This window comes from Microbacterium sp. CFBP 8801, assembly GCF_014839455.1.
Taxonomy (GTDB): Bacteria; Actinomycetota; Actinomycetes; order Actinomycetales; family Microbacteriaceae; genus Microbacterium.
In genome coordinates this window covers 396,305-453,975 of record NZ_JACYNU010000001.1, presented here as the reverse complement: position 1 = coordinate 453,975, position 57,671 = coordinate 396,305, and the positions used below count along the sequence as shown (strand labels likewise).

Here is a 57,671-nt window from a genome sequence, read left to right as displayed (position 1 = left end):
CAGGACGAAATCGCGCTGCTTGTCCATCGTCATCCCTCGTTTCGGTAAGGCTGTCAGGCCTTGACGCCGTCGGAGCCCCAGTCCGCGTCGCGGGCGTCGTCGTCATCCCACTTCTCGGAGCGCTGGCGCAGGATCTCGGGCGCACGTTCGGCTTCTTCGGCGGTGTCGAAGGGGCCGGCGCGGTCGGCCATCGGAGAGGCGAAGCCCTGCTCGACCTGCTTGGTCTCGAGGTTGTACCAGTACTTGTTGCTCTCGTCGCTCACGATGGCTCCTTCGGTGGGTCTCGCGTCTCGGCGCAGAACCGCCGGTGCTCCCCCGATCCTACTGATCCCGACCGTGCGCCTGGATAGGCTGGGGGGTATGGCAACGAATGCATCGCGTGCGGTCGGAGTGGACATCGGCGGAACCGGCATCAAGGCGGGGATCGTCGACCTCGATGCCGGCGAACTCGTCAGCGATCGGGTGAAGGTCGCCACCCCCGCGGGGGCGGAACCCGCCGACGTGCTGGCCGCGGTGCGTCAGGTGCTCGACACCCTCGAAGCCCCGGCCGATCTGCCCCTCGGCGTCGCCTTCCCGGCGATCGTGAAGAGCGGCAAGACGCTGTCGGCCGCCAACGTGTCGCCGTCGTGGATCGGCTTCGAGGCCGAGAAGTTCTTCGAGGACGGGCTGTCGCGCGGCATCCACTTCGCCAACGACGCCGACGTGGCCGGTATCGCCGAGGTGCGCTACGGCGCGGCGAAGGGCGTCGACGGTCTCGTCATCCTCACCACCCTCGGCACGGGCATCGGCTCGGCCATGATCTACGACGGCGTGCTCGTGCCCAACAGCGAGCTGGGCCACCTGCAGCGCGCCGGACACAAGAAAGACGCGGAGCACTTCGCCGCCTACTCGGCGATGGAGCGCGAAGAGCTGTCGTGGGACAAGTGGGCGAAGCGTCTGCAGTGGTACTACGACTACGTCGAGTTCCTCTTCAGCCCCGACCTGCTCGTCGTCGGCGGTGGGGTCTCGAAGCACTCCGAGAACTTCCTGCCGCTGCTGAAGCTGCGCGCCCCGATCGTGCCCGCGAAGCACCGCAACAATGCCGGCATCATCGGTGCGGCCTCGCTCGCGGTGGCCGTGCCCGAGGCGCTGCCCGCCATCAAGTAACCGTCCCGAGGCTGAGCTCGACGCCGGGTCGAGCTCCCAGGCGAATGTCAGGGTCGATAGAGTGACGGCATGAAGCGCCCCCTCGCCCTTGCCGCCGTCTCCTTCGCTCTCGTGTTCCTCGCGGGCTGTACCAGCGAGACGACGTCGGAGACGATCACCATCACCCCCGGCCAGTCGGGAACGTTCACCAACGGGGATTCCACCATCGTCGTCGGTGGAGACGCGACCGACGCCCCGCGGGACGAGGCCGCGTACCTGAGCGAGATCCGAGACGGCGGCGTGGCCGGCAGCGTCCTCCTCTCCGCCACCGACGCCGACCTGCTCGCCGCCGGACAGGCCGCCTGCGACCAGCTCGCCCAGGGCACCGACGACGACGACATCGCTCTCTCGCTGGCGGGGCGGACGGTGAAGGCGGGCAGCGACGACGCCACCGCCATCGTCGACGCGGCCTCCATCGCTCTCTGCGGGTGACGGCGGCCCGGGCCGCGGGCGCTCGCGTCGGCAGTACGCGGCTGTCGCGAGGCCACATTCGCGCTCTCCGACGAGCGGCACGAATCTCCCTCCGCGGCTGAGACCAGGGTTCGCGCCCGTTCGAGTGGCGGCCCGGTTCGACACGGTGATTCACGCCGCTCCCGAGCGGGACATCGATTGGGCGCAGTGTGGGGTGCGAATGGGCCGGCCTGTACGCCGGGTTCTGTCCGGGGGCCGAAGCCCCGTGGACGGTCATCTCTCTCGGCGACACGTTGCCGTGCCACTCCAGCGGCCTACCCGGGGACTCGGCGAGCCGCGTCAACATCCCCTGTCTGGCCTTGCTCCGGACGAGGTTTACCTCGCGGATCGTGTCACCACGACCCCGGTGGTCTCTTACACCACCCTTTCACCCTTACCCGCTCCCACGACGAGCGTGGTGCGGGCGGTCTACTCTCTGTGGCACTGTCTCGCGGATTGCTCCGGGTGGGCGTTACCCACCGTCCTGCCCTGTGGAGCCCGGACGTTCCTCGGCACGGGCGAACCCGTGACGCGACCGTCCAGCCGACCCATTCGCGTCATCGAGTCTACCGGCGGGTCCGCCGTCGCCCCGCCGCCGCCTCGGTCGGGCCGACCCCGGGCGATCCGGGCTATGGCTCAGCCCTTCTCGGCCGTCTCCGAGATGCGCAGATCGAGCGGGAAGTCGATCGGGAACGCGCCGAAGAGCAGGCGCCCCGCCGACGCGGCGGAGGCACGGACGGCGTCGGCGACCGCGTCGGCGTGCACCGCGGGGGTGTGGACGACGATCTCGTCGTGCAGGAAGAACGCCAGGTGCGGCACCCGATCGAACACCGGTCCCGACGCGGGCGCCGCGTCGGCGGCATCCACCGCGGGGATCGTCGCCAGGCGCGCGCGCAGGTCGGCGAGCCAGGCCAATGCCCACTCCGCCGCGGTGCCCTGCACGACGAAGTTGCGAGTGAAGCGTCCGCGGTCCCGAGCGGAGCGCCGGGCCCGCGTCTCGTCGACCCCCGATGCCTCGGCATCGCTCGCGCGGGACTGCACCGCTCGCCAGTCCTCGCCCGCCGTGGGTGACGTGCGCCCGAGCCAGGTGTGCACGAGCCCGCCGTCTTCTCCCGTGCGCGCGGCGTCGTCGACGAGGCGCATGGCGCGGGGGAAGGTGCGCCGCAGGCGCGGCAGCAGGCGACCGCTCTCGCCCGTGGTCGCGCCGTACATCGCCCCCAGCATCGCGAGTTTGGCCTCGGGGCGGCTGGCCACAGCCCCGGTGTCGACGATGCCGGCGTACAGGTCGCGACCGGATGCCGCCTCGGCCAGCGCCGTGTCGCGCGCCATGGCCGCGAGCACCCGCGGTTCGAGCTGCGCGACGTCGGCCGTCACGAGCGTCCAGCCGGGGTCCGCCCGCACGGCGGTGCGCAACTGCCGGGGGATCTGCAGAGCGCCGCCGCCCGACGACGCCCACCGCCCGGTCACGACGCCACCGGGCACGTAGACGGGGCGGAAACGGCCGTCCCGCACCCACTCGGCCAACCAGGCCCAGCCGTTCGCCGTGTAGAGCCGCATCTGCTTCTTGTAGGCGATGAGCGGGGCGACCACCGGATGATCGTGCTCGCTCAGCTCCCACCGGCTTGTCGACTCGACGAGCAGACCGGCGCGGTGCAGCGACCGCAGCAGACGCGGATGGGAGTCCAGCGACACCGAGGGATCGCCGAGGGCCGTGCGCACCGCCGCCGCGGTCTGCTCGATGCGGGCGGGCAGGCCGCCACCGTGTCGGGGGCCGAGCTCGTCGTGCAGGATCCGCTCGTGCGCCTCGACGCTCCACGGCACACCGACGGCGTGCAACTCGACGGCGATGAGCGCTCCGGCGGATTCGGCGGCGCAGAGCAGCCGGAGCGACCCCGCCCCCGGCGAGCCGTCGAGGGCCGCGCGCTGACGCCGGTACTCCGCCAGCGCTTCGACGGCGGTGTCGGGCAGACCGGATGCCGCGTCACCGAGGTCGAAGAGCGTGTCACCGCTCTCGGGGGCCGCGGCCGCGGCATCCCAGTGACGCGCATCGCGCAGGCCGTGGTCGGCGTCGATCTCCGCGGCGTCGCGGAGGAGGACGTGTACGAGCCGAAGATCCCACGCGCGTGCGACCCGCACTCCCCCGGTCAGGAGCGGTCCGTACCAGGTGGGCGTGTCGGACCAGATCCACCGGATGTCGCCGGCCGCCTCACGCGCGGCGATGGTGGCGGCCAGCGCGTCTCGGGCGACCTCGGTCGTGCGGACCGGTGCCGCTTCGGCATCGAGGTCGATCAGGGCGATCTTGCCCGAGACCGCGCGTCCGACGACGACCGTGTCAGACGCCACGGACGTCGGCGGGGGTCACCGCGATTCTTCGGTGCGGACGAGGATGGCGCCGCACTCGGGGCAGAACACGACGTCGTCGGTCTGCGCGCGCCGGATCGTCGCGATGTCGCTCGGCGGGATCACCATGCGGCAGGCTTCGCAGGCGCCGGCGCGGAGCAGGCCCGCGCCGTTGCCGCGCGAGGCGAGGCGTTCGTAGAGCGCGAGGAGCGCGGCGGGGACCGAGGCCGCTACGGCGTCACGGTCACGGCGAGCACCTTCGAGACGCGTCGTGGCGTCGGCGACGACGGTCTTGGCCTCGGCACTGAGCTCGGCGCCGAGGGCGTTGGTCTCGGCGATCACGGTCTCTTGCTCGGCGATCGCGGCATCGGCCGTCTCGAGGCGCTCCATGAGCGCGATCTCCATGTCTTCGAGATCGCCCTTACGGCGGTTGAGGGAGGTGAGCTCGCTCTCGAAGCCCTGCGCCTGCTTGGGGTTGGTCGCGGCGGCGAGACGCTGGGTGTCGCGGGCGATGCGGGCGTCGACCACGGCGACGTCGGACTCGAGCCGCGCGATCTCTGCGGTGATGTCGTCACGCGCGTTGGCCCGCGCCGACAGCTCTTGCGAAAGCGTCGCGCGCTGGGCCAGGAGCTCCCGCACGCGCGGCGCTTGCGGAGGGTTCGCCGACAGGTGCTGATCACGGAGGATGCGGGCATCGAGATCGGCGAGATCGAGCAGTTTGCGCTGGTCGGCGGGGTCGGCATTCACAGGACCCACGCTACCCCGGGGGTCCGACATCCGTAGCCGCGGCCGCCGCCGATGCACATCCGATGCGCGAAGACTCGTAGACTCATGGCATCCCGGGCCTTTAGCTCAGCTGGTAGAGCGCCACGTTTACACCGTGGATGTCGTCGGTTCGATCCCGGCAGGGCCCACTAGAAAACACTGAGGAGTACGGCACTCCCCCGCCCTCAGGTTTCGCTTCACGTCCCCCCGTGTCCCCCCCGCTTTACGGTCACGAGACCATCGTTTTTGGAAGAGGTCTGGCTACTCGTTGAGTAGGCGGCGCGCTGAGTGGGGCGCGATGGGTACCTTGCAATAACTTCTGAACATGCCGCCCGAACAGGACTTGCCAATACGTCACGACAACCATGCGCGTTCTTCCTGGTCGACTCGTGCGTTCGAGGCGGTGCTGCCGCGTGAGTGGGTGGTCCACTCCCTCGCGGAGGATTACGGCATCGACCGACGTGTGGAGGTCTTCGAGAACGGCCGGACGACCGGGGTTTTCTTCAATGTCCAGCTGAAGTCGACAGATTCGGGCAGTGGTCATGAGCCAGCCGCGTCGATCAAACGGTCCACCCTGAACTACTGGGCCCAGACACCTGATGCGACCTTGGTTGTGATCGCGCACGATTCGACAGAGACGCTGTGGTACCGGTGGGCGCATCTGCTTCCCTACGACGAGAACCCCGACACCAAGAGTCGTCAGGTGCGTTGCGAGAATGTTCTCGCTTCGAACACGGCAGCGAGCCTTGCCGAGGAGGCGCGGGCGTGGCGTCTGGCGCGGGAAGTGTCTAGGCATCTGCCAATCGACGTCTACCTCACCGGAAATATCTTTTACGGCGAAAGCGCTAGTCCGCTCAAGAAGGCAATCGCACAAAAGTTGTCTTCGCTGTCATCATTCGTCCGGGTCGTCCACAGCAACCCACGCCTCCCTTACCTTCAAGTTTCCATTGAAGACAGCAAGATACAGGCCGGGATGCGTGGTGACCGTCCGCGCCAGATGACTTACACGTTCAACGGGGCGCGAGACTACCGTGCGCTCGGTTCTGACGTGATTGCTGCCTTGGCATTCTCGCTCGCCTCAGCCGGCGCTGAGGACTTATGCGTGCGGCTACTCAAGATCGCTGCATCCGAGTCGTCCGCCCTGCTCGAGTCGGAGGGTCTCGGCTCTGCGGTGGCACTACTCACCCGACACGACGAGAGCGAAACAGTGCTCCGGCTGATTAGGCGGACCGCTGCTCGTGAAGAGCATCCGGCTCGGGACATCGCGCTAGCTGCGGTTATGTCATCCGGTGCGACCGCCGAACTGCGACGGGCAGTGTCGCATGAGATTTCGCGTGCTGCTCGGTCATGGTCCCGACCGGCCATGGGACTGTACAACGCCGCCAGTGCCTTGACTCACGAAGATGGAGAGGATGCGCTGCACCTCTATGAGGAGGCCGCGCAAGCTGACCTTTTGTACCGCGAACGTGGCTACTGGTGGCGAGAACAAGGCACGGTGCACTGGTCGCTAAATCACGTCGAGAAGGCGGAGGAATTTTATCTCAAAGCGATCGAATACGGCGATACGAGAGCAGCGCCTCTCCTCGCGGACGTACTGATGAGAACCGGTAGGTACCGGGAGGCGCGGCAAGCATTCGAGGACGCCGACATCTGGTCGTCTCCTGATGCGGGTGCGCAGTGGCGGCTGTCGCGTGAAGCTACTGAGTTCATCGTCGAAGACCTGAAGATCGACTCTCAAGTCAGACCCACTTCCGCCGTACCGGAGTACTCCCCGCCAGACACGGATGACCTTACCGTCCTAGAGGAGGCTGCGCTCGCGGCTATCAACGCCGACGCCCTCGACGGCAGGGCGCTGTCGACACTTGCGTACGTCTATGAGACTCAAGGTAAGCAGGCGATTTTCGCAGCCATTGCTGCTGCTGTGTCGACCAACGTCGATCCGTACCTGTGGTTAGAGCTGCTGCGTGTCACACTCGCAGACAGATCGCTCGAACAGAAGACGCGTGCGGCACTAGCACAGGACGCCATGATGTGCGCCTGGAAGTATTTTGGTTCATCATTCGCGGAGTTCATTCTGGACGAGGAACGAATCCAAGACGATGGCCTTCGCGAGGCAGTGCTCGACTTGTTCGAGACGGTGCGGCCGTCTTCCCCACCTTTCGAGATGCGGCACCATTCAGGCGACGGTTCGGGTTACGAGTCGTTTTTCATCTCGACGGATCCCCGCACCCCGGAAGTGAACTAGATCCTCGACTCAAAATTAGCCACTGTCTAGACACGCTGCGACGTTGCCGGAGATTGTCCTCGAAAAATCGAATGGCGCCGCCAACTCGTCTCCCTGCCCTGTGGCGCGCTTGCGGGCACGAAAGGCTGCGACCCTACCGGCGGGGATCGCGTACTCAACATCTGCGAGGAAAGCGACTTCGCAACGGTGGAGAAGGTCGCGGTACGGCTCAACGTCGAATGGTTTCTTCTTTCCCATGGTCTACTTATCGCGCATTCGAGCCTCGGCTCGCGCGGTGAGGTTCCGCCCGTCTGGTGCGCGTAATTCCATCGAGCCTCCTGGCGGCAGGAGGCTCGGATAGGGCCGCTACCGAGGCGATGGGGACGCTACGACCGCGCAGAGGTTCCGCGTGGCAGGAGGAAGCCGAGTTCGCGCTGCCAGACGGCGAGCACGTTGATTAGTTCCAACCAAATAGGTTGATCAGACCGGCGGCGGCGACCGCGACGAAGATCGCTCCCACTCCACCTCCAATTTGGACCAGGGGTCGCTTCCACCACGGTCGACGGCTCGGAGCCGCGTTCGGCGACGGCCAGACGATCATCTCGACACGTGGTTTCTTGTCACTCGCCACGGAATCGAGATACCTCCGCGCCGCCGCGCGCAGTCCTTCCACGCGGACGCGATCTGGACCTCGAAGACTGACCATCACGCGCCGGTCGTTCCGCCACACGAAGACTGTTATCGAGTCGCGCGGTGCACCTTCGAGATTCTGAAATGCGTAGTCGAAGCCGAGTCCCATGGTCGCCAGTTCGGCGGAGGCGCTTTCAAGTGACTCGCGTTGCAGGGTGGTGCTACCGTCATCGGCTTTCGCCCAGACTCGATCTACACCTAGTGGAAACTCCGTGTGGCGGCTCGCGTCCACCAGAGCACGTGTGACTGCGTGAAATGCATCGAGCGGGTCTACGTGATCGGCTATGCGGACGTCCGCGTCACCCCAAAAATTGTCCACGTCGAGACGGTAGTGGATGCCGTTCGCGCGTGGACTTCGTATGCCCGCGAGTTCTCGCATCCGCACATCTATCTATGCCACCTGCGGCACTCGCCCCCGTATCCCCGAGGTGTCCCCGAAAAGTGATCACACGGCCGTTCTCGGCATCCGAGGCAACCTCTGCGAACGGAGAAAACGCCGCTCTCCTCTGTTCGTGCAGATTTACACCGTGGATGTCGTCGGTTCGATCCCGGCAGGGCCCACCGCACTCAGTTCAGGATGTTCACGCTGCGCGAGATCACCAGCGCGAGCAGGATGAAGCCCGAGATGGCCTGCACCATCATGAACACCTTCGCGCGGCTGCTCAGCGGCATGACATCGGTGGGGCTGAAGGCCATGGCGTTGGACGCCGAGAAGTAGAGGTAGTCCACGTAGCCGGGGGCCCAGTCCTCGACGTCGGACGAGCGGCGGGCCACCTCGCTGACCGCGTCGCGGTCGGAGTCCTGCGGGAACTGGAAGTCCGCCGCGGGCAGGGCGTCGCGGGCGTCGCGGCGCCGGGCGATGGGACCGCCGCGATCCATCTCCCAGTAGACGACCGCGTAGCCGATGACGTTGATCGCCCAGACCTGCGCCGCGCCGAGCAGGGTGGTCGCCCCGCTCCCCTCTCCGCGCAGCAGCTGCTGGACGAGCAGGAGGAGCGCCACCTGGTTCGCGAGAAGCAGCACCGCGGTGAAGGCGAGGGCGAAGCCGCGCCCCACGCGTGATTCCCGGGTGAGCCGCGCCGGGTTGGTCACCACCATGGGGATCGCGCACAGCACGCCCGCGATCACCACTACGTAGCGCAGGATGCCGGAGGCGTCGCTCGGGAGGACGGCGTAGAGCCCCGTGCCCACCCCCAGGGCGATCAGCACGGGCCACCGGTGCTCGGGGCGCGTGCGGAATCCCGCGTGATCGTGCGTGTTCACGCGCTCAGGGTATTCCTCTGCCCGATGACGGATGCTCGACATCGAGGCATCCGAGCACCCGGGAGAGTCGGCTCGGCCTTCATGAACAGCCGATGTCGTCGGGACTCGCTAGGCTGGACGCTGGTTGATTGTGCGGAGCGAACAAGGGTTGCCGCACTTTTATGGCGATTCTCTGGCATGACCTGCCAGACGACGAAAGGTCTTCCGTGACTGTTCACGACCAGGATCCGTATTCGCAGGGGCCGCAGGACAGCGACCCGGAAGAGACCGGGGAGTGGCAGGAATCCCTGCGACAGCTCGTCCAGGCGAAGGGTCCGGCTCGCGCCCGCGAGATCATGCTGAGCCTGCTCAAGGGCTCCAAAGAACTGCACCTCAATGTGCCGATGGTTCCGACCACCGACTACATCAACACCATCGCGCTCAAGAACGAGCCCGAGTTCCCCGGTGATGAGGAGCTCGAGCGCCGCTACCGCAAGTGGATCCGCTGGAACGCCGCGGTCACCGTGCACCGCGCGCAGCGCCCCGGCATCGGTGTCGGCGGCCACATCTCGACCTACGCCTCGTCGGCCGCACTCTACGAAGTCGGTTTCAACCACTTTTTCCGTGGCCAGGACGACGCCTCGGGCGGCGACCAGATCTTCATCCAGGGCCACGCCTCGCCCGGCGCCTACGCCCGCGCCTACCTCGAGGGCCGCCTCACCGAGGCGCAGCTCGACGGCTTCCGCCAGGAGAAGTCGCAGGCCCCCAACGGCATCCCCTCGTACCCGCACCCCCGCCTCATGCCAGAGTTCTGGCAGTTCCCGACGGTGTCGATGGGTCTCGGTCCGATCAACGCCATCTACCAGGCGATGTCGAACAAGTACCTCGCCAACCGCGGCATCAAAGACGTCGGCGACTCGCAGGTCTGGGCCTACCTCGGCGATGGCGAGATGGACGAGGTCGAGAGCCGTGGTCAGCTGCAGGTCGCGGCCAACGAGGGCCTCGACAACCTGAACTTCATCATCAACTGCAACCTCCAGCGCCTCGACGGACCCGTCCGCGGCAACGGCAAGATCATCCAGGAGCTCGAGAGCTTCTTCCGCGGTGCCGGCTGGAACGTCATCAAGGTCGTCTGGGGCCGCGAGTGGGACGACCTGCTCGCCCGCGACACCGAGGGCGCGCTGCTCAACCTGATGAACACCACCCCCGACGGCGACTACCAGACGTACAAGGCCGAGAACGGCGCCTACGTCCGTGAGAACTTCTTCGGTCGCGACCCGCGCGCGCTCGAGCTCGTCAAGGACTTCACCGACGACCAGGTCTGGAACCTCAAGCGCGGTGGCCACGACTACCGCAAGGTGTTCGCCGCGTTCAAGGCGGCCAAGGAGCACAAGGGCCAGCCGACGGTCATCCTCGCGAAGACCATCAAGGGCTACGGCCTCGGACCCCACTTCGAGGGCCGCAACGCCACGCACCAGATGAAGAAGCTGACGCTCGACGACCTCAAGTCGTTCCGCGACGCGATGGACATCCCGGTCACCGACGCGCAGCTCGAAGAGAACCCGTACCAGCCGCCGTACTACACCCCCGGTGAGCAGGACGAGACGATCCAGTACATGCTCGAGCGTCGTCGTGCGCTCGGCGGCTTCCTGCCCGAGCGTCGCACGACGCACGTCGGTCTGGAACTGCCCGGCGATGCCGCGTACGCGCTGCCCAAGAAGGGCTCGGGCACGCAGGAGATCGCCACGACCATGGCGTTCGTACGTCTGCTCAAGGACCTGCTGCGGGTGAAGGACTTCGGTCACCGCATCGTGCCGATCATCCCCGACGAGGCGCGCACGTTCGGTATGGACGCGTACTTCCCGACGGCGAAGATCTACAACCCCAAGGGCCAGCACTACACGTCGGTCGACCGCGAGCTGCTGCTGGCGTACAAGGAGAGCCCGCAGGGGCAGATCATCCACGTCGGCATCAACGAGGCCGGCGCTCTCGCGGCGTTCACCGCTGCGGGAACGGCGTACTCCACCCACGGCGAGCCGCTCATCCCGGTCTACGTCTTCTACTCGATGTTCGGCTTCCAGCGCACGGGCGACGCCCAGTGGGCGGCGGGCGACCAGATGGCGCGCGGCTTCATCATCGGCGCGACCGCCGGTCGCACGACGCTGACGGGCGAGGGCCTGCAGCACGCCGACGGACACTCGCAGCTGCTGGCGTCCACCAACCCGGCAACCGTGTCGTACGACCCCGCCTACGGCTACGAGATCTCGCACATCGTGCGTTCGGGTATCGAGCGCATGTACGGCGGCAACCACCCCGACCCGAACGTCATGTACTACATGACGGTCTACAACGAGCCCTACGTGCAGCCGGCCGAACCCGAGGGTGTTGATGTCGACGGCATCGTCCGCGGTATCCACCACATCTCCTCCGGCGAGGGCGATGGCCCCCGCACGCAGCTCCTCGCGTCGGGTGTCGGTGTGCCGTGGGCGCACGAGGCCCAGCGCCTGCTGAAGGACGACTGGGGCGTGGTCGCCGACGTGTGGTCGGTCACCTCGTGGACCGAGCTGCGCCGCGACGGCCTGGCCGCCGACGAGCACAACTTCCTGCACCCCGAAGAGGAGCCGCGCGTGGCCTACCTCACCGACAAGCTGAAAGAGGCCGAGGGCCCGGTTGTCGCCGTGAGCGACTGGATGCACGCCGTCCAGGACCAGATCCGCCAGTGGGTTCCGCAGAACTACTGGACGCTCGGTGCCGACGGCTTCGGCTTCTCGGACACGCGCGCCGCGGCCCGTCGCTTCTTCAAGATCGACGGCCCCTCGCTCGCCGTTCGCGCCCTGCAGGCGCTGGCCGAAGAGGGCAAGGTCGATCGCGCCGTCGTCGGACAGGCGATCGAGAAGTACCGTCTGCACGACGTCAACGCCGGCACCAGCGGTAACGCGGGTGGCGAGGCCTGATCGCGTGAGCGATCCGGAGATCGGGACCGGCCCCGCCCTTTCGGGTGGGGCCGGTCCCGATCGCGTTTCCTCCGGCGGCGGCGAGACCGGCGCCGCGCCCGCCGGCTCCGACCGCGTCGCGCGCGACAAGGCCGAGACTCTCGCGTGGCTCCGCCGCATCTCGGGCGACCTCGCCACGGCGACCATCCAACGTCTCGAAGACACGCTCCCCTGGTACGCCGGCATGCCCCCGGCGCGCCGCTCGGCCGTCGGACTCGTCGCCCAGGCCGGCATCACCTCGTTCACCCAGTGGGTCGAGGACCCGGCGCAGACCCCCGCGATCGCCTCCGACATCTTCGCCGCCGCGCCCCGCGAGCTGTTGCGCAGCGTCAGCCTCACCCAGACGCTGCAGCTGGTACGCGTGACCGTCGAGGTCATGGAGGAACGCGTCGCCGGGCGCAGCAAGACCGTGCGCGAGGCCATGCTGCTCTACTCGCGCGAGGTGGCGTTCGCCGCGGCCGACGTGTACGCCCGCGCAGCCGAAGCCCGAGGCCTCTGGGACGCCCGGCTGGAAGCCCTCGTCGTCGACTCGATCCTCACCGGCGAAGCCGATGACGAACTCCCCAGCCGCATCGCGGCCCTCGGCTGGCACGGCCACGGCGAGGTCGCCGTGCTGGTGGGCACGACTCCCCCGCAGTTCGACGTCGACCAGGTGCGCCGCACCGCGCGCAAGCTCGGCGTCGACGTGCTCATCGGTGTGCAGGGGTCGCGGCTCGTGCTGGTGCTCGGACGCGCCGACCTCCCCGCTCGCGGGGGTGACGAGGTCACCGAGCTCGCCTTCACCGAGATCGCCAAGCGCCTCGAGCCCGGCTTCGGCACGGGGCACCTCGTGCTCGGGCCCCCTGTCGCCGCTCTCGTCGATGCGGGACAGAGTGCCCGCGCCGCGCTGGCGGGCTTCGCCGTCGCGCGCGCGTGGCGGAACGCCCCCCGCCCGGTCGAGGCCGACGACCTTCTGCCCGAGCGGGCCCTCGCCGGAGACGCCGTGGCGAAGCAGACGCTGGTGGAGCGCGTCTACCGACCCCTGCAGGCGCACAGCGCCGACCTGGTCGCCACGCTCTGGAGCTACCTCGACAACGGTCGGTCTCTCGAGGCCACCGCCCGCGAGCTCTACGTGCACCCCAACACCGTGCGGTACCGCCTCAAGAGGGTGTCGGAGGTCATCGGATGGGATGCCACGGGGCCTCGCGAGGCGCTCATCCTGCAGACCGCGTTGATCCTCGGATCGATCGGAACCGACGCCACGCGTCGCCGTGGACCCGCCGGTCGGCGCTCCTCTCTGCCGCGCTGATGCACGGCGCGCACAAAGACACGCCGCATTTCTGTGTCGATATCTCCAGAACGCGGCGCCTGATCCTTGGCAGGATGGAACGGTGATCATCGCCGTCTTCCCCGGGCAGGGCTCGCAGACTCCTGGGTTCCTGTCTCCCTGGCTCGAACTCGACGGAGCGCGGGAGCGCCTCGAGGCCTACTCCGAGCAGGCCGGCGTCGATCTCGTCGCCGCCGGAACCGAGTGGGACGCCGACCGTATCCGCGACACCAGCGTCGCGCAGCCGCTCATCGTCGCGGCGAGCCTGCTGTCGTGGTCGGCCCTGACGGCATCCGACGCCCCTCGACCCGCCGGTGTCGCGGGGCACTCCGTCGGAGAGATCGCCGCCCTCGCGGCATCCGGCGTCCTCGACGAGGCCGACGCCCTGCGCCTGGTCGGACTGCGCGGGCGCGCCATGGCCGAGGCGGCCTCGGCCGTCGAGACGGGCATGAGCGCCGTGGTCGGAGGAGACGAGGCGGCCGTGCTCGAGCGTCTCGAAGCGCTCGGGCTCACCCCGGCCAACTACAACGGCGGCGGTCAGATCGTCGCCGCCGGCGAACTGCCCGCTCTGGCGGAGCTCGCCGCCGACGCCCCGCGCGGCACCCGGGTGATCGCCCTGCAGGTCGCCGGCGCGTTCCACACGCGCTTCATGGAACCCGCCGTCGAGACGCTGCGCTCCGCCGCCGCCGACGTGTCGGTGTCGGACCCCTCGACGACGCTCTGGACCAACTCCGACGGCACGACCGTCGGCGAGGGGCGCCGCGCGCTCGACCTCGTCGTCGCCCAGGTGGCTTCGCCCGTGCGCTGGGACCGCTGCATGGCGTCGTTCACCGAGCAGGGTGTGACCGGCATCATCGAACTCTCGCCCGCGGGCGCCCTGACCGGGCTCGCCAAGCGCGCCCTGCGTGGAACGCCGACCGTGGCGGTCAAGACCCCCGACGACCTCGACGCGGCCGTCTCACTCCTGAAAGAAGACCAGGCATGAGCACCCCCACCCTCCGTCAGCTGCAGGGCCCCGCCCACACGCGCATCTACGCGTACGGCGCCGCTCGCGGCGAGAACTTCGTGCCGAACGACGACCTCGTCGGCCCCATCGACTCGAGCGACGAGTGGATCCGCCAGCGCACCGGCATCGTCACGCGCGTTCGTGCGAACGCCGAGACCGACGTCATCGACCTCGCCACCGATGCCGCCCGTGAGGCCGTCGAGAAGTCTGGCGTCGCGCCGGCCGACATCGACGCCGTGATCGTGGCGACCATCAGCAACCCCAAGCAGACGCCCTCGGCCTCGGCGATCGTCGCCGACCGGATCGGCGCCAACCCCGCGGCGGCGTACGACCTCAACGCGGCCTGCGCCGGCTTCGCCTACGGCGTCGCCCAGGCCGACGCCCTCGTGCGCGGCGGTCTCGCGAAGCACGTGGTCGTGGTGGGCGCCGAGAAGCTCAGCGACATCGTCGACCCCACCGATCGAAGCATCTCGTTCCTCCTCGGCGATGGTGCCGGCGCGGTCGTCATCGGCCCGAGCGACACCCCCGGCATCGGCCCCACCGTGTGGGGATCCGACGGATCGAAAGCGGATGCCGTGGGCATGAACGCCACGCTGACGCAGTTCCGCGACGGAGCCGCGCCGTGGCCGACGCTGCGCCAGGAGGGTCCCACCGTGTTCCGCTGGGCCGTCTGGGAGATGGTCAAGGTCGCGCGTCAGGCGATCGAGGCGGCCGGCATCGAGCCGTCGGACCTCGCCGCCTTCGTGCCGCACCAGGCGAACATGCGCATCATCGACGAGTTCGCCAAGCAGTTGGGTCTGCCCGAGACGGTGGTCATCGGCCGCGACATCGAGACCACGGGCAACACCTCCGCGGCATCCATCCCGCTCGCCACCCACCGCCTGCTCGAGGAGCACCCCGAGCTCAGCGGCGGGCTCGCCCTGCAGATCGGCTTCGGAGCCGGTCTCGTGTTCGGCGCGCAGGTCGTCGTCCTTCCCTGACGCAGCGTCGCCGAACTCTAGACTGATCGGGGCCCGTCAGGGTCCACCCCTAACAAACAGGAGACATCATGGCATTCACCAACGACGAGGTTCTCGCCGGCCTTGCCGAGCTCATCACCGACGAGACCGGTATCTCGGCCGACGAGGTCGCCCTCGAGAAGTCGTTCACCGATGACCTCGACATCGACTCCATCTCGATGATGACGATCGTCGTCAACGCCGAGGAGAAGTTCGGCGTCACCATCCCCGACGACGAGGTCAAGAACCTCAAGACCGTCGGCGACGCTGTCACGTTCATCACGTCGAACCAGTCCTGACTCTCCCGGTGGGGGCTTCGGCCCCCACCGGTCATGTCTTTCCGGTCGGACCAAGGATCCTTCACCCATGAGCACATCCCGCATCGTCGTCACCGGCATCGGTGCCACCTCGCCCATCGGCGGTACCGCCCCCGAGAGCTGGTCGGCGCTGCTCGCCGGCACCTCCGGCGCGCGCACCCTCGAGCACGAATGGGTCGAGAAGTACAACCTGCCCGTCACCTTCGCCGCCGAGGCGCTCGTGCGACCCGAGACGGTTCTGGATCGTCCCGTCGCCAAGCGTCTCGACCCCTCGGCGCAGCTGGCCATGGTCGCCGCCAAAGAGGCCTGGGAAGACGCGGGCTCGCCCGACGTCGACCCCGATCGCCTCGGCGTCGACTTCGCCACCGGCATCGGCGGCGTGTGGACGCTGCTGGACGCCTGGGACGTGCTGCGTGAGAAGGGCCCGCGTCGCGTCATGCCGATGACGGTGCCGATGCTCATGCCGAACGCGGCCGCCGGCAACCTCTCGCTGCACTTCAACGCCCGGGCGTTCGCGCGCACCGTGGCCTCGGCCTGCGCCTCGAGCACCGAATCGATCGTGAACGCCGTGCAGCACATCCGCGACGGTCTGGCCGACGTCGTGATCGCGGGCGGAAGCGAGTCGGCGATCCACCCGATCACCATCGCGTCGTTCGCGTCGATGCAGGCGCTGTCGAAGCGCAACGACTCCCCCGAGACGGCCTCGCGTCCGGCGAGCATCGACCGTGACGGTTTCGTCATGGGCGAGGGCGCGGGCGTGCTGATCCTCGAGACCGAGGAGCACGCCCTGGCCCGCGGCGCCAAGATCTACGCCTCGATCGTGGGAGGCGGCGTCACCGCCGACTCGTACCACATCACCGCCAACGACCCCGAGGGCACGGGAGCCGCCCGCGCGGTGCGCCTGGCGCTCGAGATGGCGGGAGCGTCGGCCGACGACGTCACCCACATCAACGCCCACGCCACCTCGACCCCCGTGGGCGACCCGAACGAATACAAGGCCCTCCACACGGTGTTCGGCGACCGGATCGACGAGATCCCCGTGTCGGCGACGAAGGCCTCGACGGGTCACCTGCTGGGTGGCACGGGAGCGCTCGAGTCCATCTTCACGGTGCTGGCGCTGAAGAACCGCGTCGCGCCTCCGACCATCAACCTCACCGAGCAGGACCCCGACGTGCCCTTCGCGCTCTCGGGTGCGCCGGTCGAGCTGGGCTCCGGCGACCAGCTCGCGATCAGCAACTCGTTCGGCTTCGGCGGTCACAACGCCGTCGTCGCGATCGCCTCGGTCTGACGCACGAAGAACGCCCCCGGCATCCCGAATCGAATCGGGACGCCGGGGGCGTTCTGCCTTTGTCGGGCGAGGGATACGCGGTCTCGATGCCGGGTGCGATCACCGGCCTCCGGTAGTGGCGCCTCCCCCGCCCGACGTCTTCACCCCACCTTGTGCAGCCAGACGATCTGCTGGTCGTCGCTGGCGTGGCGGAAAGGTTCGAGCTCTTCGTCCCAGGCGGAGCCGAGCGCGATGTCGAGTTCGCGCTGCAGCTCAAAGGCGTCGCCGCCGGCGACGTCCATCGCGTAGCGCACGCGGTCCTCGCCGATGACAACGTTGCCCGCCGCGTCCGTCTGCGCGTAGTGGATGCCGAGACCCGGCGTGTGCATCCAGCGGCCGCCGTCGCTGCGGGGCGTGGGATCTTCGCTCACCTCGAAGCGCAGGTGCTCCCACCCGCGGATGGCACTGGCGAGGGCGGCGCCGGATCCGACCGGGCCCTCCCAATAGAACTCCGCGCGACGGCTGCCCGTCAGCACGGGCTGTTCGGCCCAGTCGAAGTTGACGGCGCGGCCGAGAGCGCGTCCGACCGCCCACTCGAGGTGGGGGCACAACGCGCGGGGCGCGGAGTGGATCAGAATCACTCCGCGCGAAGACGTGATCGCCATGGTCTCTCCTTCGTCAGGTACGTCTTCCCCTACGACCTGTGATGGAGTGCCGGCGATTGTTCGGTTGTCCGGCAATTATCGCCCGTTCATAACGAAATCACAACACTGTGATTTCGCTGCACATGGTGAGGTCGTACGGCCTGCTCCGCGCGGCGTCGGGGTCGCCGCAGATCAGCCGAACCAGAGGGCCCAGTACAGGGCGAAGTTGCGGTTGCCGTAGGCCGAGCACGCGTCGCCCGTCCCCCAGCGTGCCGCGAGAGCCGCGGCGTTGGGTTGGTAGGGCGTGTAGTTGTACAACGCCGCGGTGGCCTCGTTGGTGATCGTCACGTCGGAGCCGCCGCACGCGGCATCGGGCGAGTAGGCGATGTAGTGCGTGCCGGGTTGCCGCATGAAGTCGGAGGCGCTGTACGACTTCAGGTCGGTCGCGCCCTGGGCCACCTGGGCGGCGAAACCCTCGGCGCCCGTGTCGCACGCGGCGTCGTCGGGGCAGCGAGCCCCCATCGCCGCTCCGAGCTCGCGCGGTTCGGGTGCTCGGGCGGTGCGACCGGCGACGAGACTCTGTTCTTTCTGCAGCGTGACCAACAGCACCTTCGCCGAGATGCCGCACGCGCGCTGGACGCGGTCGATGATCTCGGCCGCCGTCAGCTCCCCGCCGTCGTAGCCCTCGCAGACCGTCTCTCCCGTGGCATCCGAGACGATCGGCCCCCGAGCGGGAAGGGTGGTCCGCAGGACTGCGAGGCAGGAGTCGTTGCGACATTCACCCACCTGTGCGTCGAGGAAATCCTGGATCTCGCCAGCTGACAGGGCGTTCGCGTCGTAGAAGTCGGCGTCGCTGATGAGGGTGCCGGGATCGAACGTCGTCAGATCGATGGCCTGGCGGCGCGTCTCGGCGTTCCAGGCCGAGACGAGGCCGGCCAGCGGCACGATCGCCAGCACGACGAGGCCCGCGAGCAGGATGCCGACCACACCGACGATGATGCGCCGGCGACGCAGAACACGTGATGCGGGCCGACGCCGACGAGAAGGGCGAGCGCGGGGGCGTCCGGGGGTCGGGCGGCGGGACCGCGTGCTGTTCGCCACCCCTCGATCGTGCCCCACCGCGCTGACCGCGCGCTGCACGCCGGTGGGCGTGGCGCGGCGATCAGCGCGGGTGAGGTGTCACGAACCGGGCTGGGCCGGAGGTGTGGCGCCGGTGCCGGGCTCGGTGCCCGGGGCCGGAGGGGTGGGAGCGGCGCCGTCGGTCGGGGGCGTGGGACGCTCCCCGGCGCCCGGCCCGGAGCCCGGGGTCGGCGGGGTGGGGGCGGTGCCGTCGGTGGGCGGGGTCGGCGCGCCGGGACCACCGGGTCCGCACTCGCCCGGCTTGGCTCCGGGACCCGGGGCCGCGGGGGCCGTGCCGTCGGCGGGAGGCGTGGGGGCCGTACCGTCGGCCGGCGCGGTCGGGGCACCGCTCGGGGTCGTGCCCGGGGTGGGCGTGGTCGTGCTCGGCGAGACGCCGTCGGCGCTCGGCGCCGACGTGACCGACGCGACGGGCGTCATGCCGCCCGACGACGCCAGAGCGGCGGTGCCGCCGGTGAGGCCGGCGGCCACGATGACCGCGCCGGCGATGAGGGCGGGACGCTTCCATGACCGACGACGCGGCTCGTGCGCGTCGTCCATGCGGGGCAGCGGGAGGGTGGGGTTGTCGTCGTTCATGATCTCTTTCTGCGGCGGTGTCGGTCACCGTCTCGAGTACCAGCCTTCGAGCGGGGACTGAAGCGAACCTGAAGCCGCCGACCGTGCGGTCAACCCAGGCCGTTCGCATAACGGGCATGCAGCGATGGGCCCTAGCGTGGGCCGGATGTCCTCTGCTGCCCGCGTGCTCGTGCTCGACGACGACGAGACCATCCGCGTCGCCGTCGCGACCGCCCTGCGCGCCGACGGATTCGTCGCCGAGGCCGCGCCCGACGGCACCGACCTCGCCGAGCGCCTCGAGATGTTCCGCCCCGACCTGGTGGTGCTCGACTGGATGATGCCCGGGCCCTCCGGCATCCGGTTGCTTCCGCTCGTGCGCTCCCGCAGCGACGCGGCGGTCATCATGCTCACCGCCCGCGACGAGGTCGACGATCGTCTGCGCGGCTTCGCCGAGGGCGCCGACGACTACGTCGTGAAACCGTTCACCATGGCCGAGCTCATCGCGCGTACGAGCGCCGTGCTCCGTCGCCGCGGTCGTCTGCCGCAGACCATCGAGGTGGCCGACCTCGTGGTGGATCCGGATGCCACGACCGCGCGCCGCGCCGGATCGTCGCTCGATCTGACCGCGACGGAGTTCCGCCTGCTGCGGCTGTTCGCCGAGAGTCGTGGTCGCACGCTGTCGAAGGCGCAGATCCTGACGCAGGTGTGGGGGTACGACGACTACGACCCCAACCTGGTCGAGGTGCACCTGAGCGCGCTGCGCCGCAAGATGGAGGCGCACGGTCCCCGGCTCATCCACACCGTGCGCGGGCTCGGCTACCGCCTGAGCGTAACGCCGTGAGCGACACCCGGCCGCTGCGCGCGGGGTCGCTGCGGCGGCGCACCATCGTCGCGGTCGTCGCCCTCGTGGCGCTGCTGCTCATCGTGCTCGCGGTCGTCGTCGACGTCGCCCTCGGCGCCCGCCTGCGCGGCCAGATCGAGGAGCGCCTGCGTGACCGCGCCGCCGCGGCCGCCTCGCTCGTCGGCACGGTCGACGACGAGGACCTGGCCGAGCGACTGTCGGATCAGGGCCTGTCGGTGCGCATCGACAGCGCGGGCGGCGACTCGGTCGTCGCGGGGCCGAGCCCCGAGCAGCTGCGCGACGGGCCGCCCGGTCCCGGCGGCCCCGGTCCCGCCGAGCGGTCGGTGCCCCTCCCCTCGGCGTCGACCGACGTGAGCGTCGTCGCCTCGGCCGTGACGGGCGACGCCGACCTCGTGACGCTGACTTCCACGCTGAGCGACGGTTCGACACTGAGCCTGACCGCATCCGCCGCCGGGATCGGCGAGACGCTCGGCCAGGTGCGGTGGATCATGGCGATCGCCTCGGTCGGCGTGCTCGTGGTGGCCGCCGGAGCGGTGACCCTCGTCGTGCGTCGCACGCTGCAGCCCCTGGACCGGGTCTCGGAGGTGGCCCGCTCGATCGGGGCCGGTGAACGCGGGCGACGCCTGCACCCCACGCGATCCGACACCGAGATCGGTCGGGTCGCGACGGCACTCGACGACATGCTCGACGACGTCACGGGAGCCGAGCAATCCGCGCGCGAGGCCGAGGCCCGCCTGCGCGTGTTCCTCTCGGATGCCGCACACGAGCTGCGGACGCCGGTCGCCGGCATCCGCGCCGCCGCCGACACGCTGGTGCGGGCCGATCTCGACGGACCCGAGCGCGAGATGCTCGCCGCGCACGTCGCCCGCGAGGCCCAGCGCGCCTCCCGTCTGGTCGACGACCTGCTCACGATGGCCCGGGTGGATCAGGGGCTCGAGCTGACGCGGAGCTCTGTCGATCTGCGGACGATCGTGGCGGCCGAGATCGAACGCGCCCAGCTCGTGCACCCGTCGCTGCAGGTGTCGTCGGTGGTTCCGGATGCCGCCGTGCCGGTGCGCATCGACTCGGGGCGCATCGCGCAGGTGCTGTCGAACCTGGTCGAGAACGCCGCGCGCGCGACGAACGGGCGCGGCACGGTCGTCGTCGAGGCCGCGGTGACGGGCGGCGCCGCCACCGTCGCGGTCATCGACGACGGTCCGGGCGTGCCGGTGGCGGAGCGGGAACGCATCTTCGACCGTCTCGTGCGCCTGGACGCCGCGCGCTCGCCCTCGGGCGGCGTGGGCCTCGGCCTGCCCATCGCGCGCGGGATCGCCCGAGCGCACAGCGGTGAGGTACGAAACGTTCCCCGTGATGCCGGGGCGCGTTTCGAGCTGACGCTGCCGGTCTCGGACTGACCGGGCGCCGTCGCGACCGGCCGCACCGGCGGACGCGACGACCACCGGTGCGAACCGGGTCAGCGTCCGGCGCGCACCCCCGCGGGTTGACGGGTCGCGATCGGCAGCGGGGCGATGCCCGCCGCGGTGAGCGTGAGCCCATCGGCGCCGCTCGCGTCGTGCATCATCTGGTCGACGAGTTCGCGGTCGATGGCGGGTTCGCGTCCCCCGTAGAACTGCATGACGAGCGCGTTGGAGGCGTGGATCCAGAGGCTGGCCTGCCGAACGCCCTCATTCACCGGCAGCTGGAGCATGAAGCCTTCGTTGCGGCGGAGCTTGTTCATCACGACGATGCGGAGATGGGCGAGGATGCGGTCGTCGATATCGAACGACGCGCGGTCACGGTAGATGAGGCGTCCCACGGCGGGTCCATTTCTGGCGCGACGAAGCGCACCTGTTGAGCAAGGGCGGGACCACGCCGGGAAGCGAGGCAATGCGGGACCTCTATTCTGCCACCCGGATCGGGGGTGGGGCGCGTTCGGGCGAGGCCGTCTTCGGGCCGGGCGTGTCGTTTCGGGGCCGGCGCTTGACACGTGCGCGACCTTCGTTGCATGGTTACTTAGTCAAGTAATTAACCAACAGACGGAGGTCGCATGATCGACGACGGCCGAGCGCTGTTCCTCCAGATCGCCGAGAGCGTCGAGGACGCGATCGTCGACGGTTCGCTGGCCGAGGAGAGCCGTGCGCCCTCCACCAACGAACTGGCGGCATTCCACCGCATCAACCCCGCCACCGCAGCGAAAGGAATCACCATGCTCGTCGACAAAGGCGTGCTGCAGAAGCGACGCGGCATCGGCATGTTCGTCGCGGTCGGAGCACGGGAACAGCTCCTGGGCGAGCGTCGCTCGGCATTCGCCGACCGCTTCGTCGAGCCCCTCCTCACCGAGGCCCGCACGCTGGGCCTCGGCCCCGACGATCTCGCCGACCTCATCCGCGAGCGCGCGGCGCTCGGCTCCTCCCCCGCCCACACCAACGAAGGGATCGCCCGATGACCGCTGTGATCGAGGTCGCCGGCCTCCACAAGCGCTACCGTGACGCCGCCGCCCTGAACGACGTGTCGTTCCGCATCGAGAAAGACGCCATCTACGGCTTGCTGGGGCGTAACGGCGCCGGCAAGACCACCCTGATGTCGATCCTGACCGCGCAGAACTTCGCCACCGAGGGGCGCGTGCGCGTGTTCGGCGAGGACCCGTACGAGAACCCGCGGGTGCTGTCGCGGATGTGCTTCGTGCGCGAGAGCCAGAAGTATCCCGATGACGCCAAGCCCGCCCACGCTTTTGCGGCCGCGAAGATCTTCTTCCCGAACTGGGACGACGAACTCGCCGCCGATCTCATCCGGCAGCTCCAGATCCCCGTGACTCGAACCATCAAGAAGCTGTCGCGCGGTCAGCTCTCGGCCGTGGGAGTGGTCATCGGGTTGGCATCGCGCGCCGAGATCACCTTCTTCGACGAGCCGTACCTCGGACTCGACGCGGTGGCCCGTCAGATCTTCTACGACCGTCTGCTCGAGGACTACTCCTCCCATCCGCGCACGATCATCCTCTCGAGCCACCTCATCGACGAGGTCGCCAACCTGCTCGAACGCGTCATCGTGCTCGACGGCGGCCGCGTGGTGATGGACGAAGACACCGACGCCGTGCGGGAGCGGGCAGCGACCGTCGTCGGAGACGCCGCCGCCGTCGACGCCTTCTGCGCGGGCCGTGAGGTGCTGCACCGGGAAACGCTCGGAGGCGTCGCCTCGGTCACGATCCTGGGCGCCCTGACCCCGGTCGATCGGCGCGCCCTCGCCGAGGCGCGGCTCGAGGTCTCGCCCGTCTCGCTGCAGGAGTTCATCGTCCGAGCCACCCCGCACGCGGCGAGCGCGTCGGCCGCCACTCTTCCGGAAGGAGCGCTGCGATGAACCGCGCGCTGAACGTCGTCCGTCTGCAGCTCATCAACCGCCAGACCTTCGTCTGGATCCCCCTGATCATCCTGTTCGGCTCTCTCGCCATCAGCCTGCTGCTCTACGGCATCATCCAGTCGGCGGGGGCGCGCGGCGTGATGATCAGCGGCGGGGTGCAGGCGCCCCTGTGGTACTTCGGCGTCATCGGGGCCCAGTCGCTGACGCGGACGTTCCCGTTCTCGCAGGCGATGAGCGTCACCCGTCGCGACTTCTTCGCCGGCACCCTCCTGACCGCTGCGCTGACGGCGGCGCTGCTGTCGGTGGTCTTCGTCCTCGGCGGCATGATCGAGCGGGCGACCAACGGCTACGGGATGAACGGGTGGTTCTTCTACATCCCGTGGGTGTGGGAGGCCGGTCCGCTCGCCGCGGGGGTCGCCTACTTCGCCCTGGCGATGTTCTTCTTCGTCATCGGTTTCTGGGCCGCCACCGTGTTCAAGCGCTTCGGCGGCCTGGTCACCACGGTCACCCTGGTCGGCGTCGGCCTGCTCCTCGTGCTCGTGGTGTGGCTGATCACGGTGACACGGTCGTGGCAGGGGGTGGCCGACATCGTTCTCGCGCTCGGCGCCCTCGGCATCGCGGTCTGCGGGATCGTGCTCACCGCGGTGCTCGCGACGTCGTCGTTCGCGACGTTGCGACGCGCCGTCCCCTGACCCGGATGCGATCGGGCCGGACCGTCTCGGCGGCCCGGCCCTTTCGCGTTCCCGCGCGGGCGGCGAGCCCCGGCGGCGAGGCGAATCCCCAGCTACGCGGGAGCGGCCTCGGTAGCATCGAAGGGATCTGCGATCACCCGACCCACGAGAGAGACAACCCCGTGAGCCCTCACCGCACCTCCACCGACCAGGAGGGCCGATCTTCGAGCCCCCTCTTTCCGAGAGGGGGTGAGATCTGATGCTGGCTGCGGCCCTGACGCTCCTGGTGGGCGTCATCGTGACTCTGGCGATCATCGTGGCGTGCGGCTTCTTCGTCGCGCAGGAGTTCGCGTACATGTCGGTCGACCGCTCGCGCATGGCGGCGTTGGCCGAGAAGGGTGACGCCCAGGCGAAGCGCGTCCTCGCCATCACCAAGCGCACGTCGTTCATGTTGTCGGGCGCGCAGCTCGGCATCACCGTCACCGGTCTGCTGATCGGCTACGTCGCCGAACCGCTCATCGGTGAATCTCTCGGGACGCTGCTCGGCGGGATCGGGATCGATCCGGCCGTCTCGGTGCTGATCGGCACCGTCGGTGCCCTGCTGCTCGCCACGATCGTGACCATGATCTTCGGTGAGCTGTACCCGAAGAACCTCGCCATCGCCGACCCCGAGCCGCTGGCGCGCGCCCTCGCCGTGCCGACGCGCATCTACCTCCTGCTGTTCGGCTGGTTGATCTCGGTCTTCGACCTCGCCGCCAACGCCCTGTTGCGGGTGCTGCGGATCGAGCCGCTCGAAGACGTCGACGAGAGCGCGACCGCGCGCGACCTCGAGGCCATCATCGAGGAGTCCCGCGCGAGCGGTGACCTGCCCGACGATCTGTCGATGATCATCGACCGCATCCTCGACTTTCCGCACCGCGACGTCGAGCACGCGATGATCCCGCGTTCCCAGATCGATTCGGTCACCCCCGAGACCACCGTGGGCGAGGTGCGCGCCCTGATGGCCACCGGGCACACCCGCTACCCCGTCATCGGTGACGAGGACTCCCCCGTCGGCGTCGTCGAACTCATCGACGTGCTGCGCGAGAACCCGTCGGACGAGACCCCTGTGGCCGCCGTCATGCGCGCCGCGGTCGTGCTGCCCACCTCGATGCTGCTCCCCGTCGCGTTGGATCGCATGCGCCAGACGCGCAATGAACTGGCGTGCGTCGTCGACGAGTACGGCAACTTCGACGGCATCCTGACCATCGAGGACCTGACCGAAGAGGTCATCGGCGAACTCTCCGACGAACACGACGTCGAGGTCGCCGAGGCCGCCTCGGTCGGCGACGACGCGTGGAGCGTTCCCGGCGATCTGCATCTCGACGAGCTCGAGCGACTCATCGGCCACGACCTCACCCAGGGCGACGTCGAGACGGTCGCCGGTCTCGTCATCGAGACGCACGGCGATCTTCCGACCGTCGGCGTCATTGTGCGCGTGGATCTGCCCGAGCGTGCGTCCGAGACGGTGCAGGGTCTCGACATCGAGCGCTGGCTCGCGATCGAGGTCGTGGAGGTCGACCGGCACGTGCCCTCGCAGCTGAAGGTCGACCTGCACGAGGTGGACCGGGATGCCGAGCCTGCCGACGACGTCGTCGCGATCGACCGGGAGGTGGCCCGATGAACGGCTGGACCATCGCTCTCATCACCACCGCGCTCATCGTCGCGAGTGCGTTCTTCGTGATCGTCGAGTTCGCGCTGCTCGCCGCCCGGCGTCACCGGCTCGAAGAAGAGGCAGCGACAAGCGCCTCAGCGCGTGCTGCCCTGCGCGGCGTCAACGAGCTGACCGTCATGCTCGCCTTCGCGCAGTTGGGCATCACCGCCTGCACGTTCCTGCTCGGCGCGATCACCAAGCCGGCCATCGATTACGCCCTGGCACCCGTGCTCGAGCAGTGGGGACTTCCTCCCGTCCTGTCCGGGGTCATCGCGTTCATGCTGGCGCTCATCGTGGTGACGTTCCTGCACCTGGTGATCGGCGAGATGGCGCCGAAGTCGTGGGCGATCGCCCACCCGGAGACGGCGGCGAAGGCCACCGGCATCCTGGCCCGCGCCCTCACCTGGCCGCTGCGCCCGTTCCTGCTGTGGATCAACCACATCGCCAACCGCCTGGTGAAGGCCTCGGGCGTGGAGCCCGTCGACAAGGCCGCCGCCGGTGGGCAGGATGCCGACACGATCCGCGAACTCGTGGCGCACTCGCGTCGGGCGGGCACGCTCGAGAAGCAGTACTCCGAGCCGATCGCGCAGGCGATCGCGCTGGGGACGCTGACGGTCGGCGACATCGTGCGCACCGATCGCACGCCGACGTCGGTCGCCGCGGATGCGACGGTCGCCGACATCCAGGCGGTCGCCGCCTCGTCGACGCACCTGCGCATCCTCGTCGGGGCGGGTGCGACCTCGCGCGTCGCCCACGTGCGCGACACGCTCACCGTCGACCCGACGACCCCGGCGCTCGAGATCGCGCGCGAGCCCCTGGTGCTGGAGCCGTCGGCGTCGGCGTACGACGCTCTGGCGCGCATGCGGCGCGGTCGCGTGCAGTTGGCGACGGTCGTCGACGGCGAGCGGTTGATCGGGGTGGTCACCCTCGACGACCTTTTGCGCGAGATCCTGCCCGGCGCGGGGGAACTCGTTCCGCTCGCACGGTAGGTGGTGCGGGTCCCGCTTCGCGTTGGGGCGGAGCGGGGCCCGCGGCGGCACTCGTGGTCAGGGGCTGGCTCGCGTGCGATCATTTCTCATGTCGAACCCGCCCGAGCGCCTTCCTGCCGCGCCGACCCGTCAGCCCGACCTCGACGACGACTTTCGCGCCGGGCTGAGCGCGGAACGATGGATCGCGAGCTATCTGCCGCAGTGGACGACCGCCGAGAGGGCGCGAGCTCACTACGAGGTCGTTGCCGACGGAGTCGCGTTGCGGATCGACGCCGACCAGCCCGACTGGCGCGTCGAGGATGCACCTCTGCGCGTCTCGAACCTGCAGACCGGTGTCTATGCCGGGCCGCTCGGTTCCGCACTCGGGACGCATCGCCACCGGCCCGACCTGCGTGTCCGCACCGAGACACCGCCACGGCTGCTGTTCGCACCCTCTCGCGGGCGAGTCGAGATCACCGTCTCGGCGACCCGAGACGCCGATTGCATGGTCGCGGCGTGGCTCGTCGGAACCGAGCACAGATCCCCGACGGAGTCCGGCGAGATCTGCATCTTCGAGATCGACTCCGACGCCATCGGAGAAACCACCGTGGCGCGCACCGGCGTCAAGGCGCACCACGACCCTCACCTCACGACCGACGTCGCCGAGGTCGCGATCCCCGTGAACGCATCGACACCTCACACGTGGACGGTGATCTGGGGCGAGGGCGAAACCGTGATCGGGTGTGAGGGACTCGTCCTGCGGAGGATCGCACAGGCCCCCGACTACCCGTTGTTCCTCATGATCGACCTCTTCGAGATCGGACCCCGCGGCGGCAGCTATCCCAAGTCAGCGACGATCCACCGGGTTCGCGCCTGGGACGGCGACGATCGAGGACGACCGTCCTCTCCTGGAGGTCGTTCGGCAGCTCACGTGACGGTGTGAGGGCAGAGGAAACGCCCTCCGATCATGCGCGGCCTGACGGAGGGCGAACGTAGGGCGGGTGGGACTTGAACCCACGATCGTCGGTATTAGTCACGTGACCGTCTCTAGCCCGTTCAGACCCGAGATTACGCTGTTCTTAGCGGAGATGCACGGACTGGCCCTGGACGGGAACAGGACCACTGCAAAGTCCTCGGGCCCATTGTTTGACCATTTTCAGACCACTGATTGTGTTGTTGTCGGAGCGAAACGGTGTGTGCTAGCGAAGGTTTCTTAGTGGGCCTCGCTACCCGCGGCGGAGGCTCTGGTGACCTGCCGCATCCCCGACTAGATGATGGACGTGCCGTTCAAAGATTGAGCGTTGGAGTTTTTGCAGACATCTTCTCGCGGGGTTGTCCAACCGGTGGAGGACGGGAAGATGTTGTTCGGATGGGTGGGGATTGGTCTATGGCTCCCGGCGCCGCGGAGACCCCAACAGATCCTCGAGGATCGATGCTGAGCCGACAGTTGCATACGCGGCTCCCGCGTAGTGCTTGAGGGTGATGCGCATGTCGCTGTGGCCTAGAAGTTTCTGAGCTGCCCTCAGATCGCCTTTGCCGGCCGCGGCGACGAGGGTGGCCGCGGTTCGGCGAAATGTTCTCGGTGTCAGATCTTCCGCTGTGAGCCCGGTTGCAGCAAGCGACATGACCACCGCCGGAGCGCGGCGCACTTCCCGGAGTGAACGACGAAGGTTTCGTGGCGCAATCCAGCTCGGTCCCCAGCCTTGAATCAGCGGGGCCATCAAGGACCGTGTGCCCCCTCTGCCAGTCCAGAGGAGAGCGTCTTCGATTGCGTCAATCGCGAATTGAGGTAACTCGATTCGACGTGCCTGAGCGCGCGACTTCAGGTGGTCCTGCCGAACGACCGCCCAGCGCTCGTCGTCGACCAGCGTGCCGGAGACGGAAATTGTTCCTCCTTGGCGATCAAAGTCCATCATTCGCAGCGCAAGGACCTCCGCGGTACGCAAGCCCGAACCCAAAATGACTTCCGTGGTCCATCTGAGCGCGCCGGCCGATCCGCCAATGCGAGGACGAAGTGATCCCTCTCGCAACAGAATCTCCGCTCGGACAGTTGGGACTTGCGAGACAGTGAGGGTCACCGGCATCGCACCAGCAAGGTCCCGCCGCCGTACGCTGCGTACCGGATTGTGCTGAAGTACATCCGACTCGACCGCGAGACTGAGCGCACCGCTGAGGGCGACCCGCGCATGGTGGTAGGCAGACGCGGATCGGCTTCGTTCGATCTCTGAGAGCAGGCGCTTGATTCGCGCTGGACGGAGCTCATCAACCGTGAGCGTGCCCGCCAGCTCGGATAACCAACGCGCCGTATCGGTGTAGATCCGCAAGGTTTGGAGTTCCACTTGCCCGCGGCGGTCCTCAACCCAGTGCTCTAGGAGCTCCTTCAGAGCCGTCTCCGGACCCACTTCCCCGTCGTCCAGACCCCACTGCGCTGCTTTTCGTTTGAGCATGACGATCACCTCGGCCTCGGACGAAGCATGCGCACGAAGACGGTGCGGCATTCCAGCCACGTCTCGCGTGCGCGCGCGGCCGCTGAAAGCATCGCCGACTCGGATGACCGAGATCTTCCCCAGCTCACCGGGCCGGAGGCGGGGCCGACCCGCTTTCAACCTGAACGTGAGCGGTGGATGCTCAACCACGCGTCTTGCGTCCGAGGACTCACCCGCGGGCAATGCACCGGGATCGCAGCTGTCTTTGGCCACGTTCTCGGTCTTGCGCTGTTACCCATGCCCCATGCCCGCTGCCTTCCCTGTGGCCACGACTTCGCAAAATGACCATGCTGACAAACACCGCGTCACGTCCGTGCGCAGGTGAGCTGAACGTGCTCAGGCGTCGACTTTAGGGGGCTCAGACGTTGCATGCCCGCACCAACTGCGAACGGTTCAACCCCCTGCTGATGCGCCGCCGATCTGGCGGAGAGTGACTTCGCGCTCGGTGGACAGCTCGCCCTTCTGGGAGGCTCGAAGCTGACGCGAGTACCAGTGGGCAAGTGAACGTTCGCGTACATGCGTCGCACGCGCACGCGGCAGCCGACCGTGCTGTTGGAGAAACGTGCGTACTTCCTCAGCCCGACGCAACCAGGCGTCCTCCCGTGGGTCCCAACTCCACCCAGGCAATTGCTCGAGGAGACGCACCTGTTCTCGTGTCAGAGTCCATGACCGCCTCTGATTCTTCACCCACGAGACGAGCGAACCGCTCGATTGAGATCGTGTCGGCAGCTGGCCGTGCTCCCGTGTGAACTTCTTCAGCTGCGTGTATCGCAGCATCCACTGGCGGGGAGGCCGCGCCCGGTCAAATACCTGGTTGATTGCGTTCATGCACAAGACATGCGCGGTGGTGAGACCGAACTGGACCACCACGCTCGCGCCCCTCAGCGAGGGCGTTGCCGATCTACCCGGTTAGGCCGGCGAGCGGGCGAGTGCGCTTAGCCGCAGAGCTGGCGCATGATTCTGTTGGTCGACCGTTGCGGCTTGCGCCCGGGTGACGTGGACATGTACCTAAACGGCACGTCTTCGAGAACGCCCTCAATGGGTTTCGAGGAGTTCGAGCCGGCGGTGAGCTGACACGACCCGGTTCGACGCCTGGGGCGAGTGGCCCCCATTTCGCCTACGACGGGGGATTTCCCCTTTTCCTGTCGTCCTCATACTGTTTCCTGTGCAGAGCCCCACGCCGTCTGACGAAACCCCTGGGCGACAACCCCATTCGTTGTCGGATGGGATGCAGAGCGGCGATTAGAGCTACTCAGTTACGCAGCCCGCTTGAACCCTCTCGCTCCCGCCCAGAGCGCACGCTACGGCCCGAACAGCGAGGGATCCGCTCGCGACCGCGGGTGGCACCCCAATCCTTCTTTGCCGGTGTCTGGCACCCGCGCTACCGTCGTGCTGTGGGCACTAGAGCACCCGATGAACCGAGCGACGCGCAGCGGCGTGCGGCCATTCTCGGATTCCCGGCAATTCCCGAGGAGTATGTCCGCGCTGGCGACGCTTGGGTGAGTGCAACCACTCGCGTGCTCGTGGGTGAGCTGCATCCGTTCCTAAAGGCGATCCCACACGAGACGGTCAATGAACTGCCGGATCTCACGGAGGAAGACAACCTAGACGACGCGGCTGAGGGCAAAGCTGCCCCGATTTCGACGGACTACCGCCAGTTCGCTCATGGGCATGAGACCGTCATCTCGTTGGATACAGCGCTGGAGTTCGATGTCGACGCTGTCCTCGTTCTCGTCTACGAGCTCGCCGACAGCCTAGGCAGACAGCAGGAAGCCGCGATAATCCGTCTTATGAGCGATGCGGCCGACGCCAGCGGCAACGTCATCCGTTTGGGTAACGCAGACTTCTGGGATCAGTTCATCTCGTCGCTCGAAGGAATGAAGGTGGACTTCGACGACCAGGGGGAACACAACCTGTCGTTCGTTGTCTCACCGGAGTTCAACGCCCAACTACAAGCAACCCCTCCCACCGCCAAGCAGACGGCGAAGATGGACGCGTTGATGCAGGCCAAGCGAGAGGAGAGCCGTGCTTCACGGGGTCGTCGGCGTCTTTCTTGATTCCGTCTCGGAGCGTGAGTTCGATCCAGTCGTGCTCGCGATGCTTGCAACGCGAGGATTCGTCGATGTGCACTTCATCCACGGTTCGTACGAGTTCGGGAAGGACGTCATCGCGAAGCGGCCTGATCCCAATGGCGTATTGCAGCAGTACGCGATCCAGGCGAAGGCCGGCGACATCGGACAGCCAGAATGGCGCGCCGTTCGCCCACAGCTGGACGAGGCTGGCTACAACACCCGCTCCCATCCCAACTTCGATAAGACGCTTCCTCGCGTTGCTGTCCTCCTCACGACGGGACGGCTGAAGGGCGCCGCGGCCGTGGACGCGCAGGAGTACGCAGAGAGCGCCGTTGCCCGAGGGCTTACGCGGGTGGAGGTATGGGACAAGGAGATGTTGACGGGGTGGCTCGTTTCAGACCCGGCGGCAGCAATGCTCACCCTCAGCGACCAGGTGGAGTTGCAGCGCATCCTGGCAGACGCACGGTCCGGAAGCCTTGATGAGCCGCAGCTGGAACAATACTCACGGCGCTGGGGCTCGCCGGGGCTCGCCGGGGCGGCAGCCGTAGAATGCGCTGTCATCGTGCATGTACTTCGCGAGGGCGCCCGCCTCGATCTTGCGGCGGCGGTCGCACTCCACTTCTTTCGCGGTCTGCGTACCAGCACTGATGGGCAGGCGTTTGAGCGCCAGAAGGAGGCCGCGCGGGCGCTTTTCCTGTCTCTCTGCTCGTTACTGCGAGACGCAATCCGCCCGCTGTTGAACGACCCTGCGGATCTCGTCCGCATAGTGGCCGGGCCGACCGCGCCGGTGTCGTACGCCGTGATAGCAGTGCGCGCGACAGAGCTCCTGGCGTTGGGTGCCCTCGTAACGCCGGACGCTGCGGAACAAGCGGGGTTCGAGGACATCGTCTTCGACCTTGCAACGCGTCACCCTGGAGCCTCTCGCCCCGTATCGGACCAGTTCGCTGTTTCGCCGATTCCCATCACCTGCGTCCTTCACCGCCGAGATCCGCAGGCCGCGGCGGCCTACCTCCGCTCTATCGGGCGTTGGCTGCTGGATCGGAGCGACCCAGCTCTGAACGGCCTGGGGCTAGGCACGATGGATGAAGCTCCCCTCAGCGTGACGAGCCGGCTGCTCGCCGGCGCCCTCGAGGCAACCACGTTGGAACCGTCTCGTATGAGCTACGTGCTCACAGTCCTCCTCGACCTCTGTCTGGCGGTGGGACGTAGAGATCTGTTCGCAGCACTTTACGAGGACAGCAGGACGCTGCACCTAGTGCCGTCCACGACTACGGTGCCTGCCGATGCGGAGTCGTTCCGGCGGGCTGGTGGTCCCGTCCGCCCAGTCCCCCGCCTCGAGTACGCGCCTGACGGATCTACGACACCAACGCGCCGCAAGTCCTCCGGGTGCTCATCGAGGGACACATTGCTACTCGTTGCTGCCTGCCGCAGTCGTCACTACACAGACGACATCATTGAGTCCCTACGCCATCCTGTCTAAGCGAGAGCGCAGCGAACCGTGACACTCGAGGGCGCTCAACCAGGTCAAAACGTTCACCATTGCGGAGGTCGGCTTGGCCGACGGATCGAACTGTACCGCGACGGTCTACACGGAGCGGATCGCAGAGCTCGGCACCGTTCCCGTACTAGAACCGTCGGCGACAGCTTCGGTGGTGCGCTGGCGGGGGCGGTCAATAATTTCTAGGAGACCGAACTTATTCCCCAATAAGGCCCGTGGCGGAGCGTTCAGCACAATGAACTTGGAACGATCCTATGGATCGCGGGCGAAATGTTCCTCGATACAAGGTCCAGGTTGAGATCTAGGGGGCAAGAGCAATGTCACAACTCGCTAGGGAGGTAGTCGGACGGGTCTAACTCGCCACTCGTAGCGTGATGCACGCCCGCGAGCACCCAGCGCGAATATTTCGAGACCGACGCGGGGCTTGTTTACGAACGCATCTGTGACCACGACAGAGCTTCGGCGATGCCGCGTTTCACCGCAAGCTCGGCAAGATCCTTGAGTAAAGCCGGGCTCACCCGCTTCTCGACGCGTTCGAGCAGTTCGCTGAGCTCGCTACGTACGTGCCAGTCGGGGTTCGTCGTGAGCTTCAACCGGTCGGTGGCGACACTCACGAGCAGGTCCGCGAACGCTTGCGTCTGAGTGACTTCAAGGTGATGGAATCTTGTGTGCTGGCCCATCGGGCCGGGCGCAGCGGCTGTGAGGAGCAACGCTTCGGTCGTCCCGAGTTCGAGAGCGAGATCGCCCCACGCGGTCCTCTCATGGAGGGACTGAACCCCGGGTGCAGCGTCCTGTCTTCCGGCGATGGCTGCCTCAAGCCAGGAAGACCAAAGCTCATGTTTACCGTCCTGGTCGAGTTCGTCGACCACGGTTCCGAGTGCGTCGGCGAAGATGGGCAGCCGCCCGGAGCTAGCCGGCGCCGCGAGCGCAATGATGAGAGCCGGCCGGTCGACAACGCTGGCTGTGGAATACACCGCGATGGAAGCCATCGTTCGCCAGAACCGGTACGCGATTTCTTTGTCTTCGCCCGTTGCAGCGGCCTCTGACGACCGGAGAAGAATCTCCCAGAACCCTGCATCCAGGAGGTCAGGTGGCGTTCTCGGTTCGTGCAGAAAACTGTGCCACGCGTCGGGCGCAATGTCGGACTGATCGGGGTCGAATAGTGGCAGCACGTGGGCGGTGGTGAAGTCGCGGTCCGCCGAGAAGAGGAAGTACAGCTTCCCGGTCAGGATGCTGGCGCTGGTAGCGCCGGCCGAGGTCGATGGGTCGAGCATCGAAAGGAGAGCGGCGGCCTCGGGCTGCGCGAGACCTGTCCAACGGTCGGGAGCGGAACGCCATCTTGATGAGATGCGATTCAGCCAGTACTGCGCCAGGATCCCGGGCCACGTGTTGAGTCCGCGCATGAGCGAATCGCTCCACCCGCCGGGGTCGAATGTGGCGGCGTTGGTCGTCCATACCTGAGCGGCAATCCCATCGAGCCGTCCGAGCAACTGCTCGTCCACTCGTTCCGTGGGTGACGTAGAGAAGCCCTTCAGAGCTTCGCTCACCGCACGAGCAAGCTCCGGGCGCGTACATAGCACCGCAAGGGCTTTAGCCTGATCGTCGACCCGATCCTGTGGGACCGGCCCTTGACCCCACCCCTGAAGGACTGCTGCAACAAGCTGGTGATGGAGAGTGACAGGGGTGAGACTCACCGCGGGGAGTAGGTCGAGGCCGATAGCCGGGTGAGCGGCCGTCGTTTCTCGCAAGAGCCGGCAGAAGTCATCCCACGTGGGCTGGTTGAAGTCACGCTCCGTGTAGTCGAGATTGACGAGCTCCTGCACTACAGCACTCACGCCGGCTTCCCGTATCTTCGCCACGAACTCATCCACGGTGAGGGGCATCACGCCACCCCACGTTCCTGACGTCATGTAGTGGTCAAGATCTGGATGGGGACGGACTCCCATATTTGGATCAACCAAGAGAACGGACGCAATGGCATCGTCCAGGTCTTGCCAATGACGAGTGTGTCGGCGGAGCCATTCAAGACGGTCGAAGATGGCCCGTCGGCGGAGACGAGCGTCGACGCCTTCCACCGGGTCCTCGCGGGGCGGGCCACCAACGACCGCTGAGAGCAGTCGGGACTTTGCTTCCGGAGTGAGCTCAGGACCGGCCAGGGCAAGGAGGCGGAAGACTTCGTGTTTGGCGTCAGGGTCATATATGAAACCGTCGAGGACGACATTGCACTTCTCATCGGCGTCGAGCTCTGTCGACTCGATAACCAGGTGAAGACCCAGTCTGCGGAACAGTGCGTGCTTGCTGGCGAGCCACCGTTTCCATAGAGGCTTTGCAGCGTTCGAGGCGGCCGCGGCGGCGTCGCGAAGCGTATCGACGACCGTGCCCTCTTCGTCGCCGAAGCTGTTCTGTTCGTGCGGCTCGATGGCGGACCGGTGGAAGGACCAGGGATCGAAGGTGCGGTCGGGGTCGAATGCTCGGAGCAGTCCGTAGGCGTCAGAAAGGGCTTGTTCGGCGATCTGGAGAACCTCGTCAGCGATCTGTTCCAGGCCTTCCGCGACCTGTTTCCAAAGCTCCCCAAGCACGTTCTTGGACACCGCCCACTCGATATCCGCGGATACGCGGAGCGGTTGGTCATCGTCCTCATCCGTGGGGAACCAGGGGTGGTCCTCCCTGAGCACGAGTCGGGGCACGAGTGCCCGGCGCAGTAGCGGAAGAGCATCGACGCCCTTCAGTGGACTGCCGTAGCCGTGAAACCATGCCAATCCCGACTCTGCCTCTTGAGTCCGGAGACTTGCGGTGAGTAATGCCGTCCACCGACGCGCTTCCACCGGAGCCGGCGCACTGAGGGCACGAACAGCTCGCGAAAGCTCCCATTGCAGTTCTTCGGACACGACTGGACCTAGTCGCGCGACGGTTCCTAGCGCGAGCGATGAATGCTCGCTAACGGCTACGTAGTTGTCGACGAACCAGCCTGCCAGAACACGCGACGCTTCGTCCTCGCATCTACCTGGTCGGAAAAGTGCTCTGAAGACGTCCTGACCTTCAGCCCACCGAAGCCATTCGTACCCCTTGGCGACATCCGCGAAGCCTCGCGCCCCAGATGAGGTCCGAAGGACATCCTCGAGATAGTCCGCGTCCTCCGGGACTTTCGGAGGGCTTCCAGCCGCGATGTTCTTCGCCCTCGTGTGATGGTCAAGTAGCCCCATATTCATCCAGGCAGCCCACGCGTCCAACGCGACGGACACCGCCGCGTGCCCATCATCTACTGGATAAGCGACGGGGGTGATTCGAAGGCTGGCCCAGCGTCCGCTTTCTGGCTCATGGGTGAGAACGAAACGGGCTCGAGCACTCGGCGGCAACCCGCGAGCGAGGTAGGTCATGACCAAATCGTTGTGGCTGTAGCCCACGAACAGCACGGTCCGGTTCTCGAAGAGATCCTGCACAAACCGGCGCGCCCAGCCCTCAGTCAGGTACGCCCTCCCGAAGTCGTCATCGGTGACCACGAGCTCGGATGCCGGACGCGACGCGGACCCGTGGAGGTACACGATTCCTCGGAAATCGCGCCCGAGCGGTAGAGCTGGCGCTGTATACCGGTCCCCCAGCGTCAGCTCCTCGGCCGCGGCGGCCGCCTCGATGTGGCCGTCGTAGTTTGTCGACACGACGGGTGCCTTCGCTGCGGCCGCCAGACGGGCAATGGCTTTGTGGTTGGCGTTGGGTTTCGATAGGCGGTGGCCGGTCACGGCCCGCACCTGTTCCTTCACAAGCGGATGGTCAATTGCAAGCTGGCCTAGGAAGCGGTCGGAGTCCACCGAGTCGTCGAAGTCGACACCGAGGGCTTCCGCGATGGTTCTCGCGAGGCCCTCGTAGTCGGGGAGGTTGGACGGTGCGTTCAGCGAGACGCCAGCACCGACAAATAGGACCAGGCGGCCCTCGCGTGCTGCGCTGAGCAGCTCGCTCGGGATATCGACGTTCTTTGTGATCCTCACGTATCGAACTTCCCACGATGCACGCGTCGATGCCCGCACGGCGCGCGAGCCCATCGGAGCGCCGTTCTCCCAAGGCGGGCACGCGCGAGTTGACAGCTTGACCGCCATAGCATTCGCCCTCTACAGCGTGCGCGGTGAAGGGCTCTGATCTTCGCGCGCTCTATGTGCTCATTCCGCGGTCCTGGGTTCAACGCAGATAGGCGTCGACGAGCAATGACCCACGCACGCGCCGAACTTCGTCGACGAGCCGGTCGAGACCCTTCGCGCTCCAGGCACTCAGCTGGATGTCTCGGGGCCCTAATGGTTCGAGCTTGCCGGTGCGGATGCGGATGACTTCCCACCCGGCGGCGCGGAGTGCACGGTCCTTCCGGCGGTCGGTCTCCTCGCGCTTCCCGACGTGCTCGAGGCCGTGGCGTCCAGTGGAGTCGTACTCGACAGCGATGCGCAGCTCTTCGAGGGCGAAGTCCGGCCACACCTCGAGGTGCTCGAAGAAAGGCCTCTGGACGCGGACGGCGTTCAGGGCGGGCGTTAGCGCGAGCCGCGCGAACAGGTCTGCACGCATCTGCGCTTCGACGGCGGACGCTGGCTTCGGCGCGCAGTCGGAGACGAACGCGGTCCCGACCGGGACGTCCGGGGTCTTCCGGCACAGCTTCAGTTTGGGGCGCGGTCGCCGCGGTCGCAGGACTGCCTGCTCGACGGGCGAGGTGACCGTCTCTCGCATCGGTAGAGCGACCGCCTTCGTCGGGTTAGCCGCTTCCGAGCATTCTGGGCACCAGGCACTTCGGCGTCGCTCGCGCCCCGGCCGCATTCGTTGTTCGGTTGGAGTGGCCGCGAACCTGTGACCGCCGCTCGCGCATTCCCAGAGCAGGAGCACCTCAGCCGCCGGTGGGATCTGCGTCAGCATGATGCCACCGTTGAGCTCCGGGTGATACTGGCGAATGAGGGCCGGGAACGCGGCCCACGCTTCACGGTATGTGCCAACTAGGTAGGGGACGTCGAGGCCCTTCGACCACTGGCGGCGCGCCCACCACGATTCGACCCGTTCCGGCATGAGGGCACCCTAACCGGGGCCGTCGACATTGGCCCGACTCGCAACGACAGTTGACCTGTGCAGAAACTGGCTCGCGTTCTCACCGACTCGGTAGGTTGCGGGATGCGCGGTGATCCCACTCCGATACGGCCCGCACTCGACTCCTCGTGGTTCACAACGGAGCCGCGGATGCACAGTCTCGATTGCGAACCCACCGCCCCTCAGGAGTAGGTGCGATGTACGTGCCAGTGGTCGCGCTCTCGGAAGACGTCGAAAACAAGGGTGATTCTGTCGTCATCGGTGGTGGCTTGGAATCGCCATCCGCGAGATGCGTGGGGAGGGTGACTCCCGTCACTCGCAAGTGGGGTCGGTGTGTCCGTCACTCTCCACCGACGCTGGCCATAGATCATGCGGGCGGGGATGTCGTCACTCATCCATAGAGTCAGCGTGGGTGCGGTGATAGCGGGCATGTTTGCAGAGTAGAACAAAGGTACGACACTCGGTAGTCTGAGTCTCTTCTAGAGGAGGCACGGATGGGCACGAACCGTCGGTACGCAGCCCATTACGACCAGCTGATGGACGCTCGCATCATCGAGCGGGTTGTAGCGAGCGCCGGCCCTCTGCAGTCGCTGAGCCGGGAGGAGCTAGAGCTAGACACCCAGCCCATGACGAGAGACCCCCAGCCGAAACGCGTAAGTGCCTGGGTTCGCTTCGGGGGTACCCCTCTCCTCGTCGACGCGAAGGTGACAAGCTGGACCCCGACGGCAGTGGCGGTCCGGTTCGTCGTCGCCGGAAAGGTATACAGGGCCTGGGTGTGGGCGTCGGCAGTTCGCGAGGCACCGCCGGTATCGAAGGGCTGAAGCTGACTGCGACCCCGCGTGACGGCTCTGCCCTAAGCGAGTCACCTTGCGCCCTGCGCCGCTAAACGCGGTCACCACCACCTTGGAGCTCAGTCGCGCCGACTGTCGCGCAGGTGGCTAGTACGCGTTGCAGGTGCCGCCGGGCGTTGTGTAATGGGCTGCGCCCCAGACATCCGATCCACTCACCCCCGCGATTGTGAGGCTGGCGGCGAGTCCGGCGCTCGGCGCGAGGCGTGTCACATGAGTGGAAGGGGGCCGTGCACGACTTGCAGCTCCTGACCGCGCTGCAATGCGAGGGCTGCGAACTCGCTGACGTCTGAGGCAGAGATTGTCTCCCCCTCATGAGGATTCACGTGTGCGTATAGCCGCCCGGCTTTGGCTTGTCGAACATAGATGCCGACCGCACCCGGGGTCTTACCGCGCCCGCCAAGAAGCACCGACTGGTACCAAGCGGAGTTCCCTGCCGGAAGCGTAATACCCATGGTGCTCGTTAGTTCGCCGGGTGTGCTCGCGGTGGACTCCAACGCGCGCGGCGCGACGGTTGTCCCCCTGCTGAGGAACCGGAATCCCTCGGATGCGCCCACTGCCGTTAGGCAGTACCCGCCCACGCTGGGGTGCCGCCCCAGAGGACCTGCGAGTTGATCCATCGCACCGATCAGGGCTTGCACCTCGCCCCACTTCTCTTGGGAGTCGTTGTAGAGCCGGGTCAAGTCCCCGAATGCGTCAGGGTTTCCCTCGAGGGCTAGTTCGCCCGCCGGAACGGAGGCGACTTTCCCGTCACCCACCGTCCAGAGGGAGGGGCCCGCGGTTGAGGCGACGATGAAACCAGCGTCTTTCACACCTCTCAGGTGGTCAACGATGTCGCCCAGGTCGTCCTCGCGCCGCTGCACGAGTTGACGAACGGTCTCCATTGGCCGCTCACCGGAGATCGCAACGGCGATTTGGTCGCGAAGGAGAACGATCTTGGGTAGCGCGAGGTCGAACACTCTCGCGCTCTGAATAGCGTCCTCCGCATAGGTGACCTTTGTATCGGAAACGATGGCAATTCCGGATTCGAAGGCAACCGCCGCGATGAGCGTCATGGCTGAAGACTACGGCCGCTTGCTACTTGCCTCGTCTGGGAGACGCCGGGGGTGAGGCGGTGGGCCCAACTCGGTTTTCGTGCTGGGCAACCTGACTCAGCCCTTGGGGTACATCGCAGAGGCGACGGGGCAATAGGCGCGCGCATGACGAACGAGTCGAACAAGGCAGCACGGATTCGGGCCCAGCTTCGTCTCACGCAGGTAGCCAACATCAACCCGGCACAGGTCGTAGTTGCGAAGTAGCTCCGAAACAGAACAGGCCGTGTGAACATCGTCTAATGCATCCTCTGCTAGACGACGAGAAGCTTTCCGGTCCGCGCGAAGTGCGAATTTCGGCACGCCCCGCCCGCGAGGTGATACCGGTACGCGACATAGACACGTTCGTCACTGCGGTAGAACGTGCCTGCCAAGTTTGGGGCGGTGCGGCGGACCCTATTGTTCCCGTGGGCAGGGAGGGCGAGGTCTCGGACCTCTACCGCGTCAAACTGCATGGTTCCAACGTCGACCGCGTGGTGGGCTCCAGAGTGAATCGGATGGACTTCCGCCCCTTGGCCCCCGACTCTCCGCCCGAGATGTCCTTCTGGGGCAGGCAACTGGCGCTGGGCTTGCTTCCCTACCGAAAGCAAGCGCAGCAGCCGACGCTCGAGATAATCGAGTTGAGCGCCGACGATCCGTGGCGCGCGATTTACGCAGCGTGCCTGGGTGCGCTTCCCCACGACATCGACCCTCGGCTCGTTGAGCAGGGTAAATGGGTCTCAGACTTGACCTTTGACGATTTCGTTGAAGTCAACCGCGTGCTCGCGCGGGGGAATCTAGCGGACCTGCGCACACGAGCCGGGGAGGTCACTCGCGATGTGTCTACCCCACGACGTAGCTCGATGCTGTCTCTTGGGTACGGAGCGTCCAACGTGATGGCTCTTGGAGCGACCGACCCCCTCTTGCCTGACGCAAACTTTTTGAAGCGGCATTACGGGCCGGATGTCCTAGTCGTATGCGCACCCGATGCCGTCGAGGATGTTGCGCTGCTTTGGAACCTCCGGGCGGCGCATGGTGACCGATACACGCTGCCAATAGGCATCCCCCTTCACGAATTCAACGCGCAGTCCCTTGAAGAGGTGCTCGACGACCCAGGCGTAGGACGGCTGAGGATGAGCCGTTCGCGCAGGATTCTCGTGACTAGCGCGACGGTGCCGACCGAGCAATTGATGGATCTCGCGAGCCCCGATGGTGCCGAGATCGAAAACGTTGTCTTCGCCGACCAGGTTGAAGTGTTGGACTTCGGCCGAGTTTTTGGCTGGAGTCGTGACGAAGTGATTGTTTGGGCGAATGGTTCAGCTCGTTACACAGCGCTCGACACAAGCACTGAGCGAGAACTGCGAAGAGAGCGCAATCTGAGTGATGTGCTGCGTTTCCAGTTTGATCTCGAAGTCCCAGACAGCCCGATTCCGGAGGCTGACGATTTCCGGGTAGACACCGGTGGCGAGTCTTTCCACGGCGGGGTCCGCTCGGTCTGGATGTCGCTCAGCCGCTCGGATCGCGTCAGGCAAGTTACCTGGCCGTCGCGTTCCGTGCTGGCCCGCTCGGTCGCATCGACCCGCGGCCTCGATGTTCGAGAATCAGTCCCCGGTACGGCCGCGAGCACTCTATTACGAGGAGTTGGAGGCCTCCTGGAACTCGGCCACCTCTGCCACGCGCCTCTGCTGAACCTGTTGGAGGAAATGTCCACGAGGCAGGGATTCGCTTGGTATCGAGACAGGCTTCGCCGTAACGGCACAGAGGCGAGCCCCGGAGACGCCGTAGCTGACGCTGTCGAGGAGCTTCCGTCCTACACGTCCCACCGGTTCAAGAAAGCGCTCGGGAACAGCACTGCAGCTACCAAGTGGTGGCTGCAGTGGGCGGAACGCGCCGAACTGATCGTCAAAGGCTTCTCCGTCGCATGCGTGGAATGCGGCGCGAAGCAGTGGCTCCCCGTCGACAGCTTCTCGCCACCGATCCGATGCCACGGGTGCGGCCGAGAGATCCGGTCACCATTCGGAAATCGGACAAGCCTAGAGTTCGAGTACCGGCTGTCGGAGCGCCTGCGGCGAGTTTACGAGGCGGACGCGATGGGTCATCTGCTCGTCGCACGTTATCTGTACGGAATCATCATGGGCTATCAAGGTGACCGGCTCATCGGCATGCATCCGGGAACCGAGGTATTGAGGGACGGCAGAGTTGTAGGCGAGGCCGACGTCCTCCTTCTCACACGCTCCGCCGAATTCATTCCGGTTGAGGTGAAACGGACGAGTGCCGGACTCGTCCCGTCGGAGATCGACAAGCTCGACACCCTGTGCCTTGAACTGGAGTCGCCGTGGTCTGCCATAGCCGTCTGTCAGTATGCCCGCGACGCCGGTGAAGCCATGTTGTCGCTGCAACTCAAGAACTCCGACAACACCTATCGACGGCTGGTACTCACGCTGGATCATCTGCTGGAGCCGGCGCCTATATGGACGGTGTCGAGCGATCCCTTCGCCTGGACTCCGCTCGATCCTCAGGCGATTGCCGAACGCGAGGACGAATTCGTCAGGATCACGGCTGCTCGCGAGACGTCGGACTTCGAACACTGGAAAGACGAGTCGATGCTGCGTGCAGCGCGATCCAGCATGTCCGCGCGGCACCCCAGCGGGGGCTAGTCGTGAACCCGAACGAAGACGAGTCTCACGAGACCTCTTACGCCCCGATTCCAGACCAGCTGGAAGGCGTTGTGGCGAAGATACTGAGAGCTGGCGCCCTTCTTGCCGAGATCGATCAGCTCGCCCTTCAATTCATGATGGGTAACAGCCCGACCTTCGATGTGGTTCCGAACCTCACGCACCGCAGCTATACGGTGACCGCGCATGTCCCTTCGCCGCCATTGTCCATCGCCGTCATGTTCGGCGAGGTCCTGCACAACCTTCGTTCCTGCCTTGACCACGTTGCGAGGTTGCTAGTGCTGGCTGCCGGCGGGACGCCAGTCGACAAGCCGCCACGCGCGACTTCCTTCCCAATACTGTTGGACGCGCCGAGCAGGAGCCTGGGCGTTTTTCCTGGAATACGGCCGGAGGCCCTAGAGGCCATCGAGTCGCTTCAGCCTTATCGCAGCGCGGAGGGCGAACGACATCCGCTCTGGAGACTCAGCATTCTCAATAACATTGACAAGCACCGCCTACTCCACGTCACATCTCTCAGCGGGGCCGGCGGGGTCGCGTTCGTTCCAGCGCCGCTTGATCCGGAGGCATCGACAACCCAGGAGCAGCGTCGACACACGGTTCGGTTGTTACCTGAGCAGCCCCAAGTGTTCCTGGCCACGGCCGCCGAGATGCACGATCCTGCCGCGATGGCAGGCCTATGGTCTTACACCGTCGTGCTCGGTGAACCTGGGGCGGGGTTCCGAGACCAGGTTGTCGGGGTTGGACATGAGCTGCTCGACTTCGTCGCGGACCAGGTGCTGCCAACCTTGGCCTCCTTCACCCTTCCGCCCCAACGTTAGAACTTGAGGCATCAGTTTCACCGGTTGTCTCGCAGCGGCCGCCCGCGCCAGCGAGTCCTTCAAGCATCGCTTCGCTTCGCGACGATGCGGGCACCGGATGAGGCCGACGCGAGCTAAACAGCCGTACGGATCATCAGCCTCGCGTGTGAAGCAGGACGGTTGGAGTGAGCCGCACCGTTCGTCCCGTAAAGCTACGGCTACTAGCGGGTGCCACGAATGGGGTATCCCGTCAGCCGCTCCTTCACTTGCGTTGGCAGAACGCGGTGATCCCAGAGGTGCTGCTGGATCGCTGCGCCCGCACCGGAGTCGTTCACGTTCACGCCGGCACGAATCGCGACGAGCGCGCGGTGAACTGCGTGCGCGACATCGAGAAGTTCGTCCGGGGTGCAGAGGTACAAGTGCGGCGCTGCGATGGGAACCGCGGTCGGTTCAACCAGCTGGCTTGGTGCGACGATGACGCCAACCGAACCCGGGGGAAATTCATCGGCGTCCTTGTCCGCGGCGAGCGAATCGAGTTGAGTGTTCGCCTTGCGGACGTACTCCATGCTCAATTTGTCGGTGGTTTGCTCGCTCTTCGCCTCTACGGTCATCCACAGCTCATCCCAGATCCAGGCAGCGTCGGTCTTCCCCTTGCCGGACGGCTTGAACGAGTCCGCGCCCAGGAAGCGCCCCAGCTCGACGAGGCCGAGTTCGTACTGACTGGCCTCGGTCTGTGCGAGTTGATGGAGCATCGCTTGCGAGCGCGACGAAAAGGCGCTGCTCGAACGCAACGGTCCGCTGATTAGAGCAAGCACTCGCTGGATGGCGTCCTCATCCCAGGGCTCGGCAACCACGTCTTCGGGCGGAAGCGGTTGGATCTCGCGCAGCCACACCGCGCCGGTGGCGGCGCCGTGCGCTGTCTTCAGCAACTCAGCCGCGCGCGCGCGTGCCAAGGCATTGCCGGCGTCGGCCGACAGCCCGAACCACGCGCTCGCGAGGTAGGCCCAGAGAGCGCGGTAGGAACGAGCCCCGCTGTCACTGAGCCCCTCAAGAACCGCGACGGCGGCTCGACCTGCTGCTTCCCATTCGCCCTGCCACGCCTTCTGCCAAGCGGACACCTCTCGCACTGCGCTAGCAGCCAAGTGGGCCGACAGCGGTTGCGGGATGCGCTCAGCATGAGCTCGATTGTCCGCTATCGCTCGCTCACCGTACGTGCGCCAGTCCTCGTCCTGCGCCAGCGCACTGCGGGTGAGGGCAACGAGGTTGCTGAAGTTGGTGGCGCTGGCAGCGAGACCGAACTCGATCTCTGCTTGAAGCTCAACCGGCATCGACGTAACGTTGTCGGGGTCGGACAGATACCTCAGCAACTCTTGACCGTGGATCGCAACGACCGCCCAATCCTGTGGGCCTCGCGTGCATCGTCCAGCGCCTTGAACAATTCGTGTGCGGATTCGCTCTGCTAGCACCTCCCCCGCCCTCAGCTTCCCGCTAAGGAACTTGTCTTGCAGATGTGACGCCGCCGGTACGTCTGCAAGCACCATGAAACGGCAGCTCTTGTCGGCAAGGTCCATGCCGTCGTAGCGATTCGGCGCGAGCAGAGTCCCTCGCTCAGCGTCCTTGAAGGTTTGGACGGTGGTGTCTGAGGCAACGATTAGCTCAGACTTCGGGGTCCCGATGAGTTTGGCAATCTGTTTCGCCGCGGACAATGCCTGAGTGAGGATGAGATGCTTCTCGGCAAGCGCGGCGATACGTTGCAGAGCTGATGGCTCTTCGACAACGTCGACACCGTCCAGTTCGTCCGAACTTGCTGGCGGCGGGACAACGGTGGCGTCCTCGGCTGAGTCGAACTCTGCAAGATCGGGAAAAACGAAGAACCGTCGCCCGCTGCCGGTTCGTTCCCAAGCCTCGGGAGAAGCGATACGCGAGATCGCACCGCGACCAAAGGCACGTTCAAGCTCGCCGGCCTCGCCGAGCGTAGCTGAGAGGTAGATCCGCTGCCCAGGGCCCGTGAAGGGCACGTGCTCGAAAGTCGGGGGGATCATTGGGCGGATATACCAGCCGCTCCGTGCAACGTAGAAAAGGCAAGATGCCAGGTGCTCGCGGATCATTCGGAACCGCCACCAAGCGTCGGATCCATTAGTCAATCCGGCGTCGAGCACTGCGAGGATCTCAGGGATCCGCGCACTCACCGCGCCTTGCGGCAACAGACGAACCTCGCTGGTCGTGACTGTATCTGGCCCGTCGCCAGTCATTCGTGCAGCGAGGTGCGGGTCGACGGCGTCCCCAATTGCATCAAAGAGGTCATTGTAAACACTCGATCCGTTGCCTACCTCAAGAGACCAAGCCTCAGCGACGTAACCCTCTGCGGCGTGGGCGTCGTCGAAGAGCAGAGTCTTCGCGCCAGCGAACTGCGAGTGAGAGTTGAAGACGTGGGAGTAGGTGGTCACCGCAAGAGCCTGCGCGCGCGTATACGCGGAGAGCTCCCGAGCCTCCCAATTGCGATGCGAGTCGATGAGCGCGTGCGCCTTGATCCCTTGACGCTCGGCCGCCTCAGCGACTTGCAACGCCAACTGCTTTGTAGGGCAGGCATAAACAACCCGGTGTTGGTACTTCCTACGCCGCCATTCCGCAATGAGAAGACCTACCAGCGTCTTCCCCGATCCGGTCGGCAACTCGAGAGCGACATCGGGATCTTCTAGATGGGCTTGGTGGTACTCGCGCATCTGATCGACCTGATGCGACCACAGGGCTCCGACTCCATCGCGCCGACGAGGAAGCTCGCCAAATAGGGTTTCAGGCGACGCTGTCGGCTCTTCTGCTCGCGCAGCGGTGGGGAACACAGGGCGGGGCGGGCGTCCAGCATCAGTCATTCAGAAGCCTTCAAGTCGGCGAATCCGTCGACACCGAGGCTAGCGGTCTAGCTGGTCGCGGGACATAAGCGCACCCGTGGACGTTGCTTCGAAAACGACCAATGCGCCAGATGAGCATCCACAAACCTTTGATAGGAGTGCGCCCCTGTTCCCCACAATCATGCTCTTGCCTCGTTGATCCGCGCCTCGGCGCGGCCTTGAAGGAGCACGAGCAGGTTCCATCACGGGAGCGAAGCGGAAGCTTGCTCCATAGCGATCTACGGGGATCTGAGGTGCGTCGCTATGAGCTCGGAGAGCCCCGCTGCGCCTCCAGCTGACCCGCTTTGACCTGTACCGGTCGGTAGGTCTCGGTACGTTTCAGTGAGCCTCAGCGTCAACCCGTACTTCTCCGTGCTACTCGGACCCCTTTTCGTCAGGCATCCAAAAGTGGCCCCATTTCCGGACCACATGCCGATACATACACCTTCTGTACACGGGTTCTCCGCGTATTTACGCGGTTCTTGTGGGGCGGGTGGGACTTGAACCCACGCTCGTCGGGTTATGAGCCCGCTGCCTTGACCAGCTTGGCCACCGCCCCCAGCGACGACGAGCCTACCGGCATCCGTCGTCCGGCGAGAAAGCGGGGCCCGGTATGACGTGCCCGCGCGATCTGCTCAGCGCGGTGCCCTCAGCCGAGGAACCCAGCACCGCACCGCGTGCCGGTAGCGGGCGTACTCGTCGCCGAAGGTCGCGGCGAGGGAGGCTTCTTCATGCGGGCGGATCGCGTAGTTCCACACGAGAGAGCCGGCGAGGGCGTAGGCGACGACCATCCACGACGACAGCATCAGCCCGACGCCGACGCCCTGGGCGATACCGGCGACGGCCATCGGATTGCGGATGATCCGGTACGGCCCGACGATCACCAGACGGTTCGGCATCGCCGAGGGCAGGGGCGTGCCGTCCCCGCGCGTCGTCAACGACGCGGCAGACCAGAGTCCGAGCGCACTGGCGGCCACCACGACGACCACGCCGGCCGCGACCGTGCCCTCCGGCGTGGGGACCGCCAAGCGCCATCGCTGTTCGAGCGCCGAGATGACGAGGGGCAGTACGACGAGGCAGACGCCCCAGAACACGACGATCTGAGCCGCCGTCGCTGCAATGTGCGCCCAGGGTGTACGACGTGTGCGTGCCGGACGAAAGGCGAACGGTCCGATCAGAATCCACGTCGTGGGGATCCGCCCGAGAACGAGCAGGAACCACGCGCCCACCGACCCGGTGGATGCCGCGATCATGAGGACGACTCCCCCGCCCGCGTGAGTGGTGACGGTGGCGTAGGCGAACAGCAGGACGGTCACGACGAGCGTCCACGTCGTCGCGATGCTGGCCGCCCACCGGGATCCTCGACTGGGTATCACCGCGGCGGCGGCGGAGGCGACCACGAAGAGCGGAACGTCGAGGGCCGCCACTGGAACGGGGTCGAGGCCGCCCAGCGTCGCCTCCCGGACGAAAGGCATGGTGAACACGCCCACCCACCAGACTGCACCGCCGGCGGCTTGCAACGCGAAGTACGCCCGAGCCAAGATCGAGACCCGACGGCGGACGTCGTCCGCGCAGACCGCCGACGCAGCCCGGCGAAGGCTCACCATCCCGCTCAGCGCACGCGCGGCTTGGCGGGCTTGCCGTCGCCGGCGATCTGGGGGTGGTGCTTGGTGAGCTGGATGACGCCCCACGTGGCGATCGCGCCGGCGATGACGAAGCCGATCAACGCCCACGCGGGGGCGGTCGACGCCTCGCCCAGCACCAGCAGGCCGATCAGCACGGCCACGATCGGGTCGATCACGGTGAGTCCGGCGATGACCAGGTCGGGCGGGCCGACCGAGTAGGCGGTCTGTACGAAGTAGGCGCCGACGGCGACGGCGGCGACCAGCGCGACGACGCAGAGAAGGGTGAGCCACTCGAAGTTGCCGGCCTGGATGCGGCTGATGATGACCTTGGCGAGGGTGGCCACGAAGCCGTAGATGACGCCGGCGGCCATGATGTAGAACAGGGCCTGCGCGCGGCGGCGCACCAGCATCCAGAAGGCACCGAAGACCACGACGACCACGGCCAGGATGCCGAGGATGATCAGCAGCTCGCGCTCGGTGACCACGTGCTCGGTGGCGAAGAACGCGGCGATGGTCACGAAGATGAAGATGCCGCCGACGCACAGGGCGATCGCGATGAGCGACTGCCGGGTGGGCTTGTGGTGAGAGACCCGGGCGTTCAGCACCGTCGTGATGACGAGTGCGATCGCGCCGAGTGGCTGCACCAGGATGAGCGGCGCGACAGAGAGCGCCCCGAGCTGGCAGACGATGGCGAGCGCGAGCATCACGGTGCCCGCGACCCACGACGGACGCGTCAGCAGCGAGGTGAGCTGCTTGCGCGAGAGGCCGCCGGTGGTCTTGCCCGAAAGGCGCTCCACCTTCTGCACGCCCCGGTGCTGGTACTGCGCTCCGAACGACATGAACACCGCGCCGAGAAGGGCGAGCGGGATGCCGAGAAGGATGCGCGGATCGCGGAAGATGCCGACGAGATCGTCGATACCGTCGGTCAGGGAGACATCGAGCGGGATCACCCCTCGACGATAACGGTCCGCCCGCTGGTTAGGCTGGAGACGTGGCCGTACTCCCGATTCGCATCATGGGCGATCCCGTGCTGCACGCCCCCGCTGCCCGCGTCGACGAGATCACCGACGAGGTGCGCACCCTCGTGGCCGACATGTTCGAGACCATGGACGCCGCCCCCGGTGTCGGTCTCGCGGCGCCGCAGGTGGGTGTGGGCCTGCGCATCTTCACCTACACGTACGAGGACGACGAGGGACTCCCCTGGCGCGGCGTGGTCATCAACCCCGAGCTCTGGATCCGCCCGACTGAGCCGGGGTACCCCGATCCCGACGACGAGTCGGAGGGGTGCCTGTCGTTCCCCGGGGAGCGCTTCCCGCTGCGACGGTCCGAGGCCGCGCTGATGACGGGCACCGATCTCGACGGGCATTCGGTGCGCGTCGAGGTCACCGGGTGGCGCGCGCGCATCCTGCAGCACGAGTTCGATCACCTCGACGGCATCCTGTACGTCGACCGCCTCGACGACGAAGACAGCCGGGTCGTCGCGAAGATCGCGAAGAAGCGCAAGTGGGGCAAGCCCGGCGTCTCGTGGATGCCGGGCGTCGACGATATCGACGCCTGAGCGGTCCGCCCGGTCTCAGCCCTCGATGATGTTCGGGGCGAAGCGGCAGTAGTAGTCGGTGATGGGTCCGTCGGATTCGCGGATGCCGACCCCGTGCGCCTCGTCGTCGACCACCCACGACCCGAGCACGGGGTGATTGCTGCCCCGCGACCCGCGGAAGTCGGGCAGCTCGTGGTACTGCTGCCATACGCGCTCGCGCCCGGTGCCTTCGCGTCGGTACTCCTGACCGTTCGAGGCGACGCTGCCGTCGGCGCGGTGCACCCGGATGCCGTCGCCCTCGCGGCCGAAGACGGGTTTGACCACGAAGTCGGTCATGCCGTTCGGGCCGTCGGCGTAGGCGGGCAGCAGGTTCGGGTGCCCGGGGTACATCCGCCACAGCGCGACCAGCAGCAGCTTGTTCGAGAGGAACATCTTCCACGCCGGTTCGTACCAGCGGCCGAAGAGTCCGCGTCCGGCGATGAGAAGGGCGCCGAACTCCTGGTCGCCGATGACCCGATCCTCACCCGAGACCAGGTCTTCCCACGGGTACAGCTTGAAGAGGTTGCGGATGACGGGGTACTGGGTGCCCGGGGTGTCGCCGGGCAGCGCGGCGATGCTGCGGGATGAGCCCCACGCCTCGGGAACGCCGACGAACTGGCGCGCGCCGTGGTGCCAGCCGATGTCCTTCATCTCGATGCCGGTGTGCTCCCACCCCGCCTCGGCGGCGAGATCGCGCATGTAGGCGACGGTGTCCCAGTCCTCGCCGTAGATGTCGGCATCCGAGTGCGCGACGAACAGGCGACCGCCCTCGCCCTCGTTCAGCGAGCGGTGCAGCAGGGTGCGCCACCGCGCGACGAGCGCTTCGTGCAGGCCGTTCCACTGGTCGGTGTCGGCGGGGAGCGCACCGGTCTTGATGCGGTCCTGCAGCCAGAACCACTGCGTGAGCGAGGCCTCGATGAGTCCGGTGGGGGTGTCGGCGTTGTACTCGAGCATCTTGGCCGGGGTGCCGTCGCCGGCGTACGCCAGGTCGAAGCGGGCGTACACGTCGGGTTCGTCCTGCTCGAGCGACCACTGCGCGAGCTCGAACGCTTTCGGGGTGAGCCCGAGCGAGCCGAGTTCTCCGGATGCCAGGTAGCGGGCCGCCTCGCGGCACATGCGGTGCAGCTCCTCGGTCTGCCGCTCCAGTTCCTCGACCTCGGGAAGGGTGAAGACGTAGGCCGCGCCGTCGTTCCAGTACTCGACCGCCGTGCCGTCGTCGCGCAGGGAGCGGGAGTAGATGAGGCCGGACTGCTTGATCGTGCGTTCCCAGTCGGGGCGCGGCTCGAGCTCGATGCGGCGCATCAGCCGCCGTGGCTTCCGTCGGATCCCGAGCCGCCGAACCCACCGCGCGAGACGCTCGCGCCGTCGCCCGAGATGCCCTTGGCCGCGGTCTTTCCGCCCGGCAGGGTGTCGACGCCGCCCGCGACGGGCTGGCCGACGGCCGGGACCGCGCGACTCCCCGACCCGAGGGGCAGGAAGTACCAGTGCGCCCCGCCGCCGTGGTTGTTGCAGTCGTCGTCGGGCAGGCGCTTCTCGGTCGCGTTGTCCTGACAGATCTGGGCGTAGTCCTCGGAGACGTTCGTCCCCTGCCCGCAGCCCGTGAGGGTGGCGGCCAGGGCGGCGACGACGCCGACGGACACGCTGCGTGAGGCGCGGCGGCGCGCGACGGGGGGCATCGGTTCTCCTGCGAGATCAGGCGGGGATCGGGGGGTCACGCCGATGCTCTCACACGCACGGGTAGTGCGGGTCGAGATGCACGGGGCGCGCCCTCCGGCGTCGATGGAGAAGCGCGTTCAGACCGCGAAGCTGTGCAGCTGCAGGTCGTCGCTGAGCATCTCGCTCGCCCGACGGCCGCGCACGCTCGTGCCCTGACCGTCGAGGGGCGGACTGACGACCGCGGCTCCCAGACGCCCCGGCGCCGACAGCACGATCGCCCCCGACACGCTCGACTTCGCGGGCACGCCGACCGCGCGCATCCACCGCCCCGACCCGTCGTACACCCCGCAGGTCGCCATGACCGAGACGACGTCGCGGGCCACGCGCGCGGAGACGACGCGTTCGCCGGTGCAGGGGTTCACGCCGCCGAGCGCGAGGGTCGCGCCCATGACCGCGAGGGTCTCGGCATCGACGAGGGTTGCGCACGCGCGGGCGTATACGGCCACCGCGTCGTCGGCCGAGGGCTGCAGCGCGCCTTCGGCCCGCATGAGGTGGGCGAGGGCGTGGTTGCGGTCGCCGAGCAGATGCTCGTTGTGCGCGACCTGCTCGTCGACGAGCAGGTCGCGGCCGGCGAAGGCCGAGAGGCCCCGGGCGATCCGCGCGCTGCGCTCGTCGGGGCCGTCTCCCTCGACGAGTGAGGCCGTCAGCAGCGCCCCCGCGTTGACCATCGGGTTCGGCGGCCGACCGGTGCCGCTTTCGAGCTTGATCGCGTCGAAGGCCTCACCGGTGGGTTCGATGCCCACGAGATCGAGGGCTTCTCCGTCGGTGTCGACGAGGGCGAGCGCGAAGAGGAAGGGTTTGACCGCCGACTGCACGCTGAACGGCACATCGGCCTGGGCGCTGGTGCGCACGGTGCCGTCGGGCAGCGCCAGGGCGAGAGCGCACAGGTCGGGATCGGCGTCGGCCAGCTGCGGGATGCTGTCGTCGACCGTGCCACCGCGCTCCGAGAGCAGGCGCGATCGGAGCGCGTCGAGGTCGAGGGAGCGGGGATCGGGGGGCGAGGTCACTCCCCCAGCCTGTCAGCCGAGCGAGCGCGCGGGGCCGTCAGTACAGTCCGCGGGCCGAGAGCTCGTCGCGCAGGATCGGCGCGAGGCGCTCGGCGAACGCCGGTGTCAGGTGCATGTCGTCGTACCGCACGGGTGTGTCGCCGGCGAAGGCGGGACACACTCCTTGCCAGCACGAGAACGGCAACGCGTCGATCGCCGCCTCGCCGGTGGCGGCCGCCTGCGCCTCGGTGGCGGCCTGCATCTGCGTCCACACGTCGTCGACGGCGGCGAGGCACGCCGCCGGGCCCGTGAGCGGGGAGTAGCAGCGTCCCAGGTCGGCGCCGTGCGGCGGAGGCGCGAGGAACACGGTGTGCCCGGCCGGCGCCCACCCCGAGACCTCGTTCGCGACCCCGGATGCCAGCTCCGCGGCGTTGAGGTCCCGCCCGTCGACCGTGCGGGCGAGCGTGTAGGCGTTCGACACGACGAGCAGGTCGGCGGGGTCGGCCGCGACCATCGCGGCGATGTCGGACTTGCGCCCGGCGCACCCGGCCGTCACCGCGGGGTCGCGGCTCTCGATGAGGGCGTCGGTGAAACGGCATCCGTACATTCCGACGGTCGTGACGCGCCACGCTCCGCCGCTCGCGTCGGCGAGGGCTCGGAAGGCGGGCGCGTAGGCCATCGCGCTGGAATCGCCGACCAGGTAAAGGTGCCGCGGAGCGTCGGCGTTCCCCCACGTGCAGCGGCCGGCGTCGGGAGCGATGTCGGGGGTGAAGCAGTCGTGCGCGGGATCGGTGGCCGAGGTGGCGCGCATCACCTCGTCGAGCGAGGGATGCAGATCGGGCCAGCTCGACGCCGTCGTCGCAGCCGCGAGCTCGCCCTGCAAAGCGGCGAGGGCGGCGCCGGCGTCGGCCACCGGAGCGGCGGCGACGGGTGCGGCGGGCGCGACGATGACCGGCGCCCCGTACGCGACGAACACCGCGAGCACGGTCGCTCCGGCCCCGATCGCCAGGGTGGCGCCGGCCAGGGCGATGCGCGGGGCGAAGCGCGTTCTCCACTCGGCCCAGGAGTCGCCGGAGCGCCGGGCCGGCGCCGGGGTGGGCACCGGCGTGGGCTGGGGCGGGGTGATTTCTGCAGCGGGGGCCGGTTCCGGAGCGACCGCCTCGGTGCTCGCGCTCTCGGTCGCTCGCCGTCCCGGGTAGTACCGCTGCCCGGGCACCCATCCGGCGGGGCGAGACGCGAGCGCGGCGGCCCGTGGCGTCGGCACCGCGACCTCGGCGAGGGCAGGGGTCGAGGCGGCCGTGACTTCGTCGGCGGTCGGAGCGCCCCCGTTCGGGCGGACCAGCCACGGCGAGCGGTGCAGAGGCTGCTCGACGCCGAGGTAGGTCGCGACGGTGAGCACGACCATCACCAGCACGGTGATGCCGGTGGCCGCGGGCCCGGGCGCCAGCAGCGCCCCGGCGAAGACGATGACGGGGAGGTGCCAGAGGTACAGCGAGTACGACGCGTTGCCGATCGCGACCGCCAGCGGATTCGAGACGACGAAGAGGGAGCGGTGACGCGGGTCTCCCCCGGTGCCGCCCGCGATCACCAGCACCGCGCCCGCGACGGGCATCACGGCCCAGGGGGCAGGGAACGGCGCCGTCGGATCGAGGACGAAGAACGACGCGACGACGAGCGCCACCCCGGCCCACGAGAGCAGGGCGCGCAGGGGGCTCGGCATCCGGAGCAGGAGCGGCACGAGGGTCGCGACGACGGCGCCGGTCGCGAGTTCGCCCGCGCGGGTTCCGGTCGAGAAGTACGCCACGCTCGGGTCGAGCGGGGTCTGCACCCAGGCGAGAGCAGCGGATGCCAGAACCACGGCGCTCGACAGCAGGCCCACCGCGACGCGCGCCGCGGAACCCCGCCGACGCGCGACGGGCAGCGCCAGCACGAGCAGCATGACGAGGAGGGGCCAGAGCAGCGAGAACTGCTCCTCGATCGACAGCGACCAGAAGTGCTGCAGTGGTGAGACGGCGATGGTGGAGAAGTAGTCGCGTCCCTCGAGGGCGAAGCGCCAGTTCGAGACGAGGCCGACGGCGGCGAGAGCGTCGCCCACGATGCTCTCGGCGCGGGTACCGGGGAACACCACGAAGGCGGCGCCCACGGTGGCGGCCAGCACGACGAGGGCCGCGGGCAGAAGGCGTCGGAGGCGTCGGGCGAAGAACGCCGACAGGCGCACGGTGCCGGAGGCGTCCAGATCGCGCAGCACGATGCCGGTGAGCAGGAACCCCGAGAGCACGAAGAACACGTCGACGCCGACGAAGCCTCCGCGCGGCCATCCCGTCAGGTGCGTGGCGACCACGGCCACGACGGCGAGCGCCCGGAGCCCCTGGAGATCGCGGCGCGCGGGGGCTGCGGGTGCGGTCACGGCGGCGTCCTCTCCGGCCGCCGAGCGACGGCCGGAGCGAGTCTAATGGAACCGCTCCCATACGCCGCGCACAGGAGGCCGCCGTTCAGAGCGCGAGACGTGCGACTCGCCCGTCCCGGGCCCGCGATGATCGCCCGGAAAAGAGGAAAGGCCCGGGGTGGAAGCCCGGGCCTAAGGTGAGAGCCACGTTAGATGACGCGGTACTCTCGCTCCCCGGCTTGGACTCGAACCAAGAACCTGTCGGTTAACAGCCGACTGCTCTGCCAATTGAGCTACCGAGGATCGTGCGCACCTTGCGGTGGGCAACCCAACGATACTAACAGCACGCGGGGGCGTGCGAAAAATCAGCCCGCCGAAAGACGTCGCTCGGGCGTGCCGTCGGGTGTCCACTGCAGAGCCTCCACGCTGTGGCCGAACGCGACGGCGTGCCCGGCGTGCAGAACCAGCACGTCGGCGTCGAGGTCACGGGGGGCATCGGCGTCGTTCGTGACGACCAGTGTCGCCATGCCGCGCTCGTCACGGCGGCGCAGGATCGAGGCACGGGCGGCGGCGCGCACCTCGACGTCGAGGTTGGCGTACAGGTCGTCGGCGACGAACAGCCGCGGTTCGAGCACGAGGGCACGGGCGAGCGCGACGCGCTGCCGCATCCCCGCGCTCAGCTCGTACGGATACTTCGGAGCCGTGCCGAGCGGGAGCTCCATCTCGTCGAGCAGAGTCGCGACGCGCACCGCCAGCGCCCGGGTGTTGACCTTGCGATCGCGGCTCGTGATCGGTTCGGCGATGACGTCCTGCACGGTCAGGCGCGACGGGAGCCCCGCGCCGGCGCCCTGCGGCAGGTAGCCGGTGTGGAACGTCCACTCCCGGCGGGCGCGCCCGGGCCGGCGCGCCGAGATCCCGTGCACGCGGGCGTCGCCCCCGACCACGGTGAGCCCGTCGTCGGGATGGCCGGCGAGCAACGACACCAGCGAGGTCTTGCCCGACCCCGTGGCGCCGCGCACGACGAGGGTCTGGCCCGCGCCCAACGAGAACGTGATCCCGTCGATGACGCGGACGCCGCTGCGAGCGAGCGAGAGGTCGTCGGCACGGAGGGCGACGTCGGTGTCGTGGGACCGGGGCATTCCTTCATCCTCGCCCACCACGGGGGCCGATGCCAGCAGCGCGTCCCTACTGCGCGACGAGTCGTTGGCGGTCGCCGTCCAGTTCGCGCAGTCGGATGCGCAGGCGGCGGCCCTCTTCGGAGTCCGCGGGAACCCGCTGGATGCCGCGCAGCAGCTCGTTCTTCTCCCGCTCCAGTTCGCGCACGAGGAGTCCTCGCGCCAGGTCGTTGGCCGAGGCGACCGCGCCGTCTTCGGTGCGGGCCGGGAACTCGGCCGTCAACAGCTCGGCGGCCAGGGTGCGGAAAGGCTCGCGCACCGCCTCGACGGCGGCCACGGCCCACCCGGGCTGCGACAGATCGGTGGCGGCCAGCGAGCTGCGCACGGCCTCGAGGGCGGGGTGTCCGAACGGCGACTGCAGGGCGCGCAGGAACAGGTCGGGCTCGATGCGATGCCCGTACTGCAGGAAGGCCATCATCGCGCCGCGTTCGAGGGCGACGTCACGCGTGTTGGGCAGCGAAGCCAGGCTCACCGACTGCGCGATCACGGGGCGCTCCGTCTCGCCCGCTCCCCCGCGCTGCGTATCACGCTTCTCGGCACGGTCCGCGCCGCGCGCGGCACGCTCGACGGCGCTCCCGACCTCGGGCAGGTCGAGGCCGAGGCGTCGGGCGAGCACGCGGACGTAGCCCGGACGCAGCGCCGGGTCGCGGATGTCGGCCACGATCGGGGCCGCGGCGCGCAGGGCACCGGCGCGCCCCTCGACGCTCGACAGGTCGAAGTCCTTGAGCCGTTGGTCGATGACGAACTCGAACATCGGCGCCTTGTTCTCCATGAGCGCGCGCACGGCACCGTCGCCGCGCTGCAGGCGCAGGTCGCACGGATCGAGACCCTCGGGGGCCACGGCCACGTACGTCTGGGCGGCGAAGCGCTTCTCGTCGGCGAAGGCGCGCAGCGCCGCCTTCTGCCCCGCGGCATCCGGGTCGAAAGTGAACACCACCTCGCCCGAGGCGCTGTCGTCTCCCATGACGCGGCGGAGCACCGTGATGTGGTCGCTGCCGAAGGCCGTTCCGCATGAGGCGATCGCGGTGGTGATGCCCGCGAGGTGGCAGGCCATCACGTCGGTGTAGCCCTCGACGACGACCACGCGGTGCGAGCGCGAGATGTCGCGCTTGGCCAGGTCGAGGCCGTACAGCACCTGGGCCTTCTTGTAGACCGGCGTCTCGGGGGTGTTGAGGTACTTCGGGCCCTGGTCGTCGTCGTAGAGCTTGCGCGCCCCGAACCCGATGACCTGACCGGTGATGTCGCGGATCGGCCAGACCAGCCGGCCGCGGAAACGGTCGTACACGCCACGCTGCCCCTGCGACACGAGTCCGGATTGCAACAGTTCATCGCGCGTGAACTTCTGGGCGAGCAGGTGGTCCATGAGGTGCGACCAGCCCTTCGGCGCGTACCCCACGCCGAAGTGCGCGGCGGCGCCGGCGTCGAACCCGCGGTCGCCGAGGAAGCGGCGCCCGGTCTCGGCCTCGGGCGTCATGAGCTGGGCGCGGAAGTACTCGGCGGCGGCGGCGTTCGCCGCGTACAGGCGCGACCGCCCGGTCGTCTCGGGAGCCGGCCCGCCGCCGTCTTCGTAGTGCAGCGTGTAGCCGACGCGCGCCGCCATGCGCTCGACGGCCTCGGTGAACGAGACGTGGTCCATCGCGCGCAGGAACGAGTAGACGTCGCCCGACTCGCCGCATCCGAAGCAGTGGTAGTAGCCCACCTGCGGCCGCACGTGGAAGCTGGGGCTGCGCTCGTCGTGGAACGGGCACAGGCCCTTCATCGACCCGACGCCCGCGGACTTCAGGGCGACGCGTTCACCGACGACGTCGGCGATGTTGACCCGCCCCTTGACCTCGTCGATGTCGGACTGGCGGATGCGCGCCATCAGGCATCCGCTCCGCGGGGTGCGCGGGTGCCCGGCGCCCAGACGCCCAGCTCGGCGGCGTCGACGTCGCCCACCAGGCGGTTGTGCCAGGCGATCGCGAGCTGGTCGGTGAGGCTGGCGACCTGGTCGACGACCACCCGGCGACGTGCAGTGTCGTCGGCGGCGGCCTCGAAGTCGGGGGCGTGCAGGGCGTCGAGCGCGCCGGGGTTCTCCCAGAGGGCGGATGCCAGGCGCTTCAGCACGTGGCGCTGCTCGCGGTAGAGCACCTTTCGGCCGTCGATCGACACGACGGTGGCCCCGATGATGCCCTT

The 57,671-nt window shown here is 67.5% G+C and carries 48 protein-coding genes, 3 tRNA genes and 1 other RNA gene (2 of these 52 running past the window's edge); 24 read left to right on the top strand and 28 right to left on the bottom strand.

The features are described 5' to 3' along the window. Both glnA and IFR11_RS02170 read right to left on the bottom strand, forming a co-directional pair. Positions 1–27: the 5' end (the start) of a type I glutamate--ammonia ligase gene (gene glnA / locus IFR11_RS02175; RefSeq protein WP_055837906.1), read on the bottom strand. It extends 1,314 nt beyond the left edge of the window; 27 of the gene's 1,341 nt are visible here — the first part of the coding sequence; its start codon is at positions 25–27; its stop codon lies beyond the left edge, outside the window. Positions 28–53: 26 nt separating this feature from the next. Beyond that, positions 54–263, bottom strand: coding sequence for a hypothetical protein (locus IFR11_RS02170; RefSeq protein ID WP_055837140.1), 210 nt, complete (start codon positions 261–263; stop codon positions 54–56). Positions 264–360: 97 nt separating this feature from the next. Between IFR11_RS02170 and ppgK the strand changes: the two genes are divergently transcribed. Further along, the gene (gene ppgK, locus IFR11_RS02165; protein WP_070407960.1) at positions 361–1,146 is read left to right on the top strand and encodes a polyphosphate--glucose phosphotransferase; all 786 of its coding nucleotides are present in this window, start codon (positions 361–363) and stop codon (positions 1,144–1,146) included. A gap of 69 nt (positions 1,147–1,215) precedes the next feature. Then, positions 1,216–1,617, top strand: coding sequence for a DUF732 domain-containing protein (locus IFR11_RS02160; RefSeq protein WP_191915070.1), 402 nt, complete (start codon positions 1,216–1,218; stop codon positions 1,615–1,617). A gap of 196 nt (positions 1,618–1,813) precedes the next feature. Here the strand turns inward: IFR11_RS02160 and rnpB are convergent. The 3 genes from rnpB to IFR11_RS02145 form a co-directional block, all read right to left on the bottom strand. After that, positions 1,814–2,186: RNase P RNA component class A (gene rnpB / locus IFR11_RS02155), an RNA gene on the bottom strand. Positions 2,187–2,271: 85 nt separating this feature from the next. Beyond that, positions 2,272–3,978 carry a bifunctional 3'-5' exonuclease/DNA polymerase gene (locus tag IFR11_RS02150; protein ID WP_191915069.1) on the bottom strand — a complete coding sequence of 569 codons (1,707 nt, stop codon included), beginning with the start codon at positions 3,976–3,978 and terminating at the stop codon, positions 2,272–2,274. A gap of 15 nt (positions 3,979–3,993) precedes the next feature. Beyond that, complete coding sequence (locus IFR11_RS02145) at positions 3,994–4,722, bottom strand: zinc ribbon domain-containing protein (RefSeq protein WP_055837130.1); 729 nt, start codon at positions 4,720–4,722, stop codon at positions 3,994–3,996. 94 nt (positions 4,723–4,816) lie between these two features. On the opposite strand from IFR11_RS02145, the gene IFR11_RS02140 reads away from it, so the two are divergent. Further along, positions 4,817–4,889 (top strand) — tRNA-Val (locus tag IFR11_RS02140). Between the two features lie 176 nt (positions 4,890–5,065). Beyond that, entirely contained in the window at positions 5,066–6,985 is a 1,920-nt protein-coding gene (locus IFR11_RS02135) for a DUF4365 domain-containing protein (protein ID WP_191915067.1), read from the top strand. Positions 6,986–7,421: 436 nt separating this feature from the next. Here IFR11_RS02135 and IFR11_RS02130 read toward each other — a convergent pair whose 3' ends face one another. Both IFR11_RS02130 and IFR11_RS02125 read right to left on the bottom strand, forming a co-directional pair. Beyond that, entirely contained in the window at positions 7,422–8,033 is a 612-nt protein-coding gene (locus tag IFR11_RS02130; RefSeq protein ID WP_192040439.1) for a hypothetical protein, read from the bottom strand. Between the two features lie 188 nt (positions 8,034–8,221). After that, positions 8,222–8,917, bottom strand: coding sequence for a DUF1345 domain-containing protein (locus IFR11_RS02125; RefSeq protein WP_191915065.1), 696 nt, complete (start codon positions 8,915–8,917; stop codon positions 8,222–8,224). 206 nt (positions 8,918–9,123) lie between these two features. Between IFR11_RS02125 and aceE the strand changes: the two genes are divergently transcribed. The 6 genes from aceE to IFR11_RS02095 all read left to right on the top strand — a co-directional run bounded on the left by aceE (position 9,124) and on the right by IFR11_RS02095 (position 16,804). Next, on the top strand, positions 9,124–11,850 hold the full coding sequence (gene aceE, locus IFR11_RS02120; protein WP_191915064.1) for a pyruvate dehydrogenase (acetyl-transferring), homodimeric type: 2,727 nt from the start codon (positions 9,124–9,126) through the stop codon (positions 11,848–11,850). Positions 11,851–12,007: 157 nt separating this feature from the next. Beyond that, positions 12,008–13,177 carry a PucR family transcriptional regulator gene (locus IFR11_RS02115; RefSeq protein ID WP_055837903.1) on the top strand — a complete coding sequence of 390 codons (1,170 nt, stop codon included), beginning with the start codon at positions 12,008–12,010 and terminating at the stop codon, positions 13,175–13,177. 82 nt (positions 13,178–13,259) lie between these two features. Then, on the top strand, positions 13,260–14,180 hold the full coding sequence (locus IFR11_RS02110) for an acyltransferase domain-containing protein (RefSeq protein WP_191915063.1): 921 nt from the start codon (positions 13,260–13,262) through the stop codon (positions 14,178–14,180). Then, entirely contained in the window at positions 14,177–15,181 is a 1,005-nt protein-coding gene (locus IFR11_RS02105) for a beta-ketoacyl-ACP synthase III (protein ID WP_191915062.1), read from the top strand. Before IFR11_RS02110 ends, IFR11_RS02105 begins: the two co-directional genes overlap by 4 nt. A gap of 68 nt (positions 15,182–15,249) precedes the next feature. Continuing rightward, entirely contained in the window at positions 15,250–15,498 is a 249-nt protein-coding gene (locus tag IFR11_RS02100) for an acyl carrier protein (protein WP_022880558.1), read from the top strand. 67 nt (positions 15,499–15,565) lie between these two features. Next, on the top strand, positions 15,566–16,804 hold the full coding sequence (locus IFR11_RS02095; RefSeq protein WP_191915061.1) for a beta-ketoacyl-[acyl-carrier-protein] synthase family protein: 1,239 nt from the start codon (positions 15,566–15,568) through the stop codon (positions 16,802–16,804). 140 nt (positions 16,805–16,944) lie between these two features. Here IFR11_RS02095 and IFR11_RS02090 read toward each other — a convergent pair whose 3' ends face one another. From IFR11_RS02090 to IFR11_RS02080, 3 genes are all read right to left on the bottom strand, one after another. Further along, a complete protein-coding gene (locus IFR11_RS02090; protein WP_191915060.1) occupies positions 16,945–17,448 on the bottom strand; it encodes a DUF3145 domain-containing protein in 504 nt (167 codons plus the stop codon). A gap of 171 nt (positions 17,449–17,619) precedes the next feature. Further along, positions 17,620–18,414, bottom strand: coding sequence for a hypothetical protein (locus IFR11_RS02085; protein ID WP_197978817.1), 795 nt, complete (start codon positions 18,412–18,414; stop codon positions 17,620–17,622). A gap of 192 nt (positions 18,415–18,606) precedes the next feature. Continuing rightward, on the bottom strand, positions 18,607–19,140 hold the full coding sequence (locus tag IFR11_RS02080; RefSeq protein ID WP_191915059.1) for a hypothetical protein: 534 nt from the start codon (positions 19,138–19,140) through the stop codon (positions 18,607–18,609). 145 nt (positions 19,141–19,285) lie between these two features. On the opposite strand from IFR11_RS02080, the gene IFR11_RS02075 reads away from it, so the two are divergent. Both IFR11_RS02075 and IFR11_RS02070 read left to right on the top strand, forming a co-directional pair. Beyond that, positions 19,286–19,960, top strand: a complete 675-nt coding sequence (locus IFR11_RS02075) for a response regulator transcription factor (RefSeq protein ID WP_070407951.1) — start codon at positions 19,286–19,288, stop codon at positions 19,958–19,960. Next, positions 19,957–21,375 carry an ATP-binding protein gene (locus IFR11_RS02070; RefSeq protein ID WP_191915058.1) on the top strand — a complete coding sequence of 473 codons (1,419 nt, stop codon included), beginning with the start codon at positions 19,957–19,959 and terminating at the stop codon, positions 21,373–21,375. The genes IFR11_RS02075 and IFR11_RS02070 overlap by 4 nt, the downstream gene beginning before the upstream one ends. A 59-nt stretch (positions 21,376–21,434) precedes the next feature. Here the strand turns inward: IFR11_RS02070 and IFR11_RS02065 are convergent, their stop codons facing one another. Continuing rightward, complete coding sequence (locus IFR11_RS02065) at positions 21,435–21,776, bottom strand: DUF7882 family protein (protein ID WP_070407949.1); 342 nt, start codon at positions 21,774–21,776, stop codon at positions 21,435–21,437. A gap of 231 nt (positions 21,777–22,007) precedes the next feature. Here IFR11_RS02065 and IFR11_RS02060 point away from each other — a divergent pair, with 231 nt between their 5' ends. From IFR11_RS02060 to IFR11_RS02035, 6 genes are all read left to right on the top strand, one after another. After that, positions 22,008–22,406, top strand: coding sequence for a GntR family transcriptional regulator (locus tag IFR11_RS02060; RefSeq protein WP_055837101.1), 399 nt, complete (start codon positions 22,008–22,010; stop codon positions 22,404–22,406). After that, positions 22,403–23,314, top strand: coding sequence for an ATP-binding cassette domain-containing protein (locus IFR11_RS02055; protein WP_055837098.1), 912 nt, complete (start codon positions 22,403–22,405; stop codon positions 23,312–23,314). The genes IFR11_RS02060 and IFR11_RS02055 overlap by 4 nt, the downstream gene beginning before the upstream one ends. Continuing rightward, positions 23,311–24,006, top strand: coding sequence for a hypothetical protein (locus IFR11_RS02050; protein WP_191915057.1), 696 nt, complete (start codon positions 23,311–23,313; stop codon positions 24,004–24,006). Before IFR11_RS02055 ends, IFR11_RS02050 begins: the two co-directional genes overlap by 4 nt. A 238-nt stretch (positions 24,007–24,244) precedes the next feature. Next, entirely contained in the window at positions 24,245–25,648 is a 1,404-nt protein-coding gene (locus IFR11_RS02045; protein ID WP_191915056.1) for a hemolysin family protein, read from the top strand. Then, positions 25,645–26,667, top strand: coding sequence for a CNNM domain-containing protein (locus tag IFR11_RS02040; RefSeq protein WP_191915055.1), 1,023 nt, complete (start codon positions 25,645–25,647; stop codon positions 26,665–26,667). The genes IFR11_RS02045 and IFR11_RS02040 overlap by 4 nt, the downstream gene beginning before the upstream one ends. 88 nt (positions 26,668–26,755) lie before the next feature. Then, complete coding sequence (locus IFR11_RS02035; protein ID WP_191915054.1) at positions 26,756–27,589, top strand: hypothetical protein; 834 nt, start codon at positions 26,756–26,758, stop codon at positions 27,587–27,589. A gap of 442 nt (positions 27,590–28,031) precedes the next feature. Here IFR11_RS02035 and IFR11_RS02030 read toward each other — a convergent pair whose 3' ends face one another. Continuing rightward, positions 28,032–29,144, bottom strand: coding sequence for a tyrosine-type recombinase/integrase (locus tag IFR11_RS02030; protein ID WP_191915053.1), 1,113 nt, complete (start codon positions 29,142–29,144; stop codon positions 28,032–28,034). A gap of 381 nt (positions 29,145–29,525) precedes the next feature. Next, positions 29,526–29,909, bottom strand: coding sequence for a helicase associated domain-containing protein (locus tag IFR11_RS16860; protein ID WP_446724810.1), 384 nt, complete (start codon positions 29,907–29,909; stop codon positions 29,526–29,528). Positions 29,910–30,526: 617 nt separating this feature from the next. Here IFR11_RS16860 and IFR11_RS02020 point away from each other — a divergent pair. Then, positions 30,527–31,189: a hypothetical protein gene (locus tag IFR11_RS02020; RefSeq protein WP_191915051.1), complete on the top strand. Its 663-nt coding sequence runs from the start codon at positions 30,527–30,529 to the stop codon at positions 31,187–31,189. Then, a complete protein-coding gene (locus IFR11_RS02015; protein ID WP_191915050.1) occupies positions 31,158–32,684 on the top strand; it encodes a restriction endonuclease in 1,527 nt (508 codons plus the stop codon). The genes IFR11_RS02020 and IFR11_RS02015 overlap by 32 nt, the downstream gene beginning before the upstream one ends. A gap of 446 nt (positions 32,685–33,130) precedes the next feature. Here IFR11_RS02015 and IFR11_RS02010 read toward each other — a convergent pair whose 3' ends face one another. Further along, complete coding sequence (locus tag IFR11_RS02010; RefSeq protein WP_191915049.1) at positions 33,131–36,685, bottom strand: SIR2 family protein; 3,555 nt, start codon at positions 36,683–36,685, stop codon at positions 33,131–33,133. A gap of 187 nt (positions 36,686–36,872) precedes the next feature. Then, positions 36,873–37,736 (bottom strand): zinc-ribbon domain-containing protein, encoded by an 864-nt coding sequence (locus IFR11_RS02005; protein WP_191915048.1) that lies wholly within the window; start codon positions 37,734–37,736, stop codon positions 36,873–36,875. 554 nt (positions 37,737–38,290) lie between these two features. On the opposite strand from IFR11_RS02005, the gene IFR11_RS02000 reads away from it, so the two are divergent. Further along, positions 38,291–38,575: a hypothetical protein gene (locus IFR11_RS02000; RefSeq protein WP_244630512.1), complete on the top strand. Its 285-nt coding sequence runs from the start codon at positions 38,291–38,293 to the stop codon at positions 38,573–38,575. Between the two features lie 236 nt (positions 38,576–38,811). On the opposite strand, the gene IFR11_RS01995 is transcribed toward IFR11_RS02000, so the two are convergent. Further along, positions 38,812–39,657, bottom strand: a complete 846-nt coding sequence (locus IFR11_RS01995; protein WP_191915046.1) for a hypothetical protein — start codon at positions 39,655–39,657, stop codon at positions 38,812–38,814. A gap of 278 nt (positions 39,658–39,935) precedes the next feature. Between IFR11_RS01995 and IFR11_RS01990 the strand changes: the two genes are divergently transcribed. Further along, positions 39,936–42,329 carry a hypothetical protein gene (locus tag IFR11_RS01990; protein ID WP_191915045.1) on the top strand — a complete coding sequence of 798 codons (2,394 nt, stop codon included), beginning with the start codon at positions 39,936–39,938 and terminating at the stop codon, positions 42,327–42,329. Positions 42,330–42,331: 2 nt separating this feature from the next. After that, positions 42,332–43,165, top strand: a complete 834-nt coding sequence (locus tag IFR11_RS01985) for a hypothetical protein (RefSeq protein WP_191915044.1) — start codon at positions 42,332–42,334, stop codon at positions 43,163–43,165. 200 nt (positions 43,166–43,365) lie between these two features. Here IFR11_RS01985 and IFR11_RS01980 read toward each other — a convergent pair whose 3' ends face one another. The 4 genes from IFR11_RS01980 to IFR11_RS01965 form a co-directional block, all read right to left on the bottom strand. Continuing rightward, positions 43,366–45,867, bottom strand: a complete 2,502-nt coding sequence (locus IFR11_RS01980) for a DEAD/DEAH box helicase (RefSeq protein ID WP_191915043.1) — start codon at positions 45,865–45,867, stop codon at positions 43,366–43,368. Between the two features lie 650 nt (positions 45,868–46,517). Continuing rightward, positions 46,518–46,591, bottom strand: a tRNA-Ile gene (locus IFR11_RS01975). Between the two features lie 76 nt (positions 46,592–46,667). Beyond that, positions 46,668–47,507: a methyltransferase family protein gene (locus tag IFR11_RS01970; RefSeq protein WP_244630511.1), complete on the bottom strand. Its 840-nt coding sequence runs from the start codon at positions 47,505–47,507 to the stop codon at positions 46,668–46,670. Positions 47,508–47,644: 137 nt separating this feature from the next. Continuing rightward, entirely contained in the window at positions 47,645–48,607 is a 963-nt protein-coding gene (locus tag IFR11_RS01965) for a DMT family transporter (RefSeq protein WP_181015958.1), read from the bottom strand. 41 nt (positions 48,608–48,648) lie between these two features. On the opposite strand from IFR11_RS01965, the gene def reads away from it, so the two are divergent. Then, a complete protein-coding gene (gene def, locus IFR11_RS01960) occupies positions 48,649–49,215 on the top strand; it encodes a peptide deformylase (RefSeq protein WP_082509726.1) in 567 nt (188 codons plus the stop codon). Positions 49,216–49,230: 15 nt separating this feature from the next. Here the strand turns inward: def and IFR11_RS01955 are convergent, their stop codons facing one another. The 8 genes from IFR11_RS01955 to IFR11_RS01920 form a co-directional block, all read right to left on the bottom strand. Next, a complete protein-coding gene (locus IFR11_RS01955; RefSeq protein WP_191915041.1) occupies positions 49,231–50,535 on the bottom strand; it encodes a glutathionylspermidine synthase family protein in 1,305 nt (434 codons plus the stop codon). Further along, complete coding sequence (locus IFR11_RS01950; protein ID WP_191915040.1) at positions 50,535–50,909, bottom strand: tRNA-dihydrouridine synthase; 375 nt, start codon at positions 50,907–50,909, stop codon at positions 50,535–50,537. Before IFR11_RS01950 ends, IFR11_RS01955 begins: the two co-directional genes overlap by 1 nt. A 117-nt stretch (positions 50,910–51,026) precedes the next feature. Next, a complete protein-coding gene (gene glsA / locus IFR11_RS01945; RefSeq protein WP_191915039.1) occupies positions 51,027–51,956 on the bottom strand; it encodes a glutaminase A in 930 nt (309 codons plus the stop codon). 37 nt (positions 51,957–51,993) lie between these two features. Then, positions 51,994–54,342 (bottom strand): acyltransferase family protein, encoded by a 2,349-nt coding sequence (locus IFR11_RS16710; protein ID WP_191915038.1) that lies wholly within the window; start codon positions 54,340–54,342, stop codon positions 51,994–51,996. A gap of 209 nt (positions 54,343–54,551) precedes the next feature. Beyond that, positions 54,552–54,624 (bottom strand) — tRNA-Asn (locus IFR11_RS01935). A 62-nt stretch (positions 54,625–54,686) separates the two neighbouring features. Further along, on the bottom strand, positions 54,687–55,460 hold the full coding sequence (locus IFR11_RS01930) for an ATP-binding cassette domain-containing protein (protein ID WP_055837073.1): 774 nt from the start codon (positions 55,458–55,460) through the stop codon (positions 54,687–54,689). Positions 55,461–55,506: 46 nt separating this feature from the next. Beyond that, complete coding sequence (dnaG, locus tag IFR11_RS01925; protein ID WP_055837070.1) at positions 55,507–57,360, bottom strand: DNA primase; 1,854 nt, start codon at positions 57,358–57,360, stop codon at positions 55,507–55,509. Next, on the bottom strand, positions 57,360–57,671 hold the final stretch of the coding sequence (locus IFR11_RS01920) for a deoxyguanosinetriphosphate triphosphohydrolase (RefSeq protein ID WP_156458893.1). It continues 1,011 nt past the right edge of the window; the window shows 312 of its 1,323 coding nt (coding positions 1,012–1,323); its start codon lies beyond the right edge, outside the window — the gene reads right to left on this strand; the stop codon is at positions 57,360–57,362. Before IFR11_RS01920 ends, dnaG begins: the two co-directional genes overlap by 1 nt.

Bases quoted from the DNA above. Each gene is read 5' to 3' on its own strand.
- ppgK (WP_070407960.1), top strand. From the start codon at position 361: ATGGCAACGAATGCATCGCGTGCGGTCGGAGTGGACATCGGCGGAACC.
- IFR11_RS02160 (WP_191915070.1), top strand. From the start codon at position 1,216: ATGAAGCGCCCCCTCGCCCTTGCCGCCGTCTCCTTCGCTCTCGTGTTC.
- IFR11_RS02135 (WP_191915067.1), top strand. From the start codon at position 5,066: ATGCCGCCCGAACAGGACTTGCCAATACGTCACGACAACCATGCGCGT.
- IFR11_RS02130 (WP_192040439.1), bottom strand. From the start codon at position 8,033: ATGCGAGAACTCGCGGGCATACGAAGTCCACGCGCGAACGGCATCCAC.
- IFR11_RS02105 (WP_191915062.1), top strand. From the start codon at position 14,177: ATGAGCACCCCCACCCTCCGTCAGCTGCAGGGCCCCGCCCACACGCGC.
- IFR11_RS02100 (WP_022880558.1), top strand. From the start codon at position 15,250: ATGGCATTCACCAACGACGAGGTTCTCGCCGGCCTTGCCGAGCTCATC.
- IFR11_RS02095 (WP_191915061.1), top strand. From the start codon at position 15,566: ATGAGCACATCCCGCATCGTCGTCACCGGCATCGGTGCCACCTCGCCC.
- IFR11_RS02090 (WP_191915060.1), bottom strand. From the start codon at position 17,448: ATGGCGATCACGTCTTCGCGCGGAGTGATTCTGATCCACTCCGCGCCC.
- IFR11_RS02080 (WP_191915059.1), bottom strand. From the start codon at position 19,140: ATGAACGACGACAACCCCACCCTCCCGCTGCCCCGCATGGACGACGCG.
- IFR11_RS02075 (WP_070407951.1), top strand. From the start codon at position 19,286: ATGTCCTCTGCTGCCCGCGTGCTCGTGCTCGACGACGACGAGACCATC.
- IFR11_RS02060 (WP_055837101.1), top strand. From the start codon at position 22,008: ATGATCGACGACGGCCGAGCGCTGTTCCTCCAGATCGCCGAGAGCGTC.
- IFR11_RS02055 (WP_055837098.1), top strand. From the start codon at position 22,403: ATGACCGCTGTGATCGAGGTCGCCGGCCTCCACAAGCGCTACCGTGAC.
- IFR11_RS02050 (WP_191915057.1), top strand. From the start codon at position 23,311: ATGAACCGCGCGCTGAACGTCGTCCGTCTGCAGCTCATCAACCGCCAG.
- IFR11_RS02045 (WP_191915056.1), top strand. From the start codon at position 24,245: ATGCTGGCTGCGGCCCTGACGCTCCTGGTGGGCGTCATCGTGACTCTG.
- IFR11_RS02040 (WP_191915055.1), top strand. From the start codon at position 25,645: ATGAACGGCTGGACCATCGCTCTCATCACCACCGCGCTCATCGTCGCG.
- IFR11_RS02035 (WP_191915054.1), top strand. From the start codon at position 26,756: ATGTCGAACCCGCCCGAGCGCCTTCCTGCCGCGCCGACCCGTCAGCCC.
- IFR11_RS02030 (WP_191915053.1), bottom strand. From the start codon at position 29,144: ATGCCGCACCGTCTTCGTGCGCATGCTTCGTCCGAGGCCGAGGTGATC.
- IFR11_RS16860 (WP_446724810.1), bottom strand. From the start codon at position 29,909: ATGCTGCGATACACGCAGCTGAAGAAGTTCACACGGGAGCACGGCCAG.
- IFR11_RS02005 (WP_191915048.1), bottom strand. From the start codon at position 37,736: ATGCCGGAACGGGTCGAATCGTGGTGGGCGCGCCGCCAGTGGTCGAAG.
- IFR11_RS02000 (WP_244630512.1), top strand. From the start codon at position 38,291: ATGGACGCTCGCATCATCGAGCGGGTTGTAGCGAGCGCCGGCCCTCTG.
- IFR11_RS01995 (WP_191915046.1), bottom strand. From the start codon at position 39,657: ATGACGCTCATCGCGGCGGTTGCCTTCGAATCCGGAATTGCCATCGTT.
- IFR11_RS01990 (WP_191915045.1), top strand. From the start codon at position 39,936: ATGCATCCTCTGCTAGACGACGAGAAGCTTTCCGGTCCGCGCGAAGTG.
- IFR11_RS01980 (WP_191915043.1), bottom strand. From the start codon at position 45,867: ATGCGCGAGTACCACCAAGCCCATCTAGAAGATCCCGATGTCGCTCTC.
- IFR11_RS01970 (WP_244630511.1), bottom strand. From the start codon at position 47,507: ATGCCTTTCGTCCGGGAGGCGACGCTGGGCGGCCTCGACCCCGTTCCA.
- IFR11_RS01955 (WP_191915041.1), bottom strand. From the start codon at position 50,535: ATGCGCCGCATCGAGCTCGAGCCGCGCCCCGACTGGGAACGCACGATC.
- IFR11_RS01950 (WP_191915040.1), bottom strand. From the start codon at position 50,909: ATGCCCCCCGTCGCGCGCCGCCGCGCCTCACGCAGCGTGTCCGTCGGC.
- IFR11_RS01930 (WP_055837073.1), bottom strand. From the start codon at position 55,460: ATGCCCCGGTCCCACGACACCGACGTCGCCCTCCGTGCCGACGACCTC.
- dnaG (WP_055837070.1), bottom strand. From the start codon at position 57,360: ATGGCGCGCATCCGCCAGTCCGACATCGACGAGGTCAAGGGGCGGGTC.